51 protein-coding genes (2 of these 51 only partly in view) are annotated in these 57,671 nt (G+C 33.3%); 5 read left to right on the top strand and 46 right to left on the bottom strand.

Features of this window, described 5'->3' with window-relative positions; genetic code table 11:
- Nucleotides 1-474 carry the 3' portion of an ABC transporter ATP-binding protein gene (locus EDD66_RS06475; protein WP_123608743.1) on the top strand. The gene continues 300 nt to the left of window position 1, outside the view, so only the last 474 of its 774 coding nucleotides appear in the window; the start codon falls outside the window, past its left edge; the stop codon is at nucleotides 472-474.
- Between the two features lie 167 nt (nucleotides 475-641).
- The gene (gene miaB / locus EDD66_RS06480) at nucleotides 642-2,069 is read left to right on the top strand and encodes a tRNA (N6-isopentenyl adenosine(37)-C2)-methylthiotransferase MiaB (RefSeq protein ID WP_123608744.1); all 1,428 of its coding nucleotides are present in this window, start codon (nucleotides 642-644) and stop codon (nucleotides 2,067-2,069) included.
- A 92-nt stretch (nucleotides 2,070-2,161) separates the two neighbouring features.
- On the opposite strand, the gene EDD66_RS06485 is transcribed toward miaB, so the two are convergent.
- The 7 genes from EDD66_RS06485 to EDD66_RS06515 all read right to left on the bottom strand — a co-directional run bounded on the left by EDD66_RS06485 (nucleotide 2,162) and on the right by EDD66_RS06515 (nucleotide 10,293).
- Nucleotides 2,162-2,863: a hypothetical protein gene (locus tag EDD66_RS06485; protein WP_123608745.1), complete on the bottom strand. Its 702-nt coding sequence runs from the start codon at nucleotides 2,861-2,863 to the stop codon at nucleotides 2,162-2,164.
- Between the two features lie 47 nt (nucleotides 2,864-2,910).
- Complete coding sequence (locus EDD66_RS06490) at nucleotides 2,911-3,240, bottom strand: hypothetical protein (RefSeq protein ID WP_123608746.1); 330 nt, start codon at nucleotides 3,238-3,240, stop codon at nucleotides 2,911-2,913.
- A 431-nt stretch (nucleotides 3,241-3,671) separates the two neighbouring features.
- Nucleotides 3,672-5,816: a methyl-accepting chemotaxis protein gene (locus EDD66_RS06495; protein ID WP_170164268.1), complete on the bottom strand. Its 2,145-nt coding sequence runs from the start codon at nucleotides 5,814-5,816 to the stop codon at nucleotides 3,672-3,674.
- Between the two features lie 30 nt (nucleotides 5,817-5,846).
- The gene (locus EDD66_RS06500) at nucleotides 5,847-6,710 is read right to left on the bottom strand and encodes a carbohydrate ABC transporter permease (RefSeq protein WP_123608748.1); all 864 of its coding nucleotides are present in this window, start codon (nucleotides 6,708-6,710) and stop codon (nucleotides 5,847-5,849) included.
- A 6-nt stretch (nucleotides 6,711-6,716) separates the two neighbouring features.
- Nucleotides 6,717-7,754, bottom strand: a complete 1,038-nt coding sequence (locus tag EDD66_RS06505; RefSeq protein ID WP_123608749.1) for a carbohydrate ABC transporter permease — start codon at nucleotides 7,752-7,754, stop codon at nucleotides 6,717-6,719.
- A 117-nt stretch (nucleotides 7,755-7,871) separates the two neighbouring features.
- Nucleotides 7,872-9,245: an ABC transporter substrate-binding protein gene (locus tag EDD66_RS06510; RefSeq protein WP_123608750.1), complete on the bottom strand. Its 1,374-nt coding sequence runs from the start codon at nucleotides 9,243-9,245 to the stop codon at nucleotides 7,872-7,874.
- A gap of 34 nt (nucleotides 9,246-9,279) precedes the next feature.
- A complete protein-coding gene (locus EDD66_RS06515) occupies nucleotides 9,280-10,293 on the bottom strand; it encodes a LacI family DNA-binding transcriptional regulator (protein ID WP_123608751.1) in 1,014 nt (337 codons plus the stop codon).
- A gap of 597 nt (nucleotides 10,294-10,890) precedes the next feature.
- Here EDD66_RS06515 and EDD66_RS06520 point away from each other — a divergent pair.
- Nucleotides 10,891-13,326, top strand: coding sequence for a GH36-type glycosyl hydrolase domain-containing protein (locus EDD66_RS06520; protein WP_123608752.1), 2,436 nt, complete (start codon nucleotides 10,891-10,893; stop codon nucleotides 13,324-13,326).
- A gap of 127 nt (nucleotides 13,327-13,453) precedes the next feature.
- Here EDD66_RS06520 and EDD66_RS06525 read toward each other — a convergent pair whose 3' ends face one another.
- Entirely contained in the window at nucleotides 13,454-15,094 is a 1,641-nt protein-coding gene (locus EDD66_RS06525; protein ID WP_123608753.1) for a glycoside hydrolase family 13 protein, read from the bottom strand.
- Nucleotides 15,095-15,292: 198 nt separating this feature from the next.
- Here EDD66_RS06525 and EDD66_RS06530 point away from each other — a divergent pair, with 198 nt between their 5' ends.
- Nucleotides 15,293-16,195 (top strand): AraC family transcriptional regulator, encoded by a 903-nt coding sequence (locus tag EDD66_RS06530; RefSeq protein WP_123608754.1) that lies wholly within the window; start codon nucleotides 15,293-15,295, stop codon nucleotides 16,193-16,195.
- A 10-nt stretch (nucleotides 16,196-16,205) separates the two neighbouring features.
- Here EDD66_RS06530 and EDD66_RS06535 read toward each other — a convergent pair whose 3' ends face one another.
- From EDD66_RS06535 to alaS, 17 genes are all read right to left on the bottom strand, one after another.
- Nucleotides 16,206-17,123, bottom strand: coding sequence for a M14 family zinc carboxypeptidase (locus EDD66_RS06535; protein ID WP_170164269.1), 918 nt, complete (start codon nucleotides 17,121-17,123; stop codon nucleotides 16,206-16,208).
- Nucleotides 17,124-17,265: 142 nt separating this feature from the next.
- Nucleotides 17,266-18,513 (bottom strand): glutamate-5-semialdehyde dehydrogenase, encoded by a 1,248-nt coding sequence (locus EDD66_RS06540; RefSeq protein ID WP_123608756.1) that lies wholly within the window; start codon nucleotides 18,511-18,513, stop codon nucleotides 17,266-17,268.
- The gene (locus EDD66_RS06545) at nucleotides 18,514-19,077 is read right to left on the bottom strand and encodes a 5-formyltetrahydrofolate cyclo-ligase (RefSeq protein WP_123608757.1); all 564 of its coding nucleotides are present in this window, start codon (nucleotides 19,075-19,077) and stop codon (nucleotides 18,514-18,516) included.
- Nucleotides 19,074-19,283 (bottom strand): DUF896 domain-containing protein, encoded by a 210-nt coding sequence (locus EDD66_RS06550; protein ID WP_123608758.1) that lies wholly within the window; start codon nucleotides 19,281-19,283, stop codon nucleotides 19,074-19,076. Before EDD66_RS06550 ends, EDD66_RS06545 begins: the two co-directional genes overlap by 4 nt.
- Nucleotides 19,284-19,396: 113 nt before the next feature.
- Nucleotides 19,397-20,245: a glutamate 5-kinase gene (gene proB, locus EDD66_RS06555; RefSeq protein WP_123608759.1), complete on the bottom strand. Its 849-nt coding sequence runs from the start codon at nucleotides 20,243-20,245 to the stop codon at nucleotides 19,397-19,399.
- Between the two features lie 27 nt (nucleotides 20,246-20,272).
- Nucleotides 20,273-21,883, bottom strand: coding sequence for an NAD(P)/FAD-dependent oxidoreductase (locus EDD66_RS06560; RefSeq protein WP_123608760.1), 1,611 nt, complete (start codon nucleotides 21,881-21,883; stop codon nucleotides 20,273-20,275).
- 26 nt (nucleotides 21,884-21,909) lie between these two features.
- Nucleotides 21,910-23,157 (bottom strand): BaiN/RdsA family NAD(P)/FAD-dependent oxidoreductase, encoded by a 1,248-nt coding sequence (locus EDD66_RS06565; RefSeq protein ID WP_123608761.1) that lies wholly within the window; start codon nucleotides 23,155-23,157, stop codon nucleotides 21,910-21,912.
- A gap of 93 nt (nucleotides 23,158-23,250) precedes the next feature.
- Nucleotides 23,251-23,898 carry a BofC C-terminal domain-containing protein gene (locus EDD66_RS06570; RefSeq protein ID WP_123608762.1) on the bottom strand — a complete coding sequence of 216 codons (648 nt, stop codon included), beginning with the start codon at nucleotides 23,896-23,898 and terminating at the stop codon, nucleotides 23,251-23,253.
- Between the two features lie 113 nt (nucleotides 23,899-24,011).
- A complete protein-coding gene (locus EDD66_RS06575; protein ID WP_123608763.1) occupies nucleotides 24,012-25,643 on the bottom strand; it encodes a putative polysaccharide biosynthesis protein in 1,632 nt (543 codons plus the stop codon).
- A gap of 133 nt (nucleotides 25,644-25,776) precedes the next feature.
- A complete protein-coding gene (locus tag EDD66_RS06580) occupies nucleotides 25,777-26,853 on the bottom strand; it encodes a DUF3048 domain-containing protein (RefSeq protein WP_123608764.1) in 1,077 nt (358 codons plus the stop codon).
- A 53-nt stretch (nucleotides 26,854-26,906) separates the two neighbouring features.
- A complete protein-coding gene (gene ybeY / locus EDD66_RS06585; RefSeq protein WP_123608765.1) occupies nucleotides 26,907-27,401 on the bottom strand; it encodes an rRNA maturation RNase YbeY in 495 nt (164 codons plus the stop codon).
- Nucleotides 27,402-27,410: 9 nt separating this feature from the next.
- On the bottom strand, nucleotides 27,411-28,691 hold the full coding sequence (locus EDD66_RS06590; RefSeq protein WP_123608766.1) for an HDIG domain-containing metalloprotein: 1,281 nt from the start codon (nucleotides 28,689-28,691) through the stop codon (nucleotides 27,411-27,413).
- Between the two features lie 15 nt (nucleotides 28,692-28,706).
- On the bottom strand, nucleotides 28,707-29,738 hold the full coding sequence (locus EDD66_RS06595; RefSeq protein WP_123608767.1) for a PhoH family protein: 1,032 nt from the start codon (nucleotides 29,736-29,738) through the stop codon (nucleotides 28,707-28,709).
- The gene (yqfD, locus tag EDD66_RS06600; protein WP_170164270.1) at nucleotides 29,713-30,954 is read right to left on the bottom strand and encodes a sporulation protein YqfD; all 1,242 of its coding nucleotides are present in this window, start codon (nucleotides 30,952-30,954) and stop codon (nucleotides 29,713-29,715) included. The genes EDD66_RS06595 and yqfD overlap by 26 nt, the downstream gene beginning before the upstream one ends.
- Nucleotides 30,955-30,989: 35 nt before the next feature.
- Nucleotides 30,990-31,355 carry a YabP/YqfC family sporulation protein gene (locus EDD66_RS06605; RefSeq protein WP_243115316.1) on the bottom strand — a complete coding sequence of 122 codons (366 nt, stop codon included), beginning with the start codon at nucleotides 31,353-31,355 and terminating at the stop codon, nucleotides 30,990-30,992.
- Between the two features lie 191 nt (nucleotides 31,356-31,546).
- On the bottom strand, nucleotides 31,547-31,723 hold the full coding sequence (gene rpsU / locus EDD66_RS06610) for a 30S ribosomal protein S21 (RefSeq protein ID WP_033166800.1): 177 nt from the start codon (nucleotides 31,721-31,723) through the stop codon (nucleotides 31,547-31,549).
- A 193-nt stretch (nucleotides 31,724-31,916) separates the two neighbouring features.
- Nucleotides 31,917-34,556 (bottom strand): alanine--tRNA ligase, encoded by a 2,640-nt coding sequence (gene alaS / locus EDD66_RS06615; RefSeq protein ID WP_123608769.1) that lies wholly within the window; start codon nucleotides 34,554-34,556, stop codon nucleotides 31,917-31,919.
- 239 nt (nucleotides 34,557-34,795) lie between these two features.
- Between alaS and EDD66_RS06620 the strand changes: the two genes are divergently transcribed.
- Nucleotides 34,796-35,797 (top strand): Ig-like domain-containing protein, encoded by a 1,002-nt coding sequence (locus EDD66_RS06620; protein WP_243115317.1) that lies wholly within the window; start codon nucleotides 34,796-34,798, stop codon nucleotides 35,795-35,797.
- A gap of 27 nt (nucleotides 35,798-35,824) precedes the next feature.
- Here EDD66_RS06620 and hisIE read toward each other — a convergent pair whose 3' ends face one another.
- From hisIE to EDD66_RS06725, 21 genes are all read right to left on the bottom strand, one after another.
- Nucleotides 35,825-37,117: a bifunctional phosphoribosyl-AMP cyclohydrolase/phosphoribosyl-ATP diphosphatase HisIE gene (hisIE, locus tag EDD66_RS06625; protein ID WP_123608771.1), complete on the bottom strand. Its 1,293-nt coding sequence runs from the start codon at nucleotides 37,115-37,117 to the stop codon at nucleotides 35,825-35,827.
- 2 nt (nucleotides 37,118-37,119) lie between these two features.
- Nucleotides 37,120-37,845 carry a 1-(5-phosphoribosyl)-5-[(5-phosphoribosylamino)methylideneamino]imidazole-4-carboxamide isomerase gene (gene hisA / locus EDD66_RS06630; RefSeq protein WP_123608772.1) on the bottom strand — a complete coding sequence of 242 codons (726 nt, stop codon included), beginning with the start codon at nucleotides 37,843-37,845 and terminating at the stop codon, nucleotides 37,120-37,122.
- A 15-nt stretch (nucleotides 37,846-37,860) separates the two neighbouring features.
- Nucleotides 37,861-38,451 (bottom strand): imidazoleglycerol-phosphate dehydratase HisB, encoded by a 591-nt coding sequence (gene hisB, locus EDD66_RS06635; RefSeq protein WP_123608773.1) that lies wholly within the window; start codon nucleotides 38,449-38,451, stop codon nucleotides 37,861-37,863.
- A gap of 46 nt (nucleotides 38,452-38,497) precedes the next feature.
- Complete coding sequence (hisD, locus tag EDD66_RS06640; protein WP_123608774.1) at nucleotides 38,498-39,790, bottom strand: histidinol dehydrogenase; 1,293 nt, start codon at nucleotides 39,788-39,790, stop codon at nucleotides 38,498-38,500.
- Nucleotides 39,791-39,814: 24 nt separating this feature from the next.
- Nucleotides 39,815-40,456: an ATP phosphoribosyltransferase gene (hisG, locus tag EDD66_RS06645; RefSeq protein WP_123608775.1), complete on the bottom strand. Its 642-nt coding sequence runs from the start codon at nucleotides 40,454-40,456 to the stop codon at nucleotides 39,815-39,817.
- A gap of 86 nt (nucleotides 40,457-40,542) precedes the next feature.
- Nucleotides 40,543-41,799 carry an ATP phosphoribosyltransferase regulatory subunit gene (gene hisZ, locus EDD66_RS06650; protein WP_123608776.1) on the bottom strand — a complete coding sequence of 419 codons (1,257 nt, stop codon included), beginning with the start codon at nucleotides 41,797-41,799 and terminating at the stop codon, nucleotides 40,543-40,545.
- 197 nt (nucleotides 41,800-41,996) lie between these two features.
- Nucleotides 41,997-42,536, bottom strand: coding sequence for a Holliday junction resolvase RecU (locus EDD66_RS06655; RefSeq protein ID WP_123608777.1), 540 nt, complete (start codon nucleotides 42,534-42,536; stop codon nucleotides 41,997-41,999).
- A gap of 57 nt (nucleotides 42,537-42,593) precedes the next feature.
- Complete coding sequence (locus tag EDD66_RS06660) at nucleotides 42,594-43,553, bottom strand: RluA family pseudouridine synthase (protein ID WP_123608778.1); 960 nt, start codon at nucleotides 43,551-43,553, stop codon at nucleotides 42,594-42,596.
- Nucleotides 43,554-43,588: 35 nt separating this feature from the next.
- Nucleotides 43,589-44,146: a hypothetical protein gene (locus tag EDD66_RS06665; protein ID WP_123608779.1), complete on the bottom strand. Its 558-nt coding sequence runs from the start codon at nucleotides 44,144-44,146 to the stop codon at nucleotides 43,589-43,591.
- Between the two features lie 31 nt (nucleotides 44,147-44,177).
- Nucleotides 44,178-46,136: a YgiQ family radical SAM protein gene (locus tag EDD66_RS06670; protein ID WP_123608780.1), complete on the bottom strand. Its 1,959-nt coding sequence runs from the start codon at nucleotides 46,134-46,136 to the stop codon at nucleotides 44,178-44,180.
- Nucleotides 46,137-46,150: 14 nt separating this feature from the next.
- A complete protein-coding gene (locus EDD66_RS06675; protein WP_123608781.1) occupies nucleotides 46,151-46,828 on the bottom strand; it encodes an HAD family hydrolase in 678 nt (225 codons plus the stop codon).
- A gap of 15 nt (nucleotides 46,829-46,843) precedes the next feature.
- Entirely contained in the window at nucleotides 46,844-47,581 is a 738-nt protein-coding gene (locus EDD66_RS06680) for a pseudouridine synthase (RefSeq protein ID WP_123608782.1), read from the bottom strand.
- Nucleotides 47,578-48,954, bottom strand: a complete 1,377-nt coding sequence (locus EDD66_RS06685; RefSeq protein ID WP_123608783.1) for an RsmF rRNA methyltransferase first C-terminal domain-containing protein — start codon at nucleotides 48,952-48,954, stop codon at nucleotides 47,578-47,580. The genes EDD66_RS06680 and EDD66_RS06685 overlap by 4 nt, the downstream gene beginning before the upstream one ends.
- A gap of 27 nt (nucleotides 48,955-48,981) precedes the next feature.
- Nucleotides 48,982-49,785 carry a GTP pyrophosphokinase gene (locus EDD66_RS06690; RefSeq protein ID WP_123608784.1) on the bottom strand — a complete coding sequence of 268 codons (804 nt, stop codon included), beginning with the start codon at nucleotides 49,783-49,785 and terminating at the stop codon, nucleotides 48,982-48,984.
- A 426-nt stretch (nucleotides 49,786-50,211) separates the two neighbouring features.
- Nucleotides 50,212-50,994, bottom strand: a complete 783-nt coding sequence (locus EDD66_RS06695) for a M23 family metallopeptidase (protein ID WP_243115318.1) — start codon at nucleotides 50,992-50,994, stop codon at nucleotides 50,212-50,214.
- Between the two features lie 299 nt (nucleotides 50,995-51,293).
- The gene (locus EDD66_RS06700) at nucleotides 51,294-52,334 is read right to left on the bottom strand and encodes a LacI family DNA-binding transcriptional regulator (RefSeq protein ID WP_123608786.1); all 1,041 of its coding nucleotides are present in this window, start codon (nucleotides 52,332-52,334) and stop codon (nucleotides 51,294-51,296) included.
- A 75-nt stretch (nucleotides 52,335-52,409) separates the two neighbouring features.
- Nucleotides 52,410-53,891, bottom strand: coding sequence for a 4-alpha-glucanotransferase (malQ, locus tag EDD66_RS06705; RefSeq protein ID WP_123608787.1), 1,482 nt, complete (start codon nucleotides 53,889-53,891; stop codon nucleotides 52,410-52,412).
- Nucleotides 53,892-53,920: 29 nt separating this feature from the next.
- Nucleotides 53,921-54,751 (bottom strand): carbohydrate ABC transporter permease, encoded by an 831-nt coding sequence (locus EDD66_RS06710; RefSeq protein WP_123608788.1) that lies wholly within the window; start codon nucleotides 54,749-54,751, stop codon nucleotides 53,921-53,923.
- Nucleotides 54,751-55,593: a carbohydrate ABC transporter permease gene (locus EDD66_RS06715; RefSeq protein ID WP_123608789.1), complete on the bottom strand. Its 843-nt coding sequence runs from the start codon at nucleotides 55,591-55,593 to the stop codon at nucleotides 54,751-54,753. The genes EDD66_RS06710 and EDD66_RS06715 overlap by 1 nt, the downstream gene beginning before the upstream one ends.
- A gap of 139 nt (nucleotides 55,594-55,732) precedes the next feature.
- The gene (locus EDD66_RS06720) at nucleotides 55,733-57,148 is read right to left on the bottom strand and encodes an ABC transporter substrate-binding protein (RefSeq protein ID WP_123608790.1); all 1,416 of its coding nucleotides are present in this window, start codon (nucleotides 57,146-57,148) and stop codon (nucleotides 55,733-55,735) included.
- Between the two features lie 272 nt (nucleotides 57,149-57,420).
- Nucleotides 57,421-57,671 carry the 3' end of a methyl-accepting chemotaxis protein gene (locus EDD66_RS06725; RefSeq protein WP_170164271.1) on the bottom strand. The gene runs 1,930 nt beyond the window's last position, so the window shows 251 of its 2,181 coding nt (coding positions 1,931-2,181); the start codon falls outside the window, past its right edge — the gene reads right to left on this strand; the stop codon is at nucleotides 57,421-57,423.

Consider the following 57,671-nt stretch of genomic DNA (forward strand, 5'->3'; position numbering starts at 1 on the left):
GAGAATATGGCGTTAGCTGATAATAAAGGGAAACCTTACTTATTTACAAAAGCTGTGAATAAAAGCAAAATAGATGAATACAGGACTCATCTTGAACAGCTTCATCTTGGACTTGAAAATAGAATTCACGATAAAGTTGGAAATTTATCCGGTGGTCAGCGTCAGGCTCTTGCAATGATCACTTCTACTCTCACACCCAATGATATTCTAATATTAGATGAACATACTGCAGCTTTGGATCCCAAGACAGCGGATAACATTATGGAATTGACTTATGATCTTATAAAACGTAAAAATCTGACTACTATTATGGTCACTCATAATCTTAAATTTGCTCTCTCCTATGGCAATCGACTTATGATGATGCATCAGGGGGAATCGATTATAGATGTATCAGGGGAAGAAAAAGAACGAGTTCAATTAAGTGAAGTTTTAGAACGCTTTAATGAGATAAGTATAGAGACTGGAAATTAATATATCAATGATTTAAAATAAACTGGTGTACTCATATATAGATATGTATTCATATTAGAAAATACTTTAACCAAAATTTTTGAACCTTCAATCAGGAGTGAATACTGGTTGCAAGTCCTTAATTTCCTTGATATAATGGTCTGGAGTTTAATTTAAGGAGAATAAGTATGAAGAGACAAGATGAAGTAATAGCTGGATCAAGTGAAACATTACGCCAGTTAAATTATATAGAAAATTTAAAAAAACACTATATTGATAAAGCAAGTGAAATTGGCAGACCATTAACTGCACACATTGCTACTTTTGGCTGCCAGATGAATGCGAGAGATTCTGAAAAAATTGCCGGTATCCTTGAACAGATAGGTTATACCATGATAGATTCCGAAGATGCTGATTTTGTTGTATATAATACTTGTACTGTCAGAGAAAATGCAAACTTAAAGGTATACGGCAGACTTGGATACTTAAGTAAATTAAAAAAGAAAAATCCCAACATGATGATAGCTTTATGCGGATGTATGATGCAGGAAGATGCTGTAGTGGAAAAAATCAAGAAAAGCTATCGATTTGTTGATATCATTTTTGGAACTCATAACATCTTTAAACTTGCAGAATTGATTCAGGCCAGAATTGAATCGAAAGGAATGATCATTGACATTTGGGAAGGTACAAAAGAAATTGTAGAAGATCTTCCAAGTGAGAGAAAATTCAAATTTAAAGCAGGGGTTAATATTATGTATGGATGTAATAACTTCTGTAGTTATTGTATCGTTCCATATGTAAGAGGCAGAGAACGAAGCAGAGATTCAAAAGATATCATTAAAGAAATCAAAGAACTCGTTGCAGATGGAGTTGTTGAAATAATGCTGCTTGGTCAGAATGTTAACTCCTATGGTAAAACTCTTGAAACTCCTATGTCATTTTCTGAATTACTTCAGGAAATTGAACAAATTGAAGGTTTGGAAAGAATTCGTTTTATGACTTCTCATCCCAAGGATCTATCTGATTCATTGATTGAAGTGATGAAGAATTCCAAGAAAATATGTAATCATTTACATCTTCCGGTTCAGGCAGGAAGTTCAAGGATTTTAAAGATCATGAATCGAAAATATACAAAAGAACAATATTTAGAATTAGTTGAGAAAATCAAGGCGGCCGTTCCTAATATCTCACTTACCACGGATCTTATTGTAGGTTTTCCGGGTGAAACGGAAGAAGATTTTTTAGAAACTCTTGATGTAGTAAGAAAAGTTCGTTATACTGCAGCATATACTTTCATCTATTCCAAAAGAACAGGTACTCCTGCCGCAAATATGGAAGAACAAGTGCCGGAAGAGATTATTAAAGACCGCTTTAACCGGTTATTAAAAGAAATCCAAAAAATCTCATCTGAATTATCAGAACCTGATACTGGTTCTATTCAAAAAGTATTGGTGGAAGAAATCAATGGACAAGATAACAGCCTCTTAACAGGACGATTAAGTAATAATCTTCTTGTTCATTTTAAAGGAGATCCCTCATTAATTGGTAAAATTATTGATGTAAGGCTTGATACTTGTAAAGGATTCTATTATTTAGGAGAAGCAATCCTGTAAATTATATCTGATATTTAAATGATAACAAAAAATATAGGCCTGCCACTTTTTTATTATTAGTGACAGGCCTTCCTATATTCCTGATTTATAGATCAACTGAATTGATATGTCAGGATTTCTTCAAAGTTTCCATTATAACAATAGTAAACTGTTTTATCTATATGGGAATAGACCATTGATAAAGCTGTCTTCCATTCTCCATTCTGTCTTACTGCCTGCAAGACTTTAAATGCGTCTGAAACGCTAAGATAGTGATCCTTATCTAACATGTCATTAACAATTTCATATCTGTCTAATCCATCCCCTGCCACTTCTTTTTTATCCTTATAATCACATAAAGAAAAATTAGTCATTACATAATAAGGTGACTCATTAAATTCACTAAATATATTCTTTCGTCCTGGCTCCACAATCCATACGTTTCCATCTTTATCTGATATCATATTATGTACACTATAATCTGGAACATTTACCACTTCCATATTATTCAAATACTCATTTAATTCATTAGGAGTTATTATTTCATACAGGATATCATTCACCAGTTTCGTTGTATGTGTAACTTTCCTGCCTGCTCTCCTGTAACTGCCCGTTCCGTTTGAATCAACCATTAAATGATTAATGAAGGTTCCTTCTTTATTAACACCAAATGAGGGCATTTTACCTCTCCCGCCATCAACTAAGACTGAGAAAACTTTAGGATCTTTTGTAGATACTTCAAATGGCATTCCATTATTGTCAAAATTCATGGCTACTATGATATTTTTCTTTCTATAGACAAAACTTGTACACATTTTTTACCCTCACTTTTAAATGAAATACATTGTTGTACTTTTCCTGATTAATCTTCTGTCCTGCTTATATGATTGCTTTTGAGCTTTATAAAAATCCACCTAAAAGCATCAAAAATCCCACCATAAATTATTGCAGAAATTATATGTCCAATATACCAATATATTGATATATTCCCCAAAATAGTATTACATGCTATTAAAGGACCCGAATTCATGAAATCTCTGGTAAAATCCATTCTGGATAATCTTAAGAGAATGGGATTAAAATATATTAACACAATACTTTTAGAATCTCTACCTTCATAATGCATATATATCATTAACAAACTAATGATTACAAACCAAAATGTAAATGACTTTATTATTTTCTTAATCATGGTATCCCTCATTTATACAATATTTTCTTTACAAAACATATAAAAAACGGTCAACTTTAATGTCCTTATTTCCTACATCATCTCTTAACAATCAAACACTCCCTTATTAGTAATATTTTTAAGAAAGAATTATCCTCATTATAAATTATGCTTCATAATATTTCCACATTTATTTTAAAGTCAGCTTTGCCAACAATGACTAAAATAAGCCTTAAATAAAATAATTATTTTGAGCGTCATCCGGCCGAAGATGGTGTTCATGTTTTGTCAAGACTCTAAGGAATAATGAATGTCCATAGCATTCATTATTTCTTAGCTTAGAGGCTTGTAAAAAACATACCATCATGAGGGAAAGGTAGCTCAAAAATTATTTTATTTAAGGCTTTTCTAAACATCAAAGGGCAAAGCGTCTGTTTACAATATATGATAAATTACAACTTAAACACTTCAACAATAGATTTAAGGGAATCTGCAGAAGAAAGTGTTTCTTTTACTTTATTATAGGTTTCAGTCGTTAAAACTTCGATACCATGATTATGTTTTACAATATCTATGACGCCCTTTGCTGATTCACTGATTGCCGAATTGATTTCATCCATTTCAGAAGTGATTTTAACCATTGTTTCACTAAGGTTATCAACTGCTTCATGAATATTGTCCATAGTATCATTCACATAGATAGCATCTTTATTATACTGGTCACTTACACTGATAAAGTTAGAGTAATCAGATAGTACATTTTCATCCAGAAAATGAAGAATCTGAATTAAACTATCCGACATCTTCTTAACTGCAAGATTAACACTTTCAACGATTTCTGTAATATTAGATACTGTATTGGCAGATTGTTCCGATAAATTTCTAATTTCATTCGCTACAACACTGAATCCTCTCCCCGCTTCTCCTGCTCTCGCAGCTTCAATGGATGCATTTAATGAAAGGAGATTCGTCTGTGCTGCAATATCCATAATTGTATTGGTTAAATCGTTAATTTTAGAAACCGATTTTGATTTTTCAATTGCTGTTTCCGTTTCTTTCTTTACGGAATCATAAATTAATTTTGTCCTGTTACTGGCAATCTCCGTACTTTTCTTTAGATTTTTGGCTCTGTCCATAATAGATTTAGAAAGATGAACCCCGGTAATTGCTTTTTCGCGAATATCAAATGTTCTTGCTTCGATATTCCCAATATCTTTATTGATAGAATCTGAACTTGTTGAGCTTTGTTCCATACTGGCAGACAGCTGTTCACCAGTTGCAGAATTATCATAAGCATTATCATTGACTGTATTGGCAATATCATAAAGATCATTAGCACGATTACTGATCATTTCTGAAGATTCCAACACCTGCATCATCATTTCCCGGAAGGCTTTACGCATTTTAAGTATGGATTTGCTCATATGTCCGGTTTCATCTTTTTTATTTGTTAAGTATTCATAAGGATCATCGGCAGACAGGTCAAAATCAGCAGTCTTTTTAATTAATTTAGTTACTTTCTTAATTGGAGTGGTAATTGTGTAGGAAAAAAGGTAACCAATGGTAGAAAGTATAATTATAATTAATATGGATATGATAACAGCGCTCTGAATCATTCTTGTTATGGGTTGATCAATAACTTCTTTATCAATTACCATACATAAAATCCAATTATTTATTGGAGAAATCCTATAACTTACATAATAATCCTTGCCATTCATATTATTATGTAAAACAGCCGGTTCAGGTATCTTTCCCTCTGATATTTTCTTAACGATATCCAATAAGTCCTTATTTTGCGTTACCGTACCGATTATTTCAGTATTGGGATCATATATGTATGTTCCATTACTATCTAAAAGATATGCATAACTATTCTTTTCATCTAATACCTTAATATTTGCAATGGTATCAGATAATAAAGATACTTTAACGGTAGTGGTTAGTATCCCTACGACTTCATTTTCATCATAAACAGATACCTCAGGTATTCCAAGGGTAACTACAGGAGTTCTATCCTCTCCGGCAAAAAAAACATTACTTTGAGCTGGTATTTTATCTTTGATAATTTTCTGGATATATTCTTCCTGAGAACAATCGGTACCTATCAGGGAAGTATCAGAACTTAAAACAATCATTCCAGAGAGATCAAGGAGGGAAATATTCTCGTGGTCTGAATTTTTCTCCATATATTTCTCAAGAGCTCTTTTGGATTCTGCTTTCATACGCACTCCTTTTGAACCTTGAAAATTAAATAAATCTTCTGAATTATCCAGATATGACATGGAAGCATTCATTGTATCAATGGATTTATCAATATCTTTACTTCTGGCATTTACTAAATCTAATAATGTCGTCTTTGTGTTATTACTTAAAACATTTCCTGATATATTAATGATATAAGTTGATGCAACTAATACTGCTAAAATAATGAAAGAGACCATAAGAAGGGCTATTTTAGTATTAATGGAATGAAAGGTTTTCATTCCATTAATACTATTTCTTTTTTCTTTCTGTTCAACTATGTGGGCCTGATCTGTAATTCCGTTCTTCTTAGATCTGATTCCTTTTCTATTCCATCTAAATCCTATCTTCATTTTAGAACCCACCTTCATCTATCGTCTCCTTTATTCTTTCACCCCACCTAGAGCAACTCCTGCAATAATATATTTAGATAAGGCAAAATATACAATGAAAATAGGAATTACAGTAAGTGTCAAACCAACATAAGTTCTGCCCAGATCAAAATTAGAAGGATCTACATCTTTGATTTTAGCAATTAACATTGGCAGGGTATATCTTTTTTCTTCAGAGATAATCATTGCCGGAGTGAAATAATTATTCCAGGATGCAATAAAAGCAAAGATTGCCTGGGTTGCAATTGCTGGTTTTAATAAAGGCAATGCAATCCTGTTAAAGGTATTAATTTCACCGGAACCATCAATTCTGGCTGCATCAACGATCTCAAGGGGCAAACCATTCTTCATGAATTGTTTCATAAAAAATACCACACTTGGAGCTGCAATTGCAGGAAGAATTAATGGAATATATGTATTTAACAGTCCTAATTGCTGCATAAAACGAAAAAATCCAATTGCGGATACTTGTGCCGGAACCATCATGACTGCCAATATAAATGACCAGGCAAAGTTTCTTCCCTTAAATTTATAAACAGTAAGACCATATGCGACCATACTGGAAGCATAAACACATAATCCAGTTGATATAATTGAAATAAAAGCACTGTTGCCCATATTCAGCCATACATTTTTATACTCACTTAAAAAATTCGTTAAGTTATTTATTAAATGATCAGATGGTATCAAACTTATCCCTTGTTGAATTGCAACACTTGTTCTTGTGGAGTTAACAAGCATGATCCAGAAAGGAAGTATACTTAAAATACATAAGAAAATACAAACAATATATCGAATGGTCCTTTGACTTATTAATAAAGGCTGAAATTTATTTTCTCTCTTTTTATTATTCATAATAGTCTACTCCTTTCCTATTTTTTTCATATATTTCTTATTCTCTTTACGTTCTTTAATTTCATCTTTATCCCTCATTATATAAAATAGGATTAGACTTAATATTAAAGTCACGACAAACAATAATACAGATGCAGTTGCACCTTTACCAAGGTTCCTCGTTGAAATACCATGTTTAAATATGTACATTGAAATTGTTTCTGTCTTATAATCAGCCGCTTTTTTGATCATTAATTTTGGAATATCAAACATTTGCATGCCACCGATAGCTGATGTTACTAACGTATATAATAATATTGGTTTTAGTAGTGGTAATGTTACATTCCGATATATTTGTTTGCTTGTTGCACCATCTACCATAGCTGCTTCAAACAAACTTGGGCTAATGCCAAGAACACCTGCAATTAAAATAATCATTGTATTTCCATACCACATCCAGAACTGAATGAATGCAATTAAAAGCCTGCGAAAACCAGTATCATTTAACAAGTCGAAAGTTTTTTCCTTTAATCCTAAACCAACCAGGAATTGATCTCCAGGACCACCAACAGCAAATAAGGAATAAAATAAAGCTGCTATTGTTGCTGCTGTGATAATATTTGGCATATACATCATTACTTTAAATCCGCCCTGGCCTTTTAATTTAATTCTTATATCAGTAAACCAGGAGGCTAAAAGTAAGGATAGTAAAATTTGAGGTACAAAATTGAAAAACCAGATGTAAAATGTATTATAAAAGGCATTACCGATTGATTGGGGTGAACCCGCGATATTCCCTAGTATTTTCGAAAAATCAGTGATAAATAATTTTATTTCTGACATATAATTTTTTAGCCCAATAAAATTCGGTCCAACATAAGAGGCACCCCCATTGCTGGCATAATATTCGTAAAAACTTAAACCCAGTGTATATAATAATGGCCAAAGTGAAAAAATAAGATATACTATAAAAAACGGAGCAATAAAGAAATATCCAAATCTTCCATATTCAATTGTTTTTTTCTTTCGTCTTTGAATTTCACTTTTACTATTTGAATTACTCATATATGTCACTTCCTTATTCTCAGATTTATTCATAGTTATATATTATGCGGTCCGCAAAATAGCGGGCCGCATAATAATCAACGTAAAAACTCCTATATCATGTTTTACGGTCTGGACTTATTCAGTTAATTCTGCAAATTGTCCAATCACAGAAGATTTAAAGTCTGCAATCGCAGTTTCTTTATCTTTTTCTCCTGTTGCATATGCTTTTGCTTCTACGTGGAAGGCATCATTAATTTTCTGATCATAAGCTGTCATGATGGAAGTATCAATTTGATCAGCGGTTTCTGCAAAAATCTTATAGTATTCCTGATTGCCCAGGAAATCAAATGTTCCTTTTCCGTCATCGATAATTCTCTTAATAGCAGCTGTATTATTAACGTAATCTTTCTTTTCTACAGAGTAGTTGTACATAGCATCTTCATCACAAGTAAAGTATCTTATGATTTCAGCAGCCAGGTCTTTGTTAGAGCATTCTTTACCTGCTGCAACCCATGTACCGCCCCAGTAGTACCATTGTGGTCCCTGAGTCATGGCCCAGTCACCATAAGTACCAGTTTCTGCGTCGCCGGCATTTGCCATAAGTGTCCATTGTACAAACCAGGTAGAACCGAAATAACCAAATGTTGAATCATTTCCGGCATTCGCTGCCCATGCATCTGACCATTGAGTAGTTCCATTGGTTAATCCTTCTGTTTCAAGAATCTTATTGAATTCTAAATACTCTTCCATTTTTGGATCAACTGTAAGTTTACCATCTTTCACCCAGGCAGATGTTCTTGCGGACATATATGGTCTGAATGCATCATCTGGACCTGAAAGCATTTTTGTAGCTCCGCCTGATTCTTTGCTGATCTTTCTGGCTACTTCTAAGAAAGAATCCCAGTCTTTAATCATTTCCTGAACTTTTGCCGGGTCATCTGTTCCAAGATATTTCTTAGCCAGGCTTCTTCTATAGATAAATTCTCCAGGTGCTGCCTGCCAGGAAAGTCCTTTCTGGCTATTATCACGTTCGTCTTGAGCTGTGGTTACAGTGTAATTATATTGATTTGGGTAATCAGCTGCAGTAATGCCTAAATCATCCATCTTTAATGTATTATCAGAAGAAACATATTTCTTAATATAATCTGCTTCTAAAAGTAAAAGATCTGGTGCATCTTCAGCCCCACTGCCTTCAAATGCCAAGTCAAGCTTTTCCTGATAAGCATCTGTACCAGTAATGACATATTGAAAATCATATTTATCTTTGTATTCTGGATGATCTTTTAAGAAGAAATTTTCCATCATTCCCTGGAATTCATCATTCCATGACCAGATGTAGAATTTTTCTTTACCAGTATCCGTCTGATCGGTTTCATCCGATTCTTTATTCGTTTCAGCCACTTCATCGGTTTTTGTAGCTGCATCTTTAGAATCGTCTTTCCCGCAAGCTGTTAAGCTACCTAACACTAACACTGCTGTTAATGCCAATGCCATAATTCTCTTTTTCATACCTTATCCTCCTTAAGATTAATACAATAAGTTATTAGTGCGAAAGCCTACTTACAGAATTCCCTGAGAGTAGTTTCCCTTTCACCACAGCTCTTGTGATAAGAGTTGTTTTCGGTCTTTCGATTAAGCTAATTAAGTGATCTGCTGCTTCTTTGCCTAATAAATAAGTATCTTGTTTTAGAGTCGTAAGTTTTGGTTCAAGAACCTGTGTAAAATGAAGACCATCGTAGCCAACTACAGAAATGTCATCTGGAATATGCAATCCTTGCTCTTTTATCTCATTGATTCCACCTATACATGCAAAATCATCAGGATAGATAATGCATGTAGGTCTGGATTTCAAGGCAAGTAATTCTCTGGTTCGGCTTGCGGCGGATTCGGTATCATGGTAAATTCCTTCTTGCACATAGCTTTCAGGGATTTCAATCTGTAATTCTTCCATAGTCCTATAGAAACTTGTGACACGATCCCTTGTAACTGAAGAATCGGCACCATGGATATAAGCTATTTTACGATGCCCCATGCTGTGAATATATGTAACCAAATCTCTCATCCCAGCAATATTATCAGAAATAATTGCTGTTCTGTTATTAAAGATATGATCGATGGTAACAACAGGTATATCACTATTAATTAATTCAACCACTTCCGGTTCATCAAAATTAACACATGCAATTACCACTCCATCAACGCCGCGATATCGACAGTGTTCATAATAAGACATAGCTCTGGTTCCAATATGATGATTAATAAATGTGACATCATATCCTCTCTTCTCGACATTTACTTTAAAATTATCAAGAACACTGGCAAAATACTCATGAGTCAAACCACTCCTGGCTTCATCTACAAACAATACTCCTATATTATAAGTACGATTTGTTTTTAAAGCCCTTGCAGCAGAATTAGGGAAATACCCCAGTTCGGCAGCTGCCTGTTTAATCTGACTCCTAGTTTCGTCTCCAATATCACTGTAACCGTTTAAGGCTTTACTTACAGTAGCAACAGAAACACCACACTTTAAAGCTATATCTTTCATTGAAACCATTTTCGGCACCTCCAAATATCATTAATATCAATAGTCCACAAATGTAGAACTATACAAAATGTGGAATTTTATCTATTTATTATACACTAGATTCCACAAGATATCAAAATAAATAGAGCTGCACACTTCACTTAATCGTTTTCGCATTTTTAGTATAGCGCAATTATGTTAAGAAAGCAAGAGTAATTTTAAATTTTTTTGTTAATATGCTCAATATATAGATAAGACAAAAGATTTATTATATTATTTTATCAAATCATTTCTTGTTTTATGATAGTTTTATATACATATTTACGAATACGATTTACTAAAAATGAAATTTTCAGTTCTTTTTCTTTATCTTATCTCTTAATTCGTTTCAGTTCTACATAATATCTATATATTGCTATATAAAATAGTTCCTAATTTATGTAATTATACAAAAATAAAATATAATAAAACTTAATATTGATTTAATAATAATTATAATATATACTAAAATAGTAAATAAAAAGTTTCTTGAAAATCTACTTAACCGTTTTCGCAAAACATAAAACTTTTAACTTACTATAATAAATTTAATAGCTGTATTATCTATTAGATTGAATGGAGACGAATATGAAATATGGATATTTTGATGATACAAATAAAGAATATATAATTACCTCACCAAATACCCCGCTTCCCTGGATTAATTACTTGGGAAGTGATAACTTTTTTTCTTTGATTTCTAATACCTGCGGGGGATATAGTTTTTACAAAGATGCCAAGATGTTACGCTTGACAAGGTATCGCTATAATAATGTTCCACAGGATTGCAACGGAAGGTATTATTATATAAAAGAGGAAAATGATATATGGACACCTGGGTGGCAACCGGTAAAAACATCCTTAGATGAATATTCCTGCCGCCACGGATTAGGATATAGTATCTTTTCTTCTGCAAAAAATAATTTACAAGCTACTCTTCTGGCTTTTGTACCTCGTAATGATAATTGTGAAATTAATCAATTAAAATTAAAGAACAACAGTAATAAAGAAAAGAAAATATCATTATTTTCTTACGTTGAATTTTGTTTATGGAATGCTGTTGATGATATGACTAATTTTCAGAGAAATTACAGTATTGGTGAAGTTGAGGTTCATGGCAGTGAAATATATCATAAGACTGAATACCGTGAAAGAAGAAATCATTATGCAGTATATGCTGTTAATTCTCCTGTTGATGGATTTGATACAAGTAGAGATGCATTCATCGGGCCTTATAAAAGTGTTGAAGGCCCTGAAGTTGTAGCTGCCGGAAAATCAACGAATTCTATTGCAAGCGGCTGGGCTCCAATTGGATCCCATAACATTAATATAATATTACAGCCCGGGGAAGAAAAAAGTTTTATATTTGTTTTAGGTTATATTGAAAATCCTTCCGATGATAAATGGGAATCTGACAATATAATCAATAAAAAACCGGCTAGAGAATTGTTAAATCGTTATAATACAGATGAAAAAGTTGAGAGCGCTTTATTAAAATTAAAACAACACTGGAATCATCTTTTAGATCACTTTAATTTAGAAAGTAATGATGATAAATTAAACCGTATGGTAAATATCTGGAATCAATATCAATGTATGGTTACTTTCAATATGTCCAGATCTGCTTCTTATTTCGAATCAGGAACTGGTCGTGGTATGGGATTCAGGGACTCTTGTCAGGATCTATTAGGGTTTGTTCATCTGATTCCTGACCGTGCCAGAGAAAGAATTCTTGATATTGCTGCAACTCAGTTTGAAGATGGAAGTGCATATCACCAATATCAGCCCCTTACCAAAAAAGGAAATCTGGATATTGGAAGCGGATTTAATGATGACCCATTATGGTTAATCGCATGTGTCAGTGCTTACATAAAAGAAACCGGTGATATTGGCATACTGAATGAAATGGTTCCATTTGATAATAATGAGGAAAAATCCCAAACATTAATGGAACATCTCAGACGATCTTTTCAATACACGAATACACATTTAGGACCTCATAAATTACCCCTTATCGGCCGTGCAGACTGGAATGATTGTCTTAACCTGAACTGCTTTTCCAATGAACCCGGTGAATCATTTCAGACATGCAGTAATTTTGAAAGCGGGAAAGCTGAATCCGTATTCATTGCAGCCATGTTTGTAAAATACGGAAAAGAATACGCTAAGATATGTAATCTTATTGGCTTAGGAGAAGAAACAGATAAAGTTTTAGAATCAGTAGAAAATATGTATAATGCAATTCTTGACCATGGTTGGGATGGAGAATGGTTCCTTAGAGCATACGATGCTTACAGTGAAAAAATTGGTTCTAAAGAATGTGCCAGTGGCCAGATATTTATCGAACCCCAAGGTTTCTGTGTGTTGGCAGGTGTTGGTGTAAAGGAAGGTCTTGCACAAAAAGCATTAGATTCCGTGAAAGAAAGACTTGATACCAGATATGGTGTAATGTTGCTTCAACCGGCTTATACGAAATACCACCTTAATCTTGGTGAAATTTCTTCTTATCCGCCTGGATACAAAGAAAATGCCGGTATCTTTTGTCATAATAATCCTTGGATATCTATCGCAGAAACAGTATTAGGTCGAGGAGACAGAGCTTTTGAAGTCTATTCAAAGATATGTCCTGCATATATTGAAGATATCAGTGAAATTCATCGTACAGAACCATATGTATATTCACAGATGATTGCCGGCAGAGATGCAGCCGCCCATGGAGAAGCAAAGAATAGCTGGCTGACCGGTACTGCCGCATGGACATTTGTAAATGTATCTCAATACATATTGGGTATTATGCCTGCATATGATGGATTAAGTGTTGATCCTTGTATTCCAAAATCAATGGATACATTTAAAATCAAAAGAAAATTTAGAAATGCTACTTATAATATAACCATTCATAATCCCAAACATGTAGAAAAAGGTGTAAAGAGCCTTACTGTAAACGGCCAAGAAATGGAAGGTATACTTATTCCACTTCTACCGGGTGTAACCCAATATGATGTTACAGTAATCATGGGATGATAATAATTTAGGGAGTATACTTTTTATATATAATACTATAAAACTTCATCCTAAAAAAAGGAATCTATTTTAAAGCTGATTCATTCTAAAGATAGATTCCTTTTTAGAAGTTTTATAATATTTCTACTTATTCTTTATTAACCATACGATACATGATCCCTTCATAAGGTCTTAATGTTAAATTAGATAAATCTAATGATGAATCCTTATAATTGCTGATTAATATATTTAATGATTTATCTGATGCTCCGGGATATTTAAAAATCACATCTTTTTCGTAAAAATTACACACTACAATAATTTTTTCTTCATTCAGATTTCGTTCATATGCAAAAATATTATCATCTTCTTCATAAATCATTTTAAAATCCCCATAAACGATAGCTGTATATTCTCTTCGAATCTCAATTAATTTTTTATAATGATAAAAGATAGAATTGGAATCTGCCAGATTATTTACTACATTGATACGTTTATAATTAGGATTTATCTTTAACCAAGGTCTTCCGGCAGTAAAGCCTCCATTTTCAGAATCATCCCATTGCATAGGAGTCCTTGCATTATCACGCCCTTTGGCATAAATAGATTCCATGATCTCTTCATGGGAATAACCGTTAGCAATCCTCTCATTATACATATTGCGGATTTCTATATCATTATAGTCTTCTATACTCTCAAATTTAACATTAGTCATGCCTATTTCTTCCCCTTGATAAATATATGGTGTCCCTTTTAAACCATGAAGCAGGGTAGCGAGCATTTTACCGCTTTCCATATAATACTCTTTCTCATTTCCAAAACGGGATATAATTCTTGGCATATCATGATTGCACCAGAATAAACTATTCCAGCCTTCATTCATGAGTTCTGTCTGCCACTTATTCATGACTTTTTTCAGTCCGATAAAATCAAGTGGAGCCAGCTCCCACTTCCCTTTTCCCGGCACTTCATCAAGTAAACAATGTTCAAATTGAAAGATCATACTAAGTTCACTTCCGTCCGGATTAGAGTATTGTCTTGCAATTTCCGGAGTTGCACTCCAGCACTCTCCTACAGTTAATAAATCTTTATTTCCAAAGGTATGCCGGTTCATTTCCCGAATATAATCATGTAGTTTTGGTCCATTTACGGTAATCATCTCATCCGGTATTTTCCCGATCATTTCAAGGACATCCATACGAAACCCACCGATTCCTTTATCAATCCAAAAATTCATAACATCCCAGATCTCTTTTCGTACCTTTTCGTTTTCCCAGTTTAGATCCGGTTGTTTTTTAGAGAAGAAATGGAGGTAATATTGTCCCGTAAGTTCATCATACTCCCAGGCACTGCCTGAAAAATTAGATCCTAAATCATTAGGAACGCTGTCATCTACCGGATCTCTCCAAATATAATAATCTCTATAAGGGTTGTCCTTTGATTTTCTTGATTCAATAAACCATGGATGTTCATCTGAGGTATGGTTTGCCACAAGATCCATAAGGATTTTAATACCACGCTTACCTGATTCTGATAAAAGTTCTTCCATATCCTTCATTGTACCGAATTCATCCATAATGTCAGTATAATCACTAATGTCATATCCGTTGTCATCATTAGGAGACTTGAACACCGGACTTAACCAGATTACATCAATTCCTAATTCTTTAAGATAATCCAGTTTTGAGATAATTCCCTGCAGGTCCCCTATTCCATCTCCATTGCTATCCATAAAACTTCTTGGATATATTTGATATACAATACTCGATTGCCACCATTTTTTCTCCATCTTAAATCCTCCTGTGATTTTTTCAATCTAAAACTTAATCTGATTTATCAGATAACTTTTCAAATCTTACTTGACATAAAATATATTCAAATTATAATAACATTATATATACACATAAAATATAAATCTTGTATTATTTTGCTTATTAATAATACAATTTTGACCTATTAAAATAAATGAATGTAAATGGAGAATTGAATGAAAGATATCAATCTAAAAGAGAAAATCAATCATGGAGATGTACTTTATCCCTTAAAAATATATAGCCATTATGATCCGAATTCCAACTTTTTTGTTTCATACCACTGGCATGAAGAAATTGAATTGGTTTATGTAGAAGAAGGCGAATTGGATATTAAATTAAATACAACGACTCATCGTGGGAAAGCAGGGCAATTATTCCTGATCAACAGTGAAACCCTGCATCAGATCATTGGAGTTACTTCTTCTGTTCACCATGCAGTTGTATTTTCTCCAAATATATTAAGCTTTGAAACTTTTGATTATTCTCAAAGCCACTATATTAATCCAATTTTAAAACATGATTTAAAATTACCGGAGATTATAGATATGAACACTGATTTTGGGAGAGAAATCTTTACAGAATATAAGAATTTACTTAATGATTATAATAACAGGGAAGCCGGATGGTTTTTAAATACCAAGGCTTCCCTACTTAGAATTCTTGCAATCCTCGCAAGAAAAGATTTATTAATATCTAATACAATTTTGGAACAAGAACAACATAAAATCGAAATGATGAAACTAATTATCACCTATATTGAAAAAAACTATTCTTCTAAAATTACTCTTGATGATTTGGCCAGATGCACCAATTTAAATAGTCAATATTTTTGTCGTTTCTTTAAATCCATTGTTGGAAAAACTCCAATTGAGTTCGTAAACCAATATAGAATTGACAAAGCAGCCACACTTCTGCAGGAATCCAATAATAAAATACTGAATGTATGTTATGAAACAGGTTTTAATAATGTCAGCTACTTTATTAAGAAGTTCAAGGAATACAAGGGATGTTTACCGTCTGAGTTCAAAGATATTATTCAAAAGAATCATTTATCAGAGAATGATCCGGCAGAATAAATACAAGCCATCAAAAAACAAAAGGAGTTTTTTCTATCTCAGAATATGTTTCCTGTTGATATTTGATGCTTAATGGGAAGGAAGCATTTTCATTGACGGTCTCCACTGTTATAGCTGGTTTTTCAATATATTCAGAATAGTAATGTACCGTATTCCCGCCTACTTGATCTGGTTCAAATTCATCATCAGGATTTCCTAAATAGTATCCGGTTAATTTTGAGATATTTAAAGCAATCTCCTTTTGTCTTGAATTATATTCATTTGACATGGCATGCCTGTAATAATAGATCACTTTTCCTCTGCTATGATAGTCTATGTATCCAATAGATTTTACTCTATTAAATATCTCTATTAATACCTTGGTCTCTAATTCACTTCCCGGGAACTCTCCGCTATAAATATTCGACTCTCTTACAGGAGATTTTGACCTCCAGGTAACGGATGGAAAATTACGGTTCAGATCAATTCCTCTTCCATTATATTTCCACTGTGAAGAAGGGATATTAAGACTCTTATCATAGTCTCTTAACTCTTTATTCTGAATCTCATCAAATCCTTTTAATGAGATCATGTACCCATCTGGATTAAGCAAGGGGATAAAATATAACGAGTAATTCTCAAGATAATCCGATATTTTCTTTTTCCATAAGCCGTGAATATCTATGTTGTTTTGATTTATTAATATTTTGCAATATGTTTCTAACATTTTCATCATCACAATGGTATTAATCGTTTCACGGCCATGAACCCCGCCGGTACATATCACGTTATTGCTGCCTTTTCCCACTTTAAGAAGCATGATATTTCGATTATCATAGGATTTACCTATTTCTTCAATTTCTAAAATATCTGAATACTGGTCCCGTAAATAAATACAATCTTCTATAAAATTATCATAGTAATAATTTCGGTTTAATGTTATCCTCAATGAAAAAACCTCCCAATCTTTATACTGAATCAAACAATTTTACTTATCCATTGGAATTGTTAAGTACAAGTGATGGATAATTTTCTTTCCTATTATCAGTATATGAAGTTTTTACAGGAAGAAGACATTTTTGTTAATATGACTAAGGTCTTATCTGACCATTACCGAATATGATATATTTAGTTGTTGTAAGTGCCAATAGACCCATAGGTCCTCGGGCATGAAGTTTTTGGGTACTGATTCCGATTTCTGCACCAAATCCAAATTCAAAACCATCCGTAAAACGGGTAGATGCATTTACATAAACAGCCGCCGCATCTATTTCATTTAAAAACTTCATTGAATTATTATAATCTTTTGTAATGATTGCTTCAGAATGTTTTGTATTATATTTATTTATATGGGATATTCCTTCTTCAATACTGTTAACTATCTTTAAAGATATAATGGAATCAAGATATTCCCTGCCCCAATCTTCTTCTGCTGCTTCTTTGATTTGAGCGCTTAATACTCTGGAGTCCATATCCCCACGTATCTCAACATTTCTTAATGTAAGAGCTTCAACTATTTGTGGAATGAATTCTTTGGCAACGGACTTATGTACTACCAATGATTCACAGGCATTACATACACCCAGGCGTTGAGTCTTAGCATTAATAATAATATTGACCGCCATATCTAAATCCGCAAATTCATCTACATAGATGTGGCAATTACCTGTTCCTGTTTCTATAACAGGGATAGTACTATTTTCCACAACACTCTTAATCAGGCCTTCTCCGCCACGAGGAATTAAAACATCAATATATTTATTTAATTTCATTAACTCTGTTGCAGTTTCTCTGCTTGTATCTTCAATTAATATTACAGAATCTCCTGGCAGGCTCACTTTAACTAATGCTTTTTGAATCACATTAACAATTGCTTTATTAGAGTGAATTGCATCACTTCCTCCACGAAGGATGACTGCATTTCCTGTCTTAAAACATAATCCAAAAGCATCTGCAGTTACATTGGGACGTGATTCATAAATAATTCCAACAACTCCAAGGGGAACCCTTTTTTGACCAATAGACAATCCATTAGGACGATTCTTCATTGAAATGATTTCTCCAATTGGATCATCAAGTCCTGTTATTTCCTTCAGACCTTCCGCCATGCTTACGATTCTCTCATGAGTTAAAGATAAACGATCGATTAAAGATTCCTTTACTCCGTTATTCTTTGCATTAGTAACATCTGTTTCATTGGCCTTTAGAATTATTTCTTCCATTTCAAGAAGTGCTTTGGCACAGGCTCTTAAGCCATTGTTTTTCTCTTCCTGCCCCAATACGTTTAATTTTGTTGCTGCAGCCCTTGCTCGTAATCCAATTTCTTCTAAATATTTCATCTAATCACTCCTTTTATGAATCACCCTGGTTGGTGTAATAATATGATCCACTTTTATATCATAAGGATTTACCTCAAGTTGATCTACTATTTGAAAATCATACGCCAATGCAATTTTATGGATAGATAGATGTTTATTTGCCATTAAATATCTATCATAATATCCCGCTCCATAACCAATACGGTTACATTCTTCGTCAAAGGCAAGACCGGGCATAATCATTAGAACATGATCATCTATTGCTTTTTGATGGGAATCAGGTTCTAAGATACCATAAAACCCAATTTTTAACTCTTCCATCTGCTTAATATAATAAAAATCCATCTGTTTATTCACGATTTTAGGTACTGCTATTTTTAATTTATTACGAAAACCATAATGTACAATTGGATTTGTTTGAACCTCTTCATTAAATGCAATGTAAGTATAGATAGCATCATAATTATCCAGAGATATGAAATCTTCTAATCTGTGAAATATATTATTACTATATTCTGTTATTTGATCTGCTGTTAACGTAGATTTTAACGATTTCATTTTCCTTCTGATTTCATTCTTTGTCATTGCACATTCTTCTTTGAAAGTTCTGTGACTGTTCCATCGGGATTCAATAAGGAAACATTATTTAACTGGCTTTTTAAATTACCTCGAATTGCAGCGATATATTCTGCACGTAACTTTTTTTGTTCCTCTTTTTCTGCAGGAGTCAGACCTTCTTTCTGAGATTTTTTATATAGTTCATTGATTCTTCCAATTCTACTTTCATCCATTATGTTCTTTCCTTTCTATAACAAATATATATTTAGGCATTTGCGAAACTTCTGACTATGTCTGTGATTATTTATTAATAGTTATGTAATGTCATTATAGCATGAACACCTGCTTATCGTGAATACTGTTTGGTACTTATATAATTAATTAATTTAAATTTTTCATCTTTGTGTGCTTGAAATAAAGTACCAATATTTTCGCCATTCATGATCTTAGTAATCACTGATACTTTATCTCCGTTGGCAATAACCATATCGGCACCGGAATTCGTTGCTATTCTGGCAGCTGATATTTTTGTGGCCATTCCGCCGGTACCAACCATACTATTAGAACCTTTACCCATAGCTTCCAGGCTTTCGTCAATGGTCTCAACATATTCGATAAAATTTGCTTCAGGATTTTTATGAGGGTCATCGGTATAAAGTCCATCAATATCTGATAAAAGAATCAGGATATCACCTTGGATTAAAGCAGTAACAATTGCAGACAATGTATCATTATCTCCAAACTCTAATTCATCTGTAGAAACAGTATCATTCTCATTTACAATGGGAATGACCCCTAAAGTTAACAATTCTTCAAAAGTATCCCTTGCATTTTTACGACTGATATCATTGATCATTGTATATTTCGTCATCAAAATTTGAGCCGTTAATTGATTGTACTCTGCAAATAGTTTTTGATAGACCATCATTAGTTTTGCCTGTCCTACCGCAGCACAAGCCTGCTTTACAGATGTTTTTTTAGGTTTTTCTTTAATTCCAACTGCTTCTCTTCCAACTGCAATGGCACCGGAAGAAACCAATACTACCTCTTTTCCCTGATTTCTTAAGTCTGTTAATACCCGAACTAATTTTTCCATCTTTGCAAGATTTAAATTTCCAGTCTGTTCATGAGTCAGGGATGAGGAACCTATCTTGATTACAATTCTCTTTTTCTCTTTTAATACTTCTCTATTCATCTTTATTATCCTTCCTGAAGGGAATTTCTATGGCCGATATCTATGTGCGATTGCTTCCGCTACTTTTATTCCATCCATAGCTGCGGATGTAATACCGCCGGCATAACCTGCACCCTCACCACAAGGGTAGATTCCTCTAATGTTACTTTCTAAGAGTTCATTCCGTAATATACGGATAGGGGAAGAAGTTCTTGTTTCTACACCTGAAAGAACCGCTTCTTCATTGGCAAATCCCTGTATTTTCTGATCAAATGCATTAATCCCTTCAATCAGTGTATCCGTAATGAATCTTGGCAAGCATTCTGTCAAATTTGAAAGGGTGTAATTTCCTTTTATATTAGGTGTAATATTACCAAGGGTTGAACTGATTCTGTTCTGGACCAGATCACCAAATAATTGTATCGGAATAAATCCTTTCCCTGCCTGATATGCCATGCTTTCCCATTTTTGTTGAAAACGGACTCCTGCCAAAGGAGAGACATTTTCAAAATCCTCTGGTGTAACAGATACAATCATTGCACTATTGGCATTTGCTTCATCCCGTGCATAATTACTCATGCCATTTGTGGCAATTCTTCCGGTTTCAGATGATGCATTAACTACAAATCCGCCTGGACACATGCAGAAAGAATATATACTTCTGCCATTCTTTGCCTGATGGGCCAATTTATACTCTGCCGGTGGTAATTTTGAATAATTATCTCCATATTGATTCTGACTAATTAATTTTTGTGGGTGTTCAATTCTAACGCCAATAGCAAAGGACTTCTTACTTAGAGCCAGTCCTCTCTTGTGAATCATCTCAAAAGTATCTCTGGCGCTATGTCCAATAGCAACTACTATAATATTACTATTTATGGCTTTTTTTAAAATCCGACTGGTTCCAGTCTCTCTTGTTTCAATTTCTACGCCGGATATCCGATCATCTTCAATAAAAAAGTCTGTTACCTTTGTATTAAATAGAACTTCTCCACCGGATTTAATAATATCCTCTCTCATATTCTTTACAACATCTCTTAACTGATCTGTTCCAATATGAGGTTTATGACGATAAAGAATGTCCGATGGAGCTCCATATTCTACAAAAGTCTCTAATATTTTACGATTACGTCCTGCCTGATCTTTTACCAGGGTATTTAATTTACCATCTGAAAAAGTACCTGCACCACCTTCTCCGAATTGAACATTGGATTCCGTATTAAGCTCATTCGTCATCCAAAAGTGATTTACGGTATCTACTCTTTTGTATACCTCTTCCCCTCTCTCAATAAGCAAAGGCATAAACCCTTCTTTTGCCAGCATATAGGCGCAAAAGAGCCCTGCAGGACCGGCACCGATAATAACAGGTCTGGATTTCATTTTTTCTTCACCATCTGCAACAAACTGATATGTATTATCTTTAGCAATTGTGACGTTGCTATTCTTTAAATTTTGTAACTTTTTGTCTTCATTGGTGATCACTGCATCCACACTATAGATATATTTTATTTCATTCTTTTTTCTGGCATCTATAGATTGCTTTACTATATTATATTCAAGAAGCTCTTTTGGAGAAATCTTTAAAATTTTTATGATACTTTTCTCCAAATCTTCTTTTGAATGACTGATATTTAGTTTTAACTGGTTTATTCGAATCATTTTTAGCCTCCAAGCCAAATAAAAAATTACTTTGCTGCATTTGTACCTGCAATATAGCCGCTGGACCAGGCCCATTGAAGATTATATCCTCCACAGGTTCCGTCAATATCTAATAGTTCTCCAACCAGATATAAGCCTTGTACCAGCTTTGATTCCATGGTATGATTATCCACTTCTTCAGTGCTGACTCCACCGGCGCTTACCTGAGCGTTCCCAAAAGAATTCGCTTCATATACAGAGACTTTAAAATTCTTTATGGTATTTACCAATTCATTTATTTCTTTTTTGTTTAATTTTATAGATAGTTTGTTTAAATCAATTTTTGCTTCTTTAATAATTACGAAAATAAGTTTCTTATTCAACAGTCCGATAAAAAGTTCTTCTACATTCTTATAACCATTCAAAGATACTCTTTCTTCAATTAAGCGAAACAGTTCATCAGATTCAATTCCAGGAAGAAAATCTACGATCAAGTGCACTTTTTTTCTTTGCTCCAAGGCTCTGGAAGCATAACGGCTAATTTCAAAGATAGGAATACCCGATACACCATAATTGGTGAGCTGAAGTTCACCCTGATTTTTAGAATATTGTTTACCATCAATAAAAAGAGTAATCATTGATTGCACTCTTATTCCTGCCAGGGCCTTAAAATAAGATTCCTTTGATTTTAATTGAACCAAAGCCGGAACTACGGGAACAATAGTATGTCCCAATTGTTTTGCTAAAAGATACCCACTTCCATCCGAACCAAGATCGCCAGATGCCATACCGCCTGTGGCTAATATGATTTTGTGGGTATCATAAGTATTACTGTCTGTTTTTATACGAAATATATTCTTGCAATCAGGTTTCCCTTTATTATCTATTATGCTCTGAATCGATTTTACATGTTCATTACAGATAATTTCTACATTAAGAAACTCAAGTTCTAAACGCAAAACGTCAAGGACAGCAGAAGCCTGTTCCGAATTAGGATACAGGTATCCATTCCTCTCTTTTGGATAGATTCCTAATTCCTTAAAAAAAGTAATCGTATCTTCTACTCCAAAATCGTTTATAACGTTCCAGGCGAATGCTGGGTCTTCTCCACGATAACAAGAGGGTTCCTGATGCAAATTTGTATAATTGCATTTCCCATTCCCTGTCGCTAATATTTTTTTCCCTATTCTGTCTTTATGCTCTAAAATAGTGACTTTTCTTCCTGCCCTTGCAGCTGCAATTGCGGCAACCAGGCCGGAAGCACCACCGCCTACAACAATTATGTCTGATGCCAAAATCCATTCCTCCAAATGTAATTATATAACGTCCCAATATAATAACTACATTTTAACTATAATGGTCTTTAATTTCAAGAGATTTATTAAAGTTTAACTTGTATATCCCTCTAATATGCCATATAGTTCTTCCTGATCTTTTACATAATAACCGTCAACCAGTTTGTTCTGCTCCTCTTCAGACAAGTTTGTAAGTTCGATATCTGTATATTCATATACTGTCTTTTTATCGCTATAGTATACTGTGATATAGCCATCTAAAACTACCAGATAATATTTATATTTTATATTATCACTATTATAAGTTTTTCTTAATACTACTTCCTTGCTGGAAAAGGAAACTAATTCGTAGGAAATCAAACCTTTCTCAAATTCCTCTATAGGCACATCTTTCATATAATTTGACAGATAAGTAATGATTTCTTCTCTGGTCAATCCGATAAGAAAATCGGGAGTACCAAGGATTTCTTTAGAAAAAGAATTTTCTTTCACATTATAGGTTTCTAATGTATATTTTGTATTTGGTTTCACTGTCTCCACGACATAATCAACTTCCATGACCTCTTCCTGGTTTTCCAGTTTGTTTTCCTCCACGGTCTTTACTAATTGACTATCCTTTTGTGTCGCATTATTATTAAACTGCTCTAAAGCTGCTTTATAACTTAAATAATAACTGCCTGAAAACAATATTATTATTGCGCATAAACTGGTAATTATAATATATGCTTTTTTCATTTTCATGAAAATCACTCCTTTTGCATATATTATGAACTAGTTTTAGAAACTCTATACATTTAGGAATATAAAAGGGGTTCCCTATTTGGGATACCCCTTTATAAATAAAACATTTAAAATTATAATAAATGTAATTTCATGGCAATTTTGGATAATGTTCTTCCTAAAGGAAAGCTATATAACTCTTCCATATCCACACCTTTTAATAATAGTAAAGCTATAAAATAGACAATAATGGCAATGATAATCGATAATAATGTGCTGATCATATTACTATTAATCAACAGATAAATTCCCTGATATGCCAGCCAGGTTATGATTCCCATGATTATCGAACTAATTGCGGGTATGATAAATGATTTTTTTAATTCCTGCTTATAATTAAGATGCTTCCCAATGGATATCCAATTTAAGATACATACAATCAGTGCAAAAGTTACATTTCCAAGCACCAGACCATAAGTCCCCATATTGAAAACCTGTAATGCTAAAATTACAATTACTACATGAATTGCAAGAGATACTGCAGAATGTATCACTGGTATTTTCATTTGATTGATCCCTTGTAATATAGCATTGGAAACTGTAGATAAAGCATAAAAAATAATGGCAATAGAACCAGTTGCTAATAGATTAGCTGCCATTCCACTGGAATTGGGAAATAATAATGATATGATCGGTTTTGCCAATACAGTCATACCTACAGCAGATGGAAATGCAATCAACATATTAAAATGAATGGATGACTTTATCTTTTCCGTTAAATCTTCCTTATCTTTTCTGGCATGAGCAGATACAATGCTTGGTACCATGGATGCTGCTAATGCGGATGCAATAGCAATAGGTAAATTGGTTAACAAACGATACTGACCTGAGTATACTCCGTACATAGTCTTTCTGGTATCTTCAACTACCCCTTGCCTTGCTAATATATTACCAAACAAAGAGCTGTCAATAGTTCCGCTGATATTGTATACTGTCTGGCTAAGAACTACCGGAATAATGGTAATCATTAGTAAAGTAAATATCTTTTTATAAGGCATAATGATACTTTCTGTATCACGTCTGAATTGTTTTTTCAATGTTGGTCTATAAGCTATAAAGATGAATCCAAGGAATACCAATGAAACAAGTGCACCAAGACAAGTACCTAAAGTACTGCCTGCAGCTCCATAAGCTTCTATATTAGGGGAAGCACTATATTTCTTCATGAACAAATAAGAAGCAGCAATACTTACTACTGCATTTACAATTTGTTCCAGGATTTGTGATAATGCAGTAGGAATCATAGTTTTCTTTCCCTGGTAAAATCCTCTTAAAACTCCCATAACAGCACTGATTAACACTGTTGGCGCCAATACTTTTAATGGAATGGCTGAACTTGGCATTTTAAACATATAAGATGCAAAAAAATCTGCACCAAAATATAATATCAAAGTAAAGAGGATTCCAGAAAATACTGCAAATGCCATTGCACATAAAAATATCCGATAAGAATTTATGTATTCTTTCTTTTCATTTCTCGCCGATACTAATTTAGATACAGAAAGAGGAAGACTAAAAGAAGATAATATTAATACTATATTATATATTTCAAATGCATTACTATAGTCTGCATTTCCACTATCGCCAATAATATTCATAACTGGAATTCGATATATAAGGCCGATTAAACGGCTGATAATAGATGCTGCAGCTAAAATACTTCCTTGCACAAGAAAATCATTCGTTTTCTTTTTTGATGGGCTCATATTTTTCTCCTATCATTCGTATAAAGTGAAACGTATTTTCAATCATGTAAGATTTTTCATAACATAAAAGATAACCTCAAAATATGATACCACATTTTAAGGTTACCTGCCACTAAATTTTTAATGATACTTCTTAGTTTGTAAACTTTAATCCTTCCACTTTATCATTAGGATACACGCTGATAAAGGTTTTTCCCGGATTAATGGAAAGTACTTTACCATCAGCATCATAATAATGCATCTTCTTTGTACCTTCGTTTTTCTGCCATGTAATTTCTTTCATTTTACCATTTGTTATATAATAGCCTGTCCCAGAAGAATTTTCAATATCCATGGTCTGGTATCCATTTTTATCAATATTCCACTCTTTTACTAATTGAATAATAATATTCTTAAATGCAAGCTGCTTTCCTGTTATTTTATCAATATGAGGAGTATTATATTGATAACGGTAGTAAAGCTTATCGTCACTGTGATATTCCAGATACGGTGTTGTGATATTAGAATATTTTAATGTAATTTTATCAGCCACTGCGTCTGTATTGATATCTGTATCTTCCTTATTAAAGTTAAAGTGACCTGTTTCAAAATCTTCTTTATGTTCTGTTCGATAACCAAGTTTTTTCGTACCTTCCAGAATCCCTTTGGTACTTGCAAATGCATTATGAGGAGCTTTGATTCCGTTATCCCTATAAAAAACTGTAGTTCCTATTCCGGATAATCCGCTCAAATTATTTACTCCTAAACTTTCAATCTTTGCGGTTGCATATTTCGTATGACCGTAATGTACAAAAATAGCATCATATTCATCTGCAAAACTTACAAAATAGTGTCTTGCACTGCGGACAGATCCAATCCGTTCTAAATTAAAATCTTCATATATCCCCATTAATCTTGTAATACCGCCTTCTACTAACGCTTCATAAAGAATGGCCGCATCACCGATACCACTTTGTGGAGAGGCGTATTCTATATTATTAAATACGATAGCATATGGTCGTTTGTTCTCATTCTCTTTGTTTATCCAGTCTCCTGTTAGATCACTCAGCACTTCATCTTCATGAGTTTCTACTACTTCCACTGGTTCTTCTATGACAGGCGGTTGTGTTACTACCTCCGTATTTTCCTCAACAACCTCTTTTTTCTTTCCACAACCAATGATTGTGATTCCAATCATTAGTAAAATCAGTACAATCTTAATCTTCTTCATCCTAGTCTCCTCTAAATTTAACAAGTAATAAATCTATTATCAGTACATCCTAATTATCGGGTAAAGCCCAGGAAAGATAATATCTCTTCCTGTTTTTTCTCCATAATAAGTCTTTCTTCATCCACCATATGGTCATAACCAAATAAATGAAGCATACTGTGTGCAGTTAAGAAAGCTAACTCTCTTTCAACAGAATGACCGTACAATGCTGCTTGTTCCATTACCTTCTCTACAGATATAATAATATCCCCTAAAAGTAATTCCCCTGTATCCGGATTAAAATTGTCATTGGAATCTTCTAAACCATTAAAATCAGATGGCATATTATATTCGATCATTGGAAAAGATAATACATCCGTAGGATGATCGATTCCACGATACTCTTGATTAATAACTTTTATTTCGTCATTATTTGTCAATATACAATTTACTTCCACTTCATACGGACAAGATTCATAATCTATAGATTCATTTATGACTTTCGTCATAATTTCTCTGTAATCACAATCCAGTTCTATATCTGTTTCATATTCATAATTAAATGTCATAATCTCTCCCTATTTATTACTCTGCATGAATTCATCAATATAATATTTTTTTAAGATCTTAAGCTCTTCATTTGATAATCCGGATTCTTCAAAATTGTTCTTCGATAAACGTAATGAAAATATGCCGTCAATTAATTTACTGTTAGAAATATTCTTTGACTCTTTCATACTCTTCATTGCATCCATGGAAGCTATAATACTATCTGTAATCATGACAATAGCTGCTTCTTTTGATTCAGGGTTTCCAAATTTTAAATTATGTTGTTTCACAATATCAATTACATCCTCCGGGAACTGATATTCTTCTAATAATTTCACACCATCTACTATGTAATCCTTACCGATAATCCGTCCAATCTTGCTATACATTCCTCCGGCTCTTGTAAGTTTTTCATCTGCATTTATTTTTTCTGCCGCACCATAAGATATATCGCTGATATATTTTGATCTTTCATATAATTTCTTTGAGAATTCCTTAAGCCTTAATAATAGTTCATGATTTTCATCTAAAATTTCATTTAATCTTTCTTCTTTCCATACCTTTAATGTATCATCAGGATAAGCGACCACTTTCTCTGCTTCTTCTTTTTCTGTTTCCTCTTTCATTGGGATTATTTGTTCTGTATTATTCTTATTATTCTTTTCGTAGATTCTTGATACCATAAAAGCAATCCCAAATAGCATTATACCGCTGATCACAGAGTACACTATATTATTATCAATTGTATTTTGTGTCATAAAATTATTCATAATAACGATCAGAGTTATATCAGAAGAAAGAAATATAACAAGAGCATAACCAATTTTCTTAACATCTAAAATATATTTTGATAAAATACAACCTATTGCTCCTAAAATAAAATTATACATAAGACTGTCAATGGATCGGTCTGCATTTACGCTTAACATAAAGGAAAAAAGCAAATGAAAGCTAAGACCAAAATTAGCATCAATTAACATAGCGATGACCATTGGCCCTATCAACCATAGATTATACATATTAAATTTGAAGGAAAGCATAATACATGCCAGAGAAAATAAATAGGATGCTATAACTATAAAAAGATTCTTTGAATTGTCTAAAAATCTTACACGATTCTCTTTCGCATAGAATATTAAAATGGTTACTAATACAATGGATAGTAAATTAAATTTTAATATTTCATATAAATCATCTTTATTTAAAAACCCCGTTATAGTTACGGCACAGATAGTTAACAGATAAAGAATTTTTGCTATCTGCCTCAGATACTTCCCGGTATCAGGGGGATTCTTTTGTACATCTTCCATCTATTTAAACTCCAATCATTGTTTATTATATTTTGTTTTTAATACACGCTTATTCCCTTTTAAGTATTTCTTTTTATCATCATTCTTTTGATGTTTGTCTTCATATGCGTCGTAAGCTTTTACGATTTTTTGAACAAGAGGATGTCTCACAACATCCTGGCTTGTTAAATATGAGAAACCTATATCATCAATTTTACTTAAAACCCGGATTGCACTATCAAGTCCGGAAGTAGCTCCTGTTGGCAAATCTTTTTGAGTTAAGTCACCTGTTACAATCACCTTTGAGCCGAATCCGATACGGGTTAAAAACATTTTCATCTGAGCAGGTGTTGTATTCTGTGCTTCATCTAAAATAATAAAAGCATTATCAAGGGTTCTTCCACGCATATATGCCAAAGGCGCTACCTCAATAAGCCCTTTTTCCGTATTCTTTAAATATCCTTCCGGGCCCATGATCTGATATAGGGCATCATAAAGGGGTCTCAGATATGGATCGACCTTACTCTGTAAATCTCCCGGTAAAAATCCTAATTTCTCTCCTGCTTCAATCGCTGGCCTTGTTAATATAATTTTGCTTACTTCATCATTCTTAAAAGCGTTAATAGCCATTGCCATTGCCAGGTATGTTTTACCTGTACCGGCAGGTCCAATTCCAAAAACAATCATCTTCTTACGAATTTGATCCACATATGCTTTTTGTCCCAGGGTCTTTGGCTTAATCGGCTTTCCGCTAATAGTATGACAGATAAGATCCTCATCAATTTTTATAATTTCTTCTTCTTTGTCTTCAAGGCATAAAGATAAAGCGTAGTTGACGTTTTGCTCGGTTATCTCATTCCCTCTCTTTGAGAGTTCTATAAGCTGTACAAATACGCTTTTTGCCTTTACTATATTACTATTCTCTCCAATTACTTTAATTTCACCGTTTCTAGCTACAATTGTAACATTCAAGGTTCTTTCAATAATTTTTATATATTCATCAAACTTACCAAATAAATTTCTTTCATGTTCTGTAGGAATATCAATTATCGTCTCCACTAAGCTCATCTGTTTCAGTAATCCTCCACTCACTATCATCAATTGCTTGTTCTTTTATTGCACTTTCTTCAACAATTATTTTACCACTTGCAATACAAGTATCTTTTTTTATTGCTATTTTCACATTATTCTCAATAACAACTACTCCTTTATCGGTCAATTTACTGATAAAAAGATCTAATTTATCCTGTACTATTTTTTTTGCTTCTTCTTCAGAATATATACTGTTATCTTCAAGATATTCTCTATATTCAGTCACATGAAAAATAACAGGCAGATAAAAATTTTCACCCAATTTTATATTATTATCATTTACAATTATATCATATTTATTATACCTTTTTAAAGGTTTATATAAAATAATTTTTCTGTTGAATATGCTAATTGCATAACCTTTTTTTGTTTTTAATGTGTAATCTTTTTTTATGTAATCCAGAGGTAGTGAGTCGTTATAATTATATACCGTTTTCATTCTCACATCCGCATCAGAGGGAACCACCTCTTTATTAATAATTTCTGTATTATCCCGTATTATTTCTATAATTCCAGATACAATAATATCTCCTTTTTTAACAATACTACCGATTTTAACCTTAGGAGTTCCTTTCCTTGTAACAATGGATGTAATGATACCGTCTTTGGTCGCTATAATATGGTGAGGTTCTTCTTTTTTCTCTTTTATATCTAATATATTGGTTTCTGTAATTTTTAATAATAATCTGGTGCCTCTGATTTCTGCGGATACCCATCCTATATCTACATATTGTTTCCTGAGCTTTTCCTCAATTGTCTGGCAATTGACATTTCTTTTTAAAACACCACTATAAACTCCCTGGCTATCTAAATATTCTAAAATCACTTCTTTTGTATTGGTATACTCCCCTTCTATGCTGATATCCCAAATAAATAGGGACAAGCTATATAATATGATCACACATAAAAAAATCCCTATCAAAAAGAATTTTCTTTTTTTGCCCCGATTCATTAAAAATGGAAAGCCAAATCTTTTTATAATAAAAGGCCTTGTTCTCGTTTTTTTTACAATGGGCCTCAATTTCTTGAACCCTTTTACGCTTATATAAAATTCATATCCCGTGGATATTTTTTTTAGCTTCCAGATCAATATGTTATTATTACTGCATAAATTTATAAATCGTTCCGGTGAATATCCTTTTATTTCCACTAACAGATAACCGGAGAACCATCTTAATAATTTAATAAGCAAAACTTTCCCTCCTTCTTGCACACCAGTAGCCTGTATTATCTATAACTAATTGTATTAATAATCCCAGAAATCTGCATCTCGTCATTGGTATAATAGTCGATATTTAAATTACTTCCTTCAATACACACTTTACAAAGCTTTGTTTGTATTTTTATAACTTTTCCTGTATATTCTATAATTCCTTTATAATTTTCAACATAGATTTGATTTCTCCCTGTAGCCGTAACAATAGGAGCTCCTGCTAATATATCTGCAGGAAGCTTCAACTGGCTAGAAAGTGTTTCCAGATAATTTTCTTTTTCAACTGGGCTGGTCTTTTTCATGGATTTCTCGAATTGACTGTAGATAGAGCTGTTTGATTTTTTAAATTTATCATGATTAGATTTGAATTTTTTCTTCATAAATAACCTCTTTATTTCTGATAAATTATACAGATTTCCTTCTATATAGTTCAGAAAATTTTATAGTATACTATTAATAATTTATGATAATAGTAATTCTTTTAGAATATTTTTAGAGGCTAACTTTATACAAATTAAAAAAGTCCTTAATCATAAAAATGATTAAGGACCATCTAAGCTTACCAAAACTATTATTTAAATTTACGTTTTCTAGCAGCCTCTGATTTCTTTTTGCGTCTTACGCTTGGCTTTTCATAATGCTCTCTTTTACGTATTTCTTGTTGAATACCTGCCTTTGCACAGTTTCTCTTGAATCGACGTAGAGCACTATCTAAAGTTTCATTGTCTTTTACGATAACATTTGACATAGTCTCACACCTAACCTCCCTCCAGTTGTGTATTGTGCATAAACAACTCATACAACTGTTTGGGTATTTTTGAATTGCACTATTAAGATTATAGCATAAATTTTTAATTCGTCAACTATTTTTACTATATTTATACAAGAATTTTGTCCTAAATAGAATTAGTATTAAAAAATATACCTTTTCTATTTAGCTCTTATTTTAACTGGCCTTTTAATATCTCGCTTACTTTACCAATTGCAGTATCAATTCCTGCTGGATTTTTACCACCGGCCTGAGCCATATTAGGGCGTCCACCGCCGCCACCTCCAACGAAAGATGCGATTTCTTTGATCAGATTACCTGCATGAGCACCTTTTGCCATTGGACCATCTGTTGCCATTGCAAGAAGTGACACCTTATCTTCCATTGTAGATGCAAGAACGATTACTCCTTCTCCTAATTTATCTTTTAATTGATCCCCAAGATTACGAAGTCCATTCATATCAATGTCAGGGACTTTAGCAGCCAGTAATTTTACTCCATCCACATCAACCACCTGGTCCATAACATCACCAAGTGCATCTTTGGCTAATTTATTCTTTAATTTCTCATTTTCAGAATGAAGTGCTTTTACCTCTTCCTGTAATGCTTCGATCTTCTTCGTTAATTCAGCCGGTTCTGTCTTGGCAATTTTTGCTGCAATATTCAATTCTTTTTCAATTTCTCTATAATATTCAAATACACCTGTACCTGTCAATGCTTCAATTCTTCTCACACCAGCTGCAATACCAGTCTCTGACAATATTTTAAAAGTGGTAATAGAACCTGTATTCCTTACATGAGTACCGCCACAAAGTTCCTTGCTGAATTCTCCCATGGATATAACTCTGACAGTTTCACCGTATTTTTCACCAAACAGTGCCATAGCTCCCGTCTTTTTCGCTTCATCGATTGTCATAAGCTCTGTCTTTACTGATAAATCAGCCATAATTTCCCGGTTAACAATTTCTTCTACTTTCTCGATTTCTTCTTTTGTCAATCCGGAGAAATGAGTGAAATCAAAACGTAAACGTTCACTTGATACAAGGGAACCAGCCTGTTCGACATGAGGACCCAGGACTGTTTTTAAAGCTTTTTGTAAAAGGTGAGTCGCACTATGATTTTTGCCGGTCGCAATTCTTCTTTCACTATCAACCACTAAAGTAACATTCTCATTCAGTTTAAAGATACCTTGCGTTACCACTCCAACATGTCCGATCTTACCGCCTTGAAGTTTAATTGTATCGTTTACAATGAATTCAGCATTCGTAGTTTTAATAATACCAGTATCCGCAACCTGACCACCGCTTGTTGCATAGAAAGGAGTTTCATCTACTATGATTGTTCCCTCCTGACCTGCAATCAATTCCTCTACAATATCAGTTTCAGTTGTTAATACTAAGATCTTTGAGGAATATTCTAAATAATCATAACCTACAAATTCAGATGTAATCGATGGATCGATCTGCTGATATACGGTAACGTCCGCTCCCATATAATTAGTTGTGCTACGGGCATTTCTTGCTGTTTGTCTTTGGACATTCATAGCTTCATTAAATCCAGCTTCATCAACACTGAATCCTTTTTCTTCAAGAATTTCTTTTGTCAGATCCAGAGGGAATCCATAGGTATCATATAATTTAAATGCATCTTCACCAGATAATACTTTTCCATCTGATTTGTTAAGTTCTTCTTCAAGTTCAGATAAGATATTTAAACCTTGATCGATTGTCTTATTAAAGTTGTCTTCTTCAATCGTTAATAGTTTGAAAATATAATCTTTCTTCTCCTCTAATTCAGGATAACCATCTTTTGAAGTTTCAATTACAGTTTTACTAAGGGTTGCAAGGAATCTTCCTTCAACACCAAGTAATCTGCCATGACGTGCTGCACGTCTTAATAATCTTCTAAGAACATATCCTCTTCCTTCATTAGATGGAATAATACCGTCAGAAATCATAAATGTAACAGAACGGATATGATCTGTAATCAATCGAATTGAGATATCTTTATTTGCATCTTCCTGATATGTTATATGCGCAATTTCACATACTTTATCCCTTAACGCTTTAATTGTATCTACATCAAAAATAGATGGAACATCCTGAACGATTGTTGCAAGTCTCTCAAGCCCCATACCTGTATCAATATTCTTTTGTTCCAGTTCTGTGTAATTACCATTACCATCACTTTCAAACTGAGTGAATACATTATTCCATACTTCAATATAACGGTCACATTCACAACCTACGGTACATCCTGGTTCACCGCAACCATACTTTTCACCCCGGTCGTAATAAATCTCTGAACATGGACCACAAGGACCAGCTCCATGTTCCCAGAAATTATCTGCTTTTCCAAAACGGAAGATTCTCTCCGGTGCAATTCCGATCTCTTTATTCCATATATCAAAAGCTTCATCATCTTCTTCATATACAGACGGATAAAGTCTGTCTGGATCAAGCCCAACTACTTCTGTAAAAAATTCCCACGACCAGGCAATTGCTTCATTCTTGAAATAATCTCCAAAAGAAAAATTACCCAACATCTCAAAAAAAGTACCATGGCGAGCTGTTTTACCGACATTTTCAATATCTCCAGTACGAATACATTTCTGGCAAGTGGTTACTCTCTTTCTTGGTGGTATCTCTTGTCCTGTAAAATATGGCTTTAGAGGTGCCATTCCTGAATTAATTAATAATAAACTTTTGTCATTATGTGGAACTAAAGAAAAACTGTTCATTTTAAGATGATCTTTGCTTTCAAAGAAATCTAAAAACATTTTTCTTAATTCATTAAGTCCGTACTGTTTCACTATTATTTGCCTCCTAAGTATCATATATAAAGTTAAAACTTTACAAATTAGTATTTCTACATCGTAAATTATACGTATATATTGCTAGTTATCTATTATAAATATTAATTTAATTTTTGTCAATGAAACTGTGATTCATATATTTACATTATATGGTGTCTGTGCTAAACTAAATACAAGTTTGCTGTCAGCCAAATGCTGAATCTTTATTCCTCACATTCAACACGTGGAGGATACTTATGTATAAAAAATTCTTATTATCTGTCTTATTATGTTTTTCAGTAATAACTCTGTGTTCACCAAGTCAGGCCATATCGGCATATTCATTAAAATCCATCCCCTTTGTCATCCTGTCCAACTATAGAGTGACCGCTGATATTGGTGAGGAATTCTATATTCTCGCAGTTACTTCCAATGGGAAAAAGCCTACATGGAAAAGCAGTGATTCAAAAATAGCTTCTGTTAATACCTACGGAAAAGTTATCACCAGGAAAGCCGGAGCAGCTACTATTACCGCTAAGATTAATAATGCAGAAGCCTCTTGTAAAATTACTGTGAATAAAACTAAAATAGTCATTAGCGCCGGGAGCGCATCTATCGAACGGGACGAAACGGTGAGACTTTCTGCCACTACCTCAAATAACTCCCAGGTCATCTGGAAAAGCGAAAAAAGAAGCATTGCCATTGTGGATGAAAGAGGAAGGGTAACCGGCTTAAAACCTGGGCAGGCCACAATTACTGCTACTGCTGACGGCAGTAGTGCAACTTGCAAGATCACCGTAAAATCTCCAACAATAAAACTTAGCCAAACAACCATAAAACTATATCGTGGTCAATCAGCTAAGTTATCTGCTATCGTATCTTCAAAAGTAAATCCCAAATGGAAAACAAATAAAAAAAGTATTGCTATCATCGATGAACAGGGAGTCATAACAGCACAAAAAAATGGAACTGCCATTATATCAGCAACTGTGGATGACGTCACAAAAACCTGCGAGATCATTGTATTAAAACCTGATATTACTTTAAATCGAACAACTCTAAGTTTAAAGAAAGGATCCAGTACTACTATTTCTGCAACTGTTTCTTCAGGTAACCTGCCTGTCTGGTCTTCCAGCAATCCTAATATTGTAAGGGTAAATTCATATGGAAAAATAACAGCACTGGAAAAAGGAAAAGCCTATATCTATGTTTCTGAAGATGGAACAAAGGTAAGGTGTACAATTCAAGTAACAGAATAATCAATGAGAGGAATAAACAGCAAACTTTTAACGCCTATGGGCCAGTTCTTTTATTACATCATTCCAATCAAGATCACATTCAGCCATTAATACCATCATATGATATAAAAAATCTGAAATTTCATATTTCAATTCTTCTGCATCTGGATTCTTGGCAGCAATTACGATCTCTGTTGCTTCTTCACCACATTTTTTAAGAATCTTATCAATTCCTTTGTCAAACAAATAATTTGTATAAGAACCTTCTTTGGGATTGTTCTTCCGATCTATAATCGTGTCATAGATATCTTGAAATACAGCTAATGGATTCGTCTCATTGTATTCTTTCCTGACAAGGTCTGTATAAAAACAAGTTTTGTTTCCCGTATGACAAGCCGCACCAATCTGCTTTACTTTCGCTAATATCGTGTCTTTGTCACAATCTAAACTTAAAGATTTCACATATTGAAAATGTCCGGAAGTTAACCCTTTTGTCCATAATTCATTTCTACTTCTGCTATAATAAGTCATTTTCCCTGTAGAAACAGTCATATTGTAGGATTCTTCATTCATATAGGCTAACATTAAAACTTCACTGGTTTTATAATCCTGTACTACTACAGGAATCAATCCATCTTGATTTTGTTTAAATTCACTAAATTTCATAGAACTTTCAAATGTATTCATTAAAACATCTTTATTCTTTAATGCTATTTTAGCTTTCATCATATCTTTACTATCCACTAAGGCTAAACTATTCACTTCATTATTTTCAAAATAATTCGTTGCGACTCCAAGTACATTATTCATTGTTATCAATTCATATAGATCATTCTTTGAAAGGGAATCCCGAATCAATATGGGTAATGCAATTTTTTGAATTAACTGCTTCATGGATTCTGTAACTGAAATATGTTTCAACATGAGCCCGCAAACGCCTTTTTCTCTATATTCGTTTGCCAGCTCTTGTGTCAGTGTTTCATTATTATCTACTTCAATAATTATTTTATCTGTTCCAAACCGGTCTGCTGCTTCCTTGATGACTGAGTTTTCTTGTATTAAGGAATTCTTTATAAGAACTTTATTCGCACCGGTATATAAAGCTTTTTTAATATCTTCAAAGCGGCTTACATAAAGACCAATATTTAAGGGTATATCAATTTGTTTTGTAATTGCTTTTGCAACCCTTAATAATTTTTCTTTTGATCCATCATCCTTTGAATAATCATATATTAAGATTTCATCTGCTCCTGAATTATCATAATTAATTGCAAGGCGGATTATATTAGCCTCCAACTCATTCTGGGCATCAATATAAGAAATTATCTTTTTATAAGACATTGTTATTCTCCTTTTTCAAAAAGCTCAATAGCATCTTTTAAATCAAATCGTTTCTCATATAGAGCTTTCCCGATAATTGTTCCTTGAACATTAATATCTGTTAATTTTTCCAGGTCTTTTAATGATGAAATTCCTCCTGAAGCAATGATATCCACTCCAGTAGCATCTACCATTACCCGGGTATGCTCAATATTAGGTCCCTGTAACATTCCGTCTTTCGATATATCTGTATATATAATTGTTTTTACACCTATTTCTTTCATCTGCAATCCTAAGGTAACAGCATTATAATTACTTACTTTCTCCCAGCCTTCAATTGCAACCATTCCATCTTTCGCATCGATTCCTATTACGATTCTGTCTGCACCAAAATTGCTGATTGCTTCTTTTATGAAAGCAGGATTCTCTACCGCCTTTGTTCCAATAATCACTCTTGCCACACCAAGGTTTAATTTACTTTCAATATCGTTAATGGTCCGAATACCTCCTCCAACCTGAATTGGTACAGAAACTTCATTCACGATTTCTTTAATGGTATCTTCATTTACAGAACGTCCTGCTAATGCCCCATCTAAATCTACAAGATGAATATATGTTGCTCCCATTGCCTCCCATTGTTTTGCTACTTTGGATGGTGTTTGTGAATAGATCTCAACGTCGTGAAATTGACCTTGCCTTAATCTGACACATTGTCCGTTCTTAATATCTATTGCAGGATATAATTGCATATAAACACCTCTTTCTTATAATGTACCTTTTGTGGAAAGAACTTCTGTAATTCTATCATCATATTTTGTAGCTTCATCTAATGCTTTGGCAAATGCTTTGAACATTGCTTCAATTATATGATGATTATTCGCTCCATCAAGCATCTTTATATGTAAATTCATGCCTGCAGAATAAGAAACTGCGTAAAAGAATTCTTTGACCATCTCTGTATCCATATAACCTACCCTGTCAGCAGTAAATTCACCATTATAAACAAGGTATGGTCTTCCAGAAAGATCAAGGGCACATAATACTAAAGCTTCATCCATTGGTAATATAAAGGATCCATATCTTTTTATTCCTTTTTTGTCACCCAGGGCTTCTTTTAATGCTTCTCCCAAGACAATCCCTATATCTTCTATTGTATGATGGGAATCTACATATAAGTCACCTTTGGCCACTAAATTCATATTGAAAAATCCATGTCTTGTAAAGCTATGAAGCATATGATCAAAGAAACCAATCCCTGTATCAATTTGAGCTTTTCCAGTTCCATCAATATTAAATTCCAAATGAATATCTGTTTCATTTGTTTTACGATTTCTTATTGCTATTCTTTCAGTCATATGTTTTCCCTTCCTTCTAATATTTGATTTAATGTCAAAGCTCTTTTTATTTTTCGAACCTTACTGCAATTGAATTGGCATGAGCAGTAAGCCTTTCAGCATTTGCAAATGTAATAATATCTTTATGGATTGGTTCAAGAGCTTCTCTTGAATAAGAGATGATACTTGATTTTTTTATAAAATCATCTACGCTAAGTGGTGAGAAGAATTTCGCAGTTCCATTCGTTGGAAGTACATGATTTGGTCCTGCAAAATAATCACCAAGTGGCTCACTACTATATTCCCCAAGGAAAATTGCTCCTGCATTTTTTATCTTGGTCATTATATGAAAAGGATCTTTCGTAATGATCTCAAGATGTTCCGAAGCGATTTCATTCGCTACTTCTATGGATTCCTCTATGGTGTCTGTAAGTAAAATATAACCAAAATTATCTAAAGATTTCACGATAATCTCTTTTCTTGACAATATTTTAATGAATTCATCTACCTCTTGTGACACTTTATCTGCTAATTCTACACTTGTAGTAACAAGAATGGAAGATGCCAATTCATCATGCTCAGCCTGTGATAAAAGATCGGCAGCAATATATCTTGGATTGGCTGTTTCATCAGCGATCACAAGAATTTCACTTGGTCCTGCTATGGAATCAATGCTTACATGGCCATATACTGCTTTTTTAGCAAGGGCAACATAAATGTTACCAGGTCCAACGATTTTATCCACTTTTTGAATACTTTGTGTTCCATGAGCCAATGCTGCAATCGCCTGGGCTCCACCAACTTTATAAATTTCAGTCACTCCGGCTTCTTTAGCGGCAACTAAAGTTCCTGGATATACTTTACCATCCTTATCTGGAGGCGTTGTCATTGCAATCCGTTCTACCCCTGCTACTTTTGCCGGAATTACATTCATTAGTACAGAAGAAGGATAAGCAGCTTTTCCACCGGGAACATATACTCCAACACTTTCTAACGGCGTGACTTTCTGTCCAAGAATAGTTCCGTTTGGTGCGCTGTCAAACCAACTATATTGTTTCTGCTTCCCATGATAATCAAGAATATTTTCTTTTGCTCTTCGAATAACTTCTACAAGTGTAGAATCAACGGCTTGATAAGCTTCTTCTATTTCTTCTTGTGTTACTCTTATGTTACCGGCGTTTATGAATGCACCATCAAATTTCTGTGTATAATCAAATAAAGCCTTATCTTTCTTCTCTTTTACCTGATTAATTATATCAGTAACCTTATCTGCATATTCCTCGTATTGGTTGGGGCTGCGTTTTAATAAATCTTCTATTAGATTCTTCTTAGATTCTTCATTTAATTTAATGATCCTCATAATATTCCTCCCAGTAAAGAACAACTATCCAGTAATAATATTCTTTAAATCGTTCATAATCTTAGTGATTCTTTCATGTTCCATTTTCATGCTTACCTGGTTTACTACTACCCTTGCTGATAATGGACAGATCTCTTCTAACACTTCCAGCCCATTATCACGCAGTGTAGATCCTGTCTCAACGATATCTACAATTACTTCTGATAATCCAACAATAGGTGCCAATTCAATGGAGCCATTCAGTTTAATAATCTCAACTGTCTGATGTTTCCTATTATAAAAATAATCTTTTGCAATATTAGGGTATTTTGTTGCAACCCGGATAAGTTCCCCGTGATGTAATAACTCTTTCGCTTCCTTTGGTCCTGCAACGCACATTCTGCATTTACCCAGACCTAAGTCGACAACTTCATATAGTTTTCTGCCTTCTTCCAGGATTGTATCCTTTCCCACAACTCCTATATCAGCAGCACCATATTCTACATAAGTCGGTACATCTGTAGCTTTCGCCAGAAAGAATTTTAATTTTAATTCTTCATTTACAAAAATTAATTTTCTGGAATCCGGATCTTTCATCTCTTCACAGGTAATTCCGATCTGTTCGAGCAATTCTAATGTTTTATTAGCTAAACGTCCTTTGGCAAGGGCGAATGTTAAATATCTCATATTTAACCTCCTGAACTAAGTAGACTAAAGGCTTACTTGACTTGATTTAGCACTCTCTATAAATATGAAAACTTTTTACAATTATTTCATTCAAAATCTTTAAATCTTGCATCCTTAATCGTATCCGTTTGCAAGTCTATTACTTTAATAAGATTATCTTCCTTAATATATAAAACGCCTCCGATTCCATGGACTTTTCCATAATTCATATAATCCTGGATATCATGGACTGGATTTTTTAAAAGTAATTCGACATTCATACCATCGTTTCTAAAATGTGTCGCAAGATTTATGGCAAAACTTCGATAATCTGTTTCATATAGAATTAATGTATTCCTGTCTTCAATTGGAATCTCTATCTTCTGTCTTGAAAGAGCTATCATTAATTGATTGGTCACTATTGCAACTCCAATGGCTGGAGCATCTTTTCCGAACTGTCTCACAAGATTATCATATCGGCCTCCCGTGGCAATGGCATCCCCGGTTCCATAAGTATATGCTCTGAATATGATACCGGTATAGTAGTTATATTTGCTCAACATACCAAGATCAAATGTAACATAATCACCATAGCCATAAGTAACTAATATATCATACAGTTCTTCCAATCGTTCAATAGCCTTTAAAGCTCTTTCATTCTTTGTCATTGTTTTAGCGCTTATCAGGTTTTCTATATTACCAAACAATTTAGGAAGCTGTAAGAATACTTCTTTTAGTTCTTTTGTAATGTCTTTGCTGGAAACTAAAGCTTCCACTCCAAACAAATTCTTATTCTCAATTAAGATACGAAGCTGTTCTACTTCCTCTTCTTCAAACTTTGCTTCTTCTGCCAGACCTTTAAAGAAATCTGCCTGACCTATCTCTAGCTGAAATTCTTTTAATCCTGCATCTAATAAACAGGATATGGTAAGAGCTATCATTTCTGCATCTGCTTCTACTGTATCATCATTGATCAATTCTGCCCCTAATTGAGTGGTTTCCTTTAATTTGCCCTGATAGCTGGTATTATTAATAAAGGTATTCTGAGTATAACAAAGTCTGATTGGAAGTTTTTCATCTTTATAATACTTTGCCGCACAACGTGCAATAGATGGAGTAATATCAGGTCTAAGTACAAGGGTATTCCCGTCCCTGTCAAAAAATTTATACATTTCCTTAGAAGCTATGGTCCCTCTCTCTTTATTAAATATATCAAAGAATTCAAAAGTAGGAGTTTGTATATCTTTAAAGCCATAGAGACTCATAACCTGATGCATATTGTTTTCAAGTAATAATTTTCTTTGGCATTCACTATTATAGATATCTCTTACACCTTCTGGCGTATGCAATATTTTTTCAATCATATTACTACCTCACAAATTCGTTTATAAATTTAACATTTCACTATGTATCTTCATTTAGCCTTTGTTCTCTGAACTATGTATGAGTAAATGAAATATAATATTTACTTTACTGCGTCAGTGTGATAATCTGATAATTCGCTACCATGATAAATATTTACTTATTATAACGAATCTGAAAAAAGTTGTCAATCATTTAATTATTTTTCTTGTCTATTCTCAAGATCTGAGTTTAATAATTCAAGATAATGTACAAAAACACCATTATGAGTAGATATCTGATAATATGGATCTAATTCTTCGAATTTAAAACTTTTCCTGCCTCCGTTCATGGCTCTGTTCCAAAACTCATATAAATTTTGGAAGGTCAAATAATAAAATACATCCTTTGCAGAAAAATAAATCAGAACAAATGATATCCCGCCTTGTTCCTCAAATTCTTTCATGAATTCTATCTGGTGTCCATGTATATTCTGCAGAGGGAATGTGCTCGTCGCAGTTTCTTTTGCATCAAAGCAAACTGGGATTCCCTGTACAGAGCCAATATAGTCCACCGTGCTCTTCTGCTCAAAATAAGCTAATGTAATATGTCTGTTATCCTTATCTATATTGATTGGTTTAATGGGAGTTGGTATTTTCTGTATCAATGCCAACTTATTGCTGCGATATTTTTCATTTGTCAGATTAATTAATTCTTCTAAAGTAGACCCTCTAAGTCCCCTGGAATTCCATGAAGGCATCTCCTTACTCCCCTTTCCTTTTTATGAATAATTCCTATTTAAATACTGTAAAACAGTTTAAAATATATCATTCTTTATCCTGGAAAATTGATCTGGTAATTCAGCTATAAATTCTTTCCCTGATAAATATGAAAATTCATTCTTAAATTCAGGGAAAATCAACTTATAGGAATGAAGCAGCTGATATTCTAAATGATAATTTTTCTTAAAAAATTCATTTACAGTTCGATTACCATATTTAAAATCCCCTATAATCGGATGATCTATACTTGATAAATGGGCCCTGATCTGGTGTGAGCGGCCAGTAATCAGTTTCACTTCAAGAAGAGAATGTTCGCTGTTTAATTCAAGTGGTTCATATTCCGTTTGAATGAATATTCCTTCTTTCCTTTTTTCTTTGGTCACAGTCACTTTATTTGTTTTTTTATCTTTCACAAGATAACCTTCAATATATTGTTTCTTTGAAATTGTTCCTTTTACAATACATTTATAATATTTATGAATACTTCTATCACGAAAAACTTCTGCCATAGTTTGCAGAGAAGTCAATGTTTTGCCGGCGACTACAATACCACTTGTATTCCGGTCCAAACGATTACAAATGCCAGGTTTAAAACTTTTTAAATCATTTTCTGTTATTTGTCCTGTATCTAAAAGATAGGATATGATATGTTCCACTAATGAAACATCCTCTTTTGAAGCTTTTTGAGATAGCAGGCCGGTTGGTTTATTAATGATAAGTATATTCTTATCCTCATATATGATATTTAAATTATGGGATACTTTATCTACTTTTAATTCACTGAATTTATCAACAGTTTCATCTGCTAAGAATAATTTGATTTCGTCATCCATATTCAGTTTTTCAGAGCCATCCGCTTTTTTTCCATTAAGAGTAATATTTTTTTTACGAAGCATTTTATATATAAAACTTTTCGGTGCCAGATTAAGATATTTACATAATAATTTATCCAGCCTCTGTCCTGCTTCATTCACTGATACATTTATAATCTTCAAAATAAAAATTCCTTTCTGCAGATCAAACAGTCATTCTATATTCCATAAGTTAAAATATGGTTCTTCATATTTTCTAATACTGTTTTATTACTTGTATTCCCATCTATGGTACTTATTCGATTGATAAATGTCTTATAATCACTAAAAATTTTAACATGGCAATGATAATCCTGATTTTTCATTACTTTACTGAGATAATTTTCAATATAATTTATATCTTGTTTTTCTTTTTTTGTTATTCCGATTATATTATCTTCCGTAATAAACATGAAATCAAGATTCATTACTTTCTCTGTTGAAGTCAATACAAGATCTGTTAAAAGAATGGAATCACTTGTGATATATTTTTCAACTTCTTTCATTTTTTCCAAAGAAACTGTTTTAAATGGTGCAACTACAATAAATGAAGTAAAAGCTTTCGATGCCGGAAGGACCATTAAAACAGCTATTATAGTGAAAACATTATTCTTTTGCTCATTATTTAGATAATAACCAATCACATAGATTATAATCGCAATTAATAATAAACCAATGGATAAACCAAGTTGAAATATTTTTTTCTTTTTTATATATCCATACGTACCTTTTTTCATATATACTCCTTGCATTCATTAGAAACTTATCTTATTTTCTTTTTATATTCCTATTAGAATTTTTATTTACAGCAGTCTTATTTCTCAGGTTTTTATTTCTTGTATCTTCATTTCTCGTATTTTTACTTTTTGTCCTTTTTTCTTCCATACTTTTACCGGAATGTTTCTTTCCTGTATTTTTATTTGAACCAAATTTCCTTGGTTTGATTAAACAGTTCTTATCAAATCCGATTAAATCCGTTCTATTAGCACTTCTTAAAGCTTCTGCCACCAAATCATAATTATCAGGATTACGGTATTGAATTAAAGCTCTTTGCATTGCTTTCTCATGAGGGGATTTAGGCACATATACCGGCTCCAAAGTCCTAGGGTCAAGTTCAGTATAATACATGCACGTGGATATAGTAGATGGTGTAGGATAAAAATCCTGTACCTGCTCCGGCATATAACCTAAATCTCTTAAATATTCCGCTAATTCAACCGCTTCTTTCATTGTGGAACCAGGATGGGAAGACATCAGATATGGTACCACAAACTGCTTCATCCCCAGCTTTTCATTTGTTTTTTTATATTTATTTAAAAAATTTTCATATACAGAATTGTTTGGTTTTCCCATTAGTTTCAAAACATTGTCACTAATATGTTCCGGTGCAACTTTTAATTGGCCGCTAACATGATGATCGCATAATTCACTCATAAATGTACTATCTTTATCACTAACCAGGTAATCAAAGCGAATTCCTGAACGGATAAATACTTTTTTGACTCTCGGCAGATTACGAAGTTTTCTAAGTAAAGATAAATAATCTTTATGATCAATATCTAAGTTTTTACAAGGATTTGGAAATAAACATTGTTTATTGGTACAGGCGCCCTTGGTAAATTGCTTTTTGCAGGCAGCATGTCTGAAATTAGCAGTAGGCCCTCCAACATCGTTGATATATCCCTTAAAATCTTTATCACTGATTAATATTTTAGCTTCATTAATAATGGAATCGTGGCTTCTCGTTTGAACAATCCTTCCTTGATGAAACGTTAATGCACAAAAATTACAACCTCCAAAGCATCCTCTATTGCTTACTAAGCTAAATCTTAATTCATCAATGGCAGGAATTCCGCCAAGTTTTTTATAAACAGGATGGTACTCTCTCACATATGGCAAGGCATAAATATCATCCATCTCATCCTCAGTTAATGGTTTTGATGGTGGGTTTTGTACCACATATTCTGTATCTTTATATTTTTCTACAAGTCTTTTCCCTGAAAAAGGATCTGTATTGATATATTGAAGATAAAAACTTCTGGCAAACTCTTTTTTATCTTTTAATATAGTATCATAAGCAGGAAGAATTATTGGTTCGTAAACAGAGGATAAATCTTTTGTTTTATAAACTGTTCCATCAATAAATGTAATATCCTGAATATCTATTCCACTGGCTAATGCATCTGCTATTTCGACCATGGATTTTTCTCCCATGCCATAGGAAATAATATTCGCCCCTGAGTCAAGAAGAATTGATCGTTTTACTTTGTCACTCCAATAATCATAATGAGCTAATCTTCTTAGACTTGCTTCTATGCCCCCTATAATAATTGGTATCTTTTTATATACTTTTCTTATTAGGTTACAGTAAACAATGGTAGCCCGGTCAGGTCTCAGACCCATAATCCCGCCGGGGGAATAATAGTCTTTTTGCCTTCTTTTTTTGGCAACGGAATAATGATTTACCATTGTATCCATATTTCCGCCACATACCAGGAAACCAAGCCGGGGTTGTCCCAGGATTGTAATGCTTTCTTCTACTTTCCAGTCTGGCTGGGCTATCATTCCAACTTTATAGCCATAGGATTCTAAGACCCTGCTTATAATTGCAGGACCAAAAGAAGGATGGTCTACATACGCATCTCCGATTACAAATACAAAATCAAGCTGCTCCCATCCTCTTATTTTCATATCTTCTTTGCTAATTGGCAAAAAATCTTTATTCATATTATTTTATCCTCTTAAATTACATACTGCAGATTTTCAAAAGAACCACTCATTATGTCGTGGTAGCTTCGAATATGATAATCCGCAACTCTTCTAAGTTTATCTATATCCCTTAGGGAATGTTCATCATATACATTACAAACTTTCATATTGGCATTCTTTCCCCCCAATACACCCTGTAATACATCTTCAAAGACGAGACAGTTTCCTGGAGCTACTTCAAGTTCTTTTGCCACTAACAGATAAATATCAGGTGATGGTTTCCCTTTGGGTACTTCATTGGAATTCCTAATAGTCTTAAAATAGGAAGAAATATTATATTTTTCTACTATCAGGTTAATTAATTCCTTGGAATTGCTGGATGCAATACCACAAGGTATACTATTATCTTTCAGATGATCAAGAAAATCTATCACTCCTTCTTTTAATGGAACCTGAGTAGCATATTTATTCCAGGCCATATTATTCCATATGTCCTGTATCTCTTTGATCGATTCTTTTAACTGAAAGCGCTCTTTGAAATAATTCGCTGTTTCATCAAAACTCATTCCTTCAATCTTGCCTTGAAGGTCATCTGGAAGTTCTATATTATATTGATTTAAGAACTCTTTATCTATATCGTGCCACATCCACATAGAATCAACCAGCGTTCCATCCAGGTCAAATATGACACCACTAACATTCGTTAACATAACTTATCTCCTTATCTATCCAATAACTGATTCTTTCGTATCTTTTAATAAAAGAATTTCTTCTTCCAATAAAGAGCGGTATTCTCCATTTTTTAATTCTGGATCAATAATCAATGGTCCCATAGATAATCTCTTAAGATATACTACTTCTTTATCTACCTTTTGAAACATTCGTTTTATCTGATGGAATTTTCCTTCATATATGGTAACTTCTACTTCTGAGACTTCTCCTGTCTTTAAAATTTTTAAATCTGCAGGCAGTGTTGTAAAATCATCTTCTAATTGAATTCCTTTTTGAAACATTTCAACATCTATATTATTTACATGACCTTTTACTTTTGCAAAATAGGTTTTTGATACATGTTTTTTTGGAGATAGTAATTGATGTGCCAGTTCCCCATCATTGGTAATCAGTAAAAGTCCTTCTGTATCTTTATCTAATCTGCCTACAGGAAATAAATCTTTTTTATTGGATGTAGTAATTAATTCAATTACTGTTTTACTTACATTATCAATAGTAGCCGATACGACCCCTGCCGGTTTATTAAGCATATAATATTCATACTTTTGAAATTTAAGATTTTGATTATCAAATTTAATTTTATCATCATTTACTCTTATTTTCAAATCAGGGCTTTTCGCAATAACTCCATTTACAGTTACTCTGCCCTTCTTAATATAGCCTTTCACTTCACTTCTTGTCCCAATATTCATATCGCACAGGTATTTATCTAATCTAAATATTTCTTTCATGAAAGCCATCTCCATCCAGGATAATATTTATTCTTTAGGGTTGTGCCGGATAATTTCCCCCAGCCAAGAGGATATCCATCTACACACAAAAGATTCCATCCAGATTCGAATTCATTTTCTACCTCAATAGTTTCTCCTTTAAGATATCTAATCACATTAGGATCATCCCCAGATAGATTAATTACTCTATTATATTCATTCATCTTTAAGGCACTTGCAAAAGCCTGACTGGGTTCAAAGCGATTTTTCTTAACATCACCAATATATAAGCCGGACCTTAATATTCTCAACCCTTTCATGGAAACCATATCTTCCGGAAGATAATAGATCCTGTCTTCAATAGATTCAAAGCAATTTTCATTAAAATTAATCTTAACATCTTTTAAAAATGATTTCAATTCTTCTGATATTTTAAATTTCTTTGGTGTATAATTGGGTTTTATTTCAAAGATTTTGTCTTCTTTCTTTTTTAATATCGTTAAAAAATGTCCTTCTCCTTTTACTTTCCAAGGCCAGATTCGGACACATTTATTAAGTTCTTCCTTTTCAGCTTCTAAATCCAGCCATTGTGGTTTCCCGGAATCAAATTGATCATATATATCCAGTTTTATCACTGAAAATTCCGGATGCCTTTCCAAAAGAAATGCAATCGTACCCTCATTCTCCTCTGGTGAAAAAGTACAGGTTGAGTATGCAAGTAAACCGCCTGGTTTTAGCATACAGGCAGCATATTCTATGATTTCTTTTTGTATTTCACTATAATAATCAACGCCAAATTCTTCCCAGTTCTTTGTCATAGATGGTTCCTTTCGAAACATTCCTTCTCCGGAACAGGGAGCATCAATCAAAATCTTATCAAAATATCCTTCAAAATAAGAAACAAGTTTCTTTGGATTTTCACTCATGACAATGGCGTTTCTTACGCCGGACATTTCTATATTTTTTAAAAGTGCTTTTGCTCTTGAATTACTAATATCATTGGATACTAATATGCCCTCTCCATTAAGCTTAGCCGCTAACTCTGTACTCTTACCTCCTGGAGCAGCACATAAATCCAGTACTTTATCCCCTGGTTTCACTTCAAGTGCAGCTGCCGGTGTCATGGCACTGGGCTCTTGAATATAGTAAAGTCCTGCATAATAATATGGGTGTTTTGCTGGCTGGTTTTCCTTTTCATAATAAAATCCATTATTTGTCCAAGGTATGGGTAGGATTTGATAAGGACTTATCTCTTTAAATTCTTTACAGGAAACTTTAAGATTATTTACTCTAAGTCCAGCATAAAAATCCTTATCAAGACTCTCCACATATTGGTCATATTCTTCTTTTAGTAATTCCCTCATTCTGTCGTCAAATTTCTTTGGTAAATTCACTCTATTCTCCTTTACGGAACAAAACATTTAATTCAAACTTTGAGCCCTGTATCCTTCTGAAATAATATCCAGTTCTTTATTAAACCGCTCTAATTGTTCTAAATCTCCACTTTGATAAATTCTATAAAATTCATCTTGAATTTTAATTACTTCTCTTTTGTTGGCTAAACTATATAAATTTTGGATATTCGTTAATATATCCGCCACAATATTCGCTTTAATATTGAAGGAATTCTGTGAATCCATAATCTCACTGCGAACAACTGACATTTCTTCATCTAATACAAGAATTGCATTGGCAGCATTAAGAAGCCGCATCTTAATATGTTCTGGCATATTCTGCTTGTACTTATATTGAAGAGAATGTTCAATCGTAGCCCAGAAATTCATAGCCAGTGTACGGATCTGGATTTCAGCCTGTAACTTTTTCGGTCCTTTTAATGTCTCAACTTTATAATATATAATAATATGATAACTTCGATATCCACTTGCTTTTTGATTGTTAATATAGTCTTTTTCGCTCTTAATCTCCATATCTTCCCGATTACGGATGATGTCCACTACTTTATCAATATCTTCAACAAACTGGCAGATAATACGAATTCCGGCAATGTCTTCTATTTGTGCTTCAATATCTTCTAGATTAACTTTCTTCTTTTGAGCCTTTTCAAGGATACTGGATATTTTTTTTACCCTGCCATCCACTTGTTCAATTGGTGAATACTCTCCGCTTTCCCGGTATTCTTTTATAATGTGATTGAACTTAACAACAAGTTCATCTACTGCTAAAATATATGGATCTAGAATCTTTCTCCATAATTGTATCTCCATATTCCCCACTCCTCATGTCATAATCAGTACTTCTCTTTTAAATACCCCTTAAATACTTCGTATCTTCCCTTACGTTGCACTTATCCATGAAACTCTCACGTCTATGAGACTCTCACGCCTATACTATAAATACTTCGTATTACGCAGATTAGAAGCTCAGAAACTTCGTTTCTTCCCTCGCGTTGCACTTATCCATGAAACTCATGACATTTATACAAGCAAGCTTGATAAATGCCCTGAGTCTCATGGACTAATCTGCTTATCGCGAATATTATACCATATATTTGGTGAAAACGGTATTTTTTAAGAATAATTTAATTTATTTTATGTTACAGTTTGGCTATGCAGAAAGTAGTGCCACTTGCATGTGGTTACTTGCAGGATGCAGCAAAGAGAAATTGAATTTATGGCTGAACTGTAACTGTTTTATTGGGTATTTTTATTGAAATATAATTTATAATCTTCCAGGTATTTTAATACCCAATATGGATTGACACTCATTTCCTTCCCGTTGTCATCCAGATATATACCAAAATGTAAATGAACATCAAATTTACCAGTGGTTCCTACGACTTTAGAATACCCCGTATTCCCCATAAATCCAAGATTTGTTCCGGCAGTAACTACATCCCCTTTTTCTAATTCTTCGTTATAGGAAGCCAGATGTGCATAATAAAAATATGCTCCGCTTTCACTTCGAATACCAATACGGTATCCTCCTTGTTCTAACCATCCTTTTTGCTCAACAACACCATCTGAAACACTAATTACAGGGAAATAGCCCGCTTTATTGTTGCTGGCCATAATATCTGTCCCCTCATGGATTCGATTCCCTCCATAAGTTCGTGGCCTCTTCCATGAATTTTCGTAAGTGACATCTGCCTCCCCTGTAAGATCTTTTGGAACGGGAAAATACCGGATATCTTTAAAGATTGTATTATATTTTTCATAGACATCCCTATAAACTTCACTATTTTTCAAATAACTTATACCATTAATATCATTTAATTGAAACAGTAATCTACTATTGTTATTTATAGAATAGTTGTTCATTAACATATTAAATGTGATAATATCTATTGTTTCCTTATTAAATGAATTTGTTTTATTTTTTGTGAAATCAAGAATTTGTTTCATAGCGTGATCTGAAATCTTTAATTCTCTGAATGTATCTTTACTTTCCCTATAATCTTCTATACTTGAAAGCATATTGACATACATTGTAAGATTATATGTAGTATTGCAAATGATTACATTGCAAAAGATAATAATAAGATATATGCGGGCATTTCGTATAAGTTTAGAATTTAAGGTATTCCTATATCTTTGAATTGATAATCACCACCTAAGATCATAATAGATAACCTATATATTATACGAGCCTTCACTTATAGATAGAACACAATATTGTAAAGTAAAAATTCCGCTGTGCAGAACCATCATGTACTTGCAGGCAGAAAGTAAAAAAACTTCTTGCAAATTCATTTACAAGAAGTTAATACCTGGCTCTATTTTCTCTTATATTCTTTCGTTGATTGTCCGATTACCAATTCAGCATCAAAAGTTTTATGCTCTTTATTCACTTTATTATCAATAATATCAAATAAAATTCTTATAGTCTCCTGAGACATTTCTTCTGCCGGTTGTCTGATTGTAGTAATAGACGGATGATAATAAAAGGAAATATCCAAACCGTCAAAACCAGCGACAGAATAATCATCTGGCACTTTCTTTCCAGATTCAAAAATTGCTTTACAGGCACCAACAGCCATGCTATCAGAAATTGCGTAAATTGCGGTAAACTCTTCCCCGGTCTGCAATAATTCTTTCGTTACTTCATATCCATATTTCATAGAGAATGTCTCCAGGGTGTCATCAACTTGATAACGAACCAGATTTGGATTTGGAGTAATGTTATTATCTATTAATGCTTGCTTAAATCCCCGCAATCTTAATTTACCAATACTTTCATCATCAACTGGTGCTGATATAATTGCAATTTTTTTGTGCCCCAGTTTACACAGGTAATCTGTCATTTTATAACTTTCTTTATAATCATCAACCATTACAGAAGAATAATATTTTTGATCAATCTTTTCAGACACACCGCCTGTACTTAATACAAATGGAACCTTAAGCTGTTTTAATTTCTCAATAGAATGATAGAAATAGCCACCCAAGAATACAATTCCCTTAAGTCTTTTTTCCTTTGCCAATAAAACTGCAAGATCAATTTCATCTTCGTGTTCTTCTACACGATGCAATAAAAAGGAGTATTTTCTGTCTTGTATTTCTGATTCAAATACTTTTAAGATATTATTAAAGAAAGGGTTAGTAATCCCTTTGATAAGAACAGCAATTGTATTAGACTCTGTTCTTTTAAGGTTTCTCGCACTATTATTAGGAATATAATTATATTCTTTTATAACCTGCATGATCTTAGTTTTTGTTTCTTCATTAATATCTGGATGGTTATTAATGGCTCTGGAAACAGTACTAACACCTACCCCGCATTTTTTAGCTATGTCTTTAATTGTGATTGATTCCATACTATATTCTTCCTTTGCATAAGTGAACTTTTACTATCACTTATTAGTATACATGATTCATGTAAAAATACAACATTATAATCTACCGTATAATTTCATTATTTTATAGATTTTTTTTGTTAATTCTTCTGAAATATCACCGTCAACCAGTCTCCATTTCCAATTATCACCCACTGTAGACGGAGTATTAATCCTTGCATTTGAGCCAAGACCAAGGTAATCCTGGATTGGAATAATACAAAGTTTTGATACGCTCTGTTGAGCTAAACGTATAAAATCCCAATGTACTTCATTAATATCATTGTTATAATTATTCAGATATGCTTTTGCTAATTCTTTATCCTCTTTACATAATTTTTCGTACCAGCCATGAATCGTGTCGTTATCATGAGTACCTGTATAAACAATACTGTTCTTATCATAGTTGTGAGGTAAATAATCACTTTCTTCTCTTGAGTCAAATGCAAATTCAAGAACTTTCATTCCAGGATAGCCTGTTTGTTTTAATAATAAACGAACACTATCTGTCAAATTTCCAAGATCTTCTGCAATTAAGTTAATATCTCCCAACTGCTTTTTCATAGCCTCAAAGAACTCTATCCCCGGTCCCTTTTCCCAATGACCAAACTCAGCCGTGGTATCTCCAAATGGAATGGAGTAATATTCATCAAATCCTTTAAAATGATCTACTCTTAGTACATCATATAGTTCGAAGCAATATTCGATTCTTTTAAACCACCAGCCAAAGCCATTCTTCTTATGATAATCCCAGCGATACAAAGGATTCCCCCAAAGTTGGCCGGTATCAGAAAATGCATCCGGTGGACATCCGGCTACAGCAATTGGATTATTAAATTCATCCAGCTGGAATAATTCTGGATTTGACCAGGTATCCGCACTATCAAAGGCTACATAGATAGGTATATCCCCTATAATCTGGATACCTTTCTCATTGGCATATTTCTTTAGTTTTTCCCATTGGTTTGAAAAAACATATTGTATATATTTATAGAATTCAACTTCATTGGAAAGTTCCTTTTTGTATTTTACTAAAGCATCCGGTTTGCGTAATTTGATATCTTCATCCCACTTATTCCAGCTTACTCCATCAAATTGATTTTTCACTGCCATATATAAAGCATAATCATCCAACCAATATGCATTTCTTTCATTGAATTCTTTGAATTCTTTTTTATTACCGATATTACTTCTTTCATAGGCAATTCTTAGTAATTTAAATCTGGACAAATAGATTTTTTCATAGTCTATATATCGGGCATTATTACCCACATCATAAGAATCACATTCATCTTTGCATAACATACCTTCCTCGATTAATGCATCAAGGTCAATAAAGTATGGATTTCCTGCAAAGGTGGAAAAAGATTGATATGGAGAATCACCATATCCCGTAGGTCCTATGGGAAGTATCTGCCAGTACTTTTGCCCTGCCTTCTTTAATATATTGATAAATTCATATGCACTTTTTGAAAAACATCCAATTCCATAGTTAGATGGAAGGCTGGCTATCGGTAAGAGTATGCCACTTGCTCTCATATTATGTCACTTCCTTTTATTGTTAATCTTTATCCTTTTACAGCTCCTGCGATAACTCCTTCAATTATGTATTTCTGACAGAATAAATAAAATACGATAATCGGAACTATTGCAAGTACCAGCATAGACATCATGGCTCCCATATCAATGCCGCCATAACCGCTTTTTAGATATTGTATAGCTATTGGTATCGTTTTGTATTCTGTTCCAATTACTAGCATAGGAAGTAAATAATCATTCCATATCCACATGGTATTTAATATTGCAACAGTCACTGCTGTTGGTTTTAAAACAGGTAATACAATTCTAAAAAATGTTTGCAATGGATTACACCCATCTATCATTGCCGCTTCTTCCAGCTCTAAAGGTATTGATTTAATGAACCCTGAAAACATAAATACGGATAACCCGGATCCAAATCCAAGATAGATTAAAATGATACCAATTGGATTATCCAGCTTTAAAACATTTGCCACTTTTGTCATAGTATACATTACCATTTGGAATGGTACAATCATAGAAAAAGCAAATAAATAATATAGTGCGCTATTAAATTGATTCTTTACTCTTGTAATAAACCATCCAGTCATAGAAGTACATATAATAATCGCAATTACTGAAAAAACTGTAATAAAAAATGACCAAAAAGCTGCAGTTAATAATCCTGTCTTTTCAAGACCTGCCACATAGTTTTCAAATTTCACAAAAGTTGTTGAGTCCGGAAAACTAAAAGGCTGTTCACTTATATAGAATTTACCCTTGAAAGAATTAATAAATACAATGAGTATTGGAGCTAAAAATAAAATGGATAAAATCAATAATATGATAAATGAAATAATATGATTCTTCTCTTTCTTCATTAGTTTTCCTCCTCCTTTCTTCTTGTAAAGCTAAGTTGTATAAAAGCAACAATCGCAACGATTAAGAAAAATATAACTGCTTTCGCCTGACCTACTCCTTCTCCACCGGTAGAACCATAAAAAGTATTATAGATATCAAGTGCTAACATAGCAGTTTTTTTGGATGGTGCACCAGCTGTTAATGCTAAATTCTGATCAAATAATTTGAACGAATTAGACAAAGTTAAGAATAAACAAATGGTTATGGATGGCATGACAAGTGGTATTGTAAGCTTGCGCAATACCTGGAAGGATGTTGCACCGTCTATCTTGGCAGCTTCAATCAACTCTTTTGATATATTCTGAATACCCGCAATATAAATTACCATCATATAACCAATCATCTGCCAGTTCATAAGAATTACCAGCCCCCAGAAACCGTATTCTGGTTTGAAAGTTAATGTAACTCCAAATTTGTATAAAACACCGTTAATGATTAATTGCCATATGTAACCTAAAACAATTCCACCAATTAAGTTAGGCATAAAAAATATAGTTCTGAAAATATTAGTTCCTTTTACTTTTCTTGTTAATAGTAATGCAAACAGGAATGCAAAAAAATTAATTGTGATGACGGATACTACCGTAAATTTCACTGTAAATATAAGTGCATTTAAAAATTCTTTATTTGAAAATGCTTCAATATAATTGCCTAAACCTATCCATTTGGCATCAATTACAGTTGTAAACTTTGTAAATGAGAGTATGATTCCTAATATAAATGGTATTATGAAGGCGACTATAAATGCAACTAATGTAGGTAATAGAAAAATAGGGAAATATTTTTTTGTATGTTTTTGCATGTTATCCTCTCCTATTTAAAAATGGTGAGCCAAAGCAATTTGAATTGACTCACCACGCTTTTACTGGAATGTTTCTTATAACTATTATTAATATGTATTTAAAACACCCCAGTAAATATTCAATGATTCTCGTAAATAATTATTTTGTTTTTTCTCTTTCAGATTTCCATGAATCTTTTACAACTGCAGTAACTTCATCCCATGTTTTTCCACCTTGAGCATATTCAAGCAATGCATCTCCAAAATAGTTCTTAAAGTCTTCACTTGGGAAAGCTGCAAATGTCCAAACTACACTATCTTTACCCATCCATGCTAAAACTTCCTTTGCAAGTGGATCCGCTGGTTTTTCAGCATCTGTAAATGTATTAAATGGAGCAATGAATCCTAATTCTTTAGATACATAAGCCTTTCCTTTGTCACTTGAGAACAGCCATTCCAAGAATGCGACAGATGCCTGTTGTTTCGCTTCTGAAACTTTATTATTGATCGCAAAATAATTTTCTGTACCAACACATAACCCCTGGGTTTCTTCACCAGCTACACCAGTATAAATTGGCATAAATTTAATATCTTCTTCTTTAACGATGTTTCCATCTACACCACTGATTTGTGACCATGCCCAGTTACCATTTTGAACCATGGCAACCTGACCAAGTGCAAATTCGGCCATAGAGTCATTTACTGTTTTACTTCCTAATAAACCTTTTTCTGAAGCAGAATTATCTACATATAAATCAAAGATATTCTTGAAGTTTGGAGCATATTTAAATTCAATCTCGTCGGCAGCTAAGCCTGCTAAAATTGTATTATCGAATTCTGTGTTATCTTTAAATTCATAGAATAATGGTAAATTAGCTAAATGAGTCTGCCATCTCCATTGTTCACCAGCAGCTAAAGAAGTTGATGCAAACACACCTTTGATACCAAGAGCATCTTTATGTGCTGTCATATCTTCAACAACAGCTTTTAATGTAGCAAAATTATTAATATCTTCCATAGAAGCTGCATCTGTTGCCTTATCTGTTAAAGCAAAATATTTATCCATGATAGACTTATTATAGATGATACCATAACCTTCAACAACATAAGGAATACCATATACTCCTTCACCGGAAGTTACAGCTAAGGTAGGATCTGATAAATAACTGTAAAGCTGTGTACCTTTTAAATCAGCACAATAATCTTTCCATGATTGGAATCCTACCGGTCCATTGATCTGGAAGATGGTTGGAGGATCAGATTTTGCTACTTCTGATTTTAATGTTTGTTCATATGTACCACTTGCTGCTGTAACAACTTTAACTTTAATACCTGTTTCAGCTTCATAATCTGTAGCAATCTTATCATAAACTTCTGCGATTTCCGGTTTAAAATTTAAGAAATAAATCTCATCTACTTTTTCAGTATCGGCAGCTGCCTCATCAGTCGTATCTTCTGTGGTTGCAGCTGGATCAGATGTGTCCTTCGCATCTTCTTTCTTTCCACAGGCAGAAAGCAATCCAATAGATAGAACTACTGTCAATAGAAGTGCAATAAGTCTTTTTTGTTTTTTCATATCTTTCCCTCTCCTTTTTTGTGATAGCATATTGCTATTTAATAGATACTCACTAGTCGAAAATATTTTTTTGGTATCGTTATCAGTAACCTTACCGGTAACGTTTTCAACTATATTTTTATTCTATCATAAATAATTAAAAATGCAATAGATATTTTAAAGTTTTTATATCTTTTTGATACTTAAATAGATTGATATTCAAAAAATTTTGTGTAAAACATACAGTAAACCATTGAATTCTATATTATTTATTGTGCTCTATATTACTCTTCTTATATCTGGAACATATGAATTGCTTCTTCTAATTCTTTTGCATTTTTACCTAAAATACCCGACGCTTCTTCTAATGCTCCTACTGAAACCGATTGATCATGTACAATCTCGGATATGTTATTTGATGTTGCATATGTCTCTTGTGAAATTGCAGAAATATTCTCAACCGCACCTAAAGTACCTGCTCTTGCTGTCTCCATATTTTTCATGTCCTTGCCTATTTCGCTTACATTATTAATTAGTTCTTCAA

The organism is Mobilisporobacter senegalensis (assembly GCF_003752155.1).
GTDB classification, from domain to species: domain Bacteria; phylum Bacillota; class Clostridia; order Lachnospirales; family Lachnospiraceae; genus Mobilisporobacter; species Mobilisporobacter senegalensis.

Excerpts from the sequence above, each read along its gene's own strand:
- miaB (WP_123608744.1), top strand. The coding sequence starts at position 642 with ATGAAGAGACAAGATGAAGTAATAGCTGGATCAAGTGAAACATTACGC.
- EDD66_RS06485 (WP_123608745.1), bottom strand. The coding sequence starts at position 2,863 with ATGTGTACAAGTTTTGTCTATAGAAAGAAAAATATCATAGTAGCCATG.
- EDD66_RS06490 (WP_123608746.1), bottom strand. The coding sequence starts at position 3,240 with ATGATTAAGAAAATAATAAAGTCATTTACATTTTGGTTTGTAATCATT.
- EDD66_RS06495 (WP_170164268.1), bottom strand. The coding sequence starts at position 5,816 with ATGAAGATAGGATTTAGATGGAATAGAAAAGGAATCAGATCTAAGAAG.
- EDD66_RS06500 (WP_123608748.1), bottom strand. The coding sequence starts at position 6,710 with ATGAATAATAAAAAGAGAGAAAATAAATTTCAGCCTTTATTAATAAGT.
- EDD66_RS06505 (WP_123608749.1), bottom strand. The coding sequence starts at position 7,754 with ATGAGTAATTCAAATAGTAAAAGTGAAATTCAAAGACGAAAGAAAAAA.
- EDD66_RS06510 (WP_123608750.1), bottom strand. The coding sequence starts at position 9,245 with ATGAAAAAGAGAATTATGGCATTGGCATTAACAGCAGTGTTAGTGTTA.
- EDD66_RS06515 (WP_123608751.1), bottom strand. The coding sequence starts at position 10,293 with ATGGTTTCAATGAAAGATATAGCTTTAAAGTGTGGTGTTTCTGTTGCT.
- EDD66_RS06520 (WP_123608752.1), top strand. The coding sequence starts at position 10,891 with ATGAAATATGGATATTTTGATGATACAAATAAAGAATATATAATTACC.
- EDD66_RS06525 (WP_123608753.1), bottom strand. The coding sequence starts at position 15,094 with ATGGAGAAAAAATGGTGGCAATCGAGTATTGTATATCAAATATATCCA.
- EDD66_RS06530 (WP_123608754.1), top strand. The coding sequence starts at position 15,293 with ATGAAAGATATCAATCTAAAAGAGAAAATCAATCATGGAGATGTACTT.
- EDD66_RS06540 (WP_123608756.1), bottom strand. The coding sequence starts at position 18,513 with ATGAAATATTTAGAAGAAATTGGATTACGAGCAAGGGCTGCAGCAACA.
- EDD66_RS06545 (WP_123608757.1), bottom strand. The coding sequence starts at position 19,077 with ATGACAAAGAATGAAATCAGAAGGAAAATGAAATCGTTAAAATCTACG.
- EDD66_RS06550 (WP_123608758.1), bottom strand. The coding sequence starts at position 19,283 with ATGGATGAAAGTAGAATTGGAAGAATCAATGAACTATATAAAAAATCT.
- proB (WP_123608759.1), bottom strand. The coding sequence starts at position 20,245 with ATGAATAGAGAAGTATTAAAAGAGAAAAAGAGAATTGTAATCAAGATA.
- EDD66_RS06560 (WP_123608760.1), bottom strand. The coding sequence starts at position 21,883 with ATGATTCGAATAAACCAGTTAAAACTAAATATCAGTCATTCAAAAGAA.
- EDD66_RS06570 (WP_123608762.1), bottom strand. The coding sequence starts at position 23,898 with ATGAAAATGAAAAAAGCATATATTATAATTACCAGTTTATGCGCAATA.
- EDD66_RS06575 (WP_123608763.1), bottom strand. The coding sequence starts at position 25,643 with ATGAGCCCATCAAAAAAGAAAACGAATGATTTTCTTGTGCAAGGAAGT.
- EDD66_RS06580 (WP_123608764.1), bottom strand. The coding sequence starts at position 26,853 with ATGAAGAAGATTAAGATTGTACTGATTTTACTAATGATTGGAATCACA.
- ybeY (WP_123608765.1), bottom strand. The coding sequence starts at position 27,401 with ATGACATTTAATTATGAATATGAAACAGATATAGAACTGGATTGTGAT.
- EDD66_RS06590 (WP_123608766.1), bottom strand. The coding sequence starts at position 28,691 with ATGGAAGATGTACAAAAGAATCCCCCTGATACCGGGAAGTATCTGAGG.
- EDD66_RS06595 (WP_123608767.1), bottom strand. The coding sequence starts at position 29,738 with ATGAGCTTAGTGGAGACGATAATTGATATTCCTACAGAACATGAAAGA.
- EDD66_RS06605 (WP_243115316.1), bottom strand. The coding sequence starts at position 31,355 with ATGAAGAAAAAATTCAAATCTAATCATGATAAATTTAAAAAATCAAAC.
- rpsU (WP_033166800.1), bottom strand. The coding sequence starts at position 31,723 with ATGTCAAATGTTATCGTAAAAGACAATGAAACTTTAGATAGTGCTCTA.
- EDD66_RS06620 (WP_243115317.1), top strand. The coding sequence starts at position 34,796 with ATGTATAAAAAATTCTTATTATCTGTCTTATTATGTTTTTCAGTAATA.
- hisIE (WP_123608771.1), bottom strand. The coding sequence starts at position 37,117 with ATGTCTTATAAAAAGATAATTTCTTATATTGATGCCCAGAATGAGTTG.
- hisA (WP_123608772.1), bottom strand. The coding sequence starts at position 37,845 with ATGCAATTATATCCTGCAATAGATATTAAGAACGGACAATGTGTCAGA.
- hisB (WP_123608773.1), bottom strand. The coding sequence starts at position 38,451 with ATGACTGAAAGAATAGCAATAAGAAATCGTAAAACAAATGAAACAGAT.
- hisD (WP_123608774.1), bottom strand. The coding sequence starts at position 39,790 with ATGAGGATCATTAAATTAAATGAAGAATCTAAGAAGAATCTAATAGAA.
- hisG (WP_123608775.1), bottom strand. The coding sequence starts at position 40,456 with ATGAGATATTTAACATTCGCCCTTGCCAAAGGACGTTTAGCTAATAAA.
- hisZ (WP_123608776.1), bottom strand. The coding sequence starts at position 41,799 with ATGATTGAAAAAATATTGCATACGCCAGAAGGTGTAAGAGATATCTAT.
- EDD66_RS06655 (WP_123608777.1), bottom strand. The coding sequence starts at position 42,536 with ATGCCTTCATGGAATTCCAGGGGACTTAGAGGGTCTACTTTAGAAGAA.
- EDD66_RS06665 (WP_123608779.1), bottom strand. The coding sequence starts at position 44,146 with ATGAAAAAAGGTACGTATGGATATATAAAAAAGAAAAAAATATTTCAA.
- EDD66_RS06670 (WP_123608780.1), bottom strand. The coding sequence starts at position 46,136 with ATGAATAAAGATTTTTTGCCAATTAGCAAAGAAGATATGAAAATAAGA.
- EDD66_RS06675 (WP_123608781.1), bottom strand. The coding sequence starts at position 46,828 with ATGTTAACGAATGTTAGTGGTGTCATATTTGACCTGGATGGAACGCTG.
- EDD66_RS06680 (WP_123608782.1), bottom strand. The coding sequence starts at position 47,581 with ATGAAAGAAATATTTAGATTAGATAAATACCTGTGCGATATGAATATT.
- EDD66_RS06690 (WP_123608784.1), bottom strand. The coding sequence starts at position 49,785 with ATGGAGATACAATTATGGAGAAAGATTCTAGATCCATATATTTTAGCA.
- EDD66_RS06695 (WP_243115318.1), bottom strand. The coding sequence starts at position 50,994 with ATGCTTTCAAGTATAGAAGATTATAGGGAAAGTAAAGATACATTCAGA.
- EDD66_RS06700 (WP_123608786.1), bottom strand. The coding sequence starts at position 52,334 with ATGGAATCAATCACAATTAAAGACATAGCTAAAAAATGCGGGGTAGGT.
- malQ (WP_123608787.1), bottom strand. The coding sequence starts at position 53,891 with ATGAGAGCAAGTGGCATACTCTTACCGATAGCCAGCCTTCCATCTAAC.
- EDD66_RS06710 (WP_123608788.1), bottom strand. The coding sequence starts at position 54,751 with ATGAAGAAAGAGAAGAATCATATTATTTCATTTATCATATTATTGATT.
- EDD66_RS06715 (WP_123608789.1), bottom strand. The coding sequence starts at position 55,593 with ATGCAAAAACATACAAAAAAATATTTCCCTATTTTTCTATTACCTACA.
- EDD66_RS06720 (WP_123608790.1), bottom strand. The coding sequence starts at position 57,148 with ATGAAAAAACAAAAAAGACTTATTGCACTTCTATTGACAGTAGTTCTA.